The sequence below is a fragment of the Citrobacter sp. Cpo065 genome, assembly GCF_030332805.1.
Lineage (GTDB): Bacteria > Pseudomonadota > Gammaproteobacteria > Enterobacterales > Enterobacteriaceae > Citrobacter > Citrobacter portucalensis.
This window is the reverse complement of the sequence record NZ_JAOWHC010000029.1, coordinates 346,028-403,698: the sequence shown is the minus strand read 5'-3', so window position 1 is coordinate 403,698 and position 57,671 is coordinate 346,028. Positions and strand designations below refer to the sequence as shown.

Sequence of the window (57,671 nt, the reverse complement as noted above, 5' to 3'; positions counted from 1 at the left end):
CTGCACGATGACGTCAACGCCGTTCGCCGCCAGCACTTCCAGTACAGAGATAAAAGCCGGTTCAGACAGCGCGTGGGTATCCTTGCCCACATAGCACGGGCCAGTAATCCCGTTTTTCGCACGTTCTTCAGCAATCGCCTGAGCGATAGCCAGAATATGCGGCTCGTTAAAACTATGACGACCTGCACTGCCGCGATGTCCGGACGTACCGAACTTAACGGCGTGCTCAGCGTTCCCTGCTGTTGGTTTCAGTACATAGTACTGTGCCGTCAGTTGGGCGACGTTAATCAAATCACTCTGTTGCGCAGGTTGACCTGCACGGTTGTGGATTGCCATTGCCTGGTCCTTCTAATGCAAGGATTAAATTGTTCCGCAAACCTTTTCAATCAATTCCGCAGGGAATTGCATTGACTGCATGATGTGTTCAACCATGCTGCATTTACGGCCGGTATTGGTGTTGGTGATCACCCAGTACGGCGTGCCTGGCACGTGTTTCGGTTTGGTTTGATTACCATTTTTCAGCAGCGTCTGTTCATCCGCTGCAAAATAAACGCGCGTACGGCCATGCAACGATTCCGTTGCTTCGGCGAACGCGTTTTGATCCAGTGAATAGAGTGTAGACAGCACCAGCATAAAGCGATTTACTGCTTTCTTCTGTTCCGCGTATTCGTCGGACAGCAGCAGTTCACGCATCGCGCGCACTTTATCTTTTACGGGGTTAACCGGCTTAGCTTCCACGACAGGTTGCACAGCGCGGACTTCTTTGACTATCGGAGTGACAGGCTGTGATGCGGCGGAAAATTTCAACATACGCCGTAAAATGTCGGATGCGCTCTCGCCAATATGCTTGGTGTGGCTGGCAATATAGCTATAGAGTTCATCATCAACTTCAATCGTTTTCATCTTAATCCAGTGCAGTGTTTAGCTGAATACAAGTTGTCGGGGTAAACACACGTAGTGTAAAGGCAAATCCCAACAGCGGATAGCGTCAAGCCTGGTGGCCAGCAAAACTCAGAGTAACCGTAGTTGTTGCAGCCATGTGGCAGAATGGTCAACATGATACCCTAACCCGTGAGTGTGAAAAAAAGAACTTTGCCATGAAATTGAATATCCGAGCGCAATCTGCGCAAAACCTGCACAATAATTCCCCCATCGTCCTGGTTCACGGCCTGTTTGGCAGTCTGGATAACCTGGGGATCCTGGCGCGCGATCTGGTGGTCGATCACGATATCATCCAGGTCGATATGCGAAATCATGGCCTCTCCCCTCGTTCCCCTGAGATGAATTATCCGGCCATGGCGCAAGATTTGCTGGATACGCTGGACGCTCAGCAAATAGAAAAGGCGACCTTTATTGGTCACTCGATGGGGGGGAAAGCCGTCATGGCGTTAACCGCGCTGGCTCCTGATCGTATCGATCGACTGGTGGCCATTGATATTGCTCCGGTCGACTATCATGTTCGCCGTCACGATGCGATCTTTACCGCTATTAATGCCGTAACCGATGCCCAGGCCACTTCGCGTCAGCAGGCGGCCAGCGTCATGCGTCAGCATCTGCATGAGGAAGGCGTAATCCAGTTTCTGCTGAAATCTTTCGTCGACGGCGAGTGGCGTTTTAACGTTCCCGTGCTGTGGGATCAGTATCCTCATATCGTCGGTTGGGAAATCATTCCTGCATGGGAGCACCCGGCGCTGTTTATCCCTGGCGGCAACTCACCGTATGTTACCGAAGCGTATCGCGAACAACTGCTGGCGCAATTCCCTCTGGCTCGGGCGCATGTTATTGCTGGAGCCGGTCATTGGGTGCATGCGGAAAAACCGGAGGCGGTGCTGCGCGCCATCCGTCGTTATCTGAACGAACAGGCTAACTGATTAAAAACTCAGCGTCTGCGCGCGATTACGCGCGTGGGCGTTGGCGTGTCCCCCCTGCTGATGTATTATGGCGCGCTATCCATCCGGGCAGACGCCTGGCTGATTGTTTCCCCGAAGTCACCAAGATCATGGCCAAAGAACAAACGGACCGTACGACATTAGATCTGTTCGCGCAGGAGCGTCGCCCGGGACGACCCAAAACTAATCCGCTCTCGCGTGATGAACAGTTACGTATTAATAAACGTAATCAGCTTAAGCGTGACAAAGTTCGCGGGCTTAAGCGTGTCGAACTGAAACTGAACGCTGATGCCGTTGACGCTCTGAACGAGCTGGCTGAGGCGCGCAACATGAGTCGCAGTGAACTCATCGAAGAGATGCTGATGACCCAACTCAGCACATTGCGCGGTCAGGCATAGTCTGAATTTCTGCTCTAAATCATAAATCGTGTAGCACAGAGTGCAGTCCTGCGTGTTTGCTGTTTCCGCATGCCTGACTGTTCTGCTATGATTGCCCTTATCCGTGGGCAATGCGCCACCACCATTTCAATAAGTTTCAAGAGGTTATTTTACTCATGGCAATCACTGGCATCTTTTTCGGCAGCGACACCGGTAATACCGAAAACATCGCAAAAATGATTCAAAAACAGCTTGGTAAAGACGTTGCCGATGTTCATGACATTGCAAAAAGCAGCAAAGAAGACCTCGAAGGTTATGACATTCTGCTGCTCGGCATCCCAACCTGGTACTACGGTGAAGCTCAGTGTGACTGGGACGACTTCTTCCCTACCCTCGAAGACATTGATTTTAATGGAAAACTGGTTGCATTATTCGGCTGCGGCGACCAGGAAGATTACGCAGAATATTTCTGCGATGCGTTAGGGACCATTCGCGACATCATCGAACCGCGCGGCGCAACTATCGTTGGTCACTGGCCGACTGCGGGTTATCACTTTGAAGCGTCTAAAGGCCTGGCTGACGACGACCACTTTGTCGGTCTGGCTATCGATGAAGATCGCCAGCCAGAACTGACAGCAGAACGCGTAGAAAAATGGGTTAAGCAGATCTCTGAAGAGCTGCACCTCGACGAAATCATTAATGCCTGATTTCGTGCGGCGTAGATTTCCATCTGCGCCGCATCAATAGATAAAACCAATCAAAATAATTGCTACAAATTTGTAACTTTTTCGTCTGACCCTGTACAATGGCTGGATGCCAATCGGGTGTTGCACAGTGTGTTTGTCGGCGATACCACGTTTTGATTAACAATATATGCCAGAGACTTGCAGTTTTCATTTAGCCATGGCAGTTCTATAATGATACGCATTATCTCAAGTGCAATTTCTGTCACTTCTGTTAATGAAGTGAATCGTTTAGCTACAGGACAGATTCCGCATGACTGACAACAATACCGCATTAAAGAAGGCTGGCCTGAAAGTAACGCTTCCTCGTTTAAAAATTCTGGAAGTTCTTCAGGAACCGGATAACCATCACGTCAGTGCGGAAGATTTATACAAACGCCTGATCGATATGGGTGAAGAGATTGGTCTGGCGACCGTGTATCGTGTGCTGAACCAGTTTGATGATGCCGGTATCGTGACCCGCCATAATTTTGAAGGTGGTAAATCCGTCTTCGAACTGACTCAACAGCATCACCACGATCACCTCATTTGCCTCGACTGCGGCAAAGTGGTCGAGTTCAGCGATGATTCCATCGAAGCGCGCCAGCGTGAGATTGCGGCTAAACATGGTATTCGTTTAACCAACCATAGTCTCTATCTCTACGGCCACTGCGCTGAAGGCGATTGCCGCGAAGATGAGCATGCCCACGACGGCAAATAATGTAATGCTTTTTGAAAAGCCAACCTTCCGGTTGGCTTTTTTTATGGGCATTACCTGCCCTTTTCCCCTTCCCTCCGCTCCTGTGTTGCTTTAATGTAAAATCAATTGCCCCTTCCGGAGAGTCGAAATGGAACTTCGCCAGCTACGCTATTTTGTGCGCATTGTAGAAACCGGCAGCATGGGTAGCGCGGCACTCGATCTCAATATCGGGGTTTCGGCACTCAGCCAGCAAATGTCGCGTCTGGAAAACAAACTCGCTATTCGCCTGCTGCAGCGCACCTCGCGAGGCGTGACGCCCACCAGCGCCGGGCTGGCTTTTTACTCCCAGGCGCAGCTGGCGCTTCGTCACGCAGACGACGCGATCCTCGCCGCACGCGAGTCCCGGCTTTCCGGGCACGTCAGCGTCGGTATGGCTCCCAGTACCGCTTCCGTTCTCGGAATGCCGTTTATCAACGCCATGCGGGAAAGCTACTGTGATGTCCGTCTGCATGTGGTGGAAAGCCTCTCTGGCAATCTGGAGCGGATGATTAATACCCGCCAGATTGATCTGGCTGTCGTGTTTCAGAAAGAAAAGATCCTGCGCTGGAGCGCCATACCGATTCTCGAAGAGCGGCTGTTTTTGATTGGGACTCATGCCTTACTGGCTGATATTGCCGATGACAATATTGCTCCAGCCCAGCTGGCAAGTATCCCATTGATAATGCCAAGCCCGGGCCACGGTCTGCGCGGCCGGCTGGAAGCGATTTGTCAGGAACACGCGCTGAACATTGAGATCGCCACGGAAATTGATGGTCTGGCGCTACTCATGCGCGCCGTGCGCAGTGGCATTGGTGCCACTCTCCAGCCCGGCGCGGCAATTTCCCATCTAGATAAAGAGACGCTAAGAGTGATCGGCGTTCACAATCCAATACTTAGCCGCCCCAACTTTCTGGTGAGTCTCTCAGACGATGAACTCACCCCGGCAGGCCTCGCGGCCCGCGTGGTGCTGACGAAAGTGATGCATCAACTGGTGGAAGCAGGAAGCTGGCCTGGCGCCATCCTTTACAATAACTAAAGTACCGTTTAGCACCACGTCATAGCGCCCGCACAAGCTGTGCGTATACATTTCAATTACAAATTTAACAAATGGTTAAATGGTAATGGAGTATACGATGGTTGATGTTCTGGTGATTGGTGGTGGCAATGCCGCGTTATGCGCTGCCTTGTCCGCCCGGGAGCAAGGAGCTTCGGTACTTCTGCTCGAAGCGGCTCCCCGGGAATGGCGAGGGGGAAACTCCCAACACACGCGTAATCTGCGCTGTATGCATGATGCGCCGCAGGATGTGCTGGTGGAAAGCTATCCGGAAGAGGAGTTCTGGCAGGATCTGCGCCGCGTCACGGAAGGAAATACCAACGAAGCCCTGGCGCGTCTGGTGATCCGTACCTCTTCCCAATGCCGCGACTGGATGCGCCAGCACGGCGTTAACTTTCAGCCTCCTCTCTCTGGCGCTTTGCACGTGGCGCGGACCAACGCCTTTTTTATGGGGGGCGGAAAAGCCCTGGTGAATGCCTATTACCGCAGCGCAGAAAAGCTGGGCGTACAAATCCGCTACAACACACCGGTACAGACGCTTGAACTGCACAATGGCGAGTTCGTGGCGGCGCTGTCAGGCAACGAGCGTATCACAGCGAAATCCTGCGTACTTGCCGCTGGCGGATTCGAATCTAACCGGGAGTGGCTGCGAGAAGCCTGGGGAGAGAACGAGCACGGCGAGTGGCCTGCGGATAACTTTCTGATTCGCGGCACGCGTTTTAATCAGGGCGTACTGCTCAAATTTATGATGGATGCTGGCGCAGACATTATCGGCGATCCCTCCCAGTCACACTGTGTGGCAATTGATGCCAGAGCGCCATTATATGACGGCGGGATTTGCACCCGCGTGGACTGCGTTTCGCTCGGTATTGTGGTGAACCGGGACGCTGAGCGTTTTTATGATGAAGGCGAAGATTTCTGGCCGAAACGCTACGCCATCTGGGGACGTCTGGTCGCTCAACAGCCAGGACAGATTGGCTACTCCATCATCGACAGTAAAGCTATCGGACACTTCATGCCTCCGGTCTTTCCTGGCACGCAGGCCAATACGCTGGCTGAACTGGCCTTTCAGTTAGGACTGGATGCCGAACGCTTTACCCACACCGTGACAGAGTACAACAACGCCTGCCAGCCAGGTCAGTTCGACCATACCGTTCTGGATAACTGCGCCACTAAAGATTTGCTACCCGAGAAAACGCATTGGGCGCGACCGCTGGATCAACCGCCTTACTACGGCTACGCCCTGCGGCCAGGAATCACCTTCACTTATCTTGGGTTAAAAGTAAACGAACGCGCCGCTGTGCATTTTGCAGGGCTTCCAAGCCGTAACCTGTTCGTCGCCGGAGAGATGATGGCGGGTAACGTGCTGGGCAAGGGTTACACCGCAGGCGTGGGGATGTCGATCGGCACGACCTTTGGCCGCATTGCCGGAAAAGAAGCCGCGCTGGCTGCACGTAAGGAGACACGTCATGAAGCAGCTTGAGAAACTGATCATCGAAGCGCAAATTATCACCGAACCGGAAGCTGAAGTTGAACGCGTGATGCAGGTGTGTAACGCCTGCCGCTATTGTGAAGGCTTTTGCGCCGTGTTCCCGGCCATGACGCAGCGTCTGGAATTCGGTAAAGCGGATATCAATTATCTGGCAAACTTGTGCCATAACTGCGGCGCTTGCCTGCACGCGTGTCAGTATGCCCCGCCTCATGAATTTGCCATCAACGTGCCGAAAGCGATGGCGGAAGTCCGGCTCGAAACCTATCAGCATTACGCGCAACCCGCCGCCTTTGGCACGCTTTATCGTCGCGCAGGCGTAACCGTGACGCTGGCGCTGGTTTTCGGTCTGATCCTGTTTTTACTCCTCGCTATAGGTTTGAAAGGTTCATTATTCCATCCTCCACTGGCCGGGGATTTCTATCAAATTTTCCCGCATAACCTGCTGGCCTGGATGTTTGGTTCGGTGTTTATTCTGGCGATCGGTTTGCTGATGGCGGGCGTGATCCGCTTCTGGCACGAGATCTCTCCGGGTATGCCGCGTTCCGCCGAGATCGCTGAAGCCTCACACGATGCGCTGACGCTGAAATATCTCGATGGTGGCCACGGCAAAGGTTGTAACGAAGCGGATGATGCCTTCACCCTGATGCGCCGCCGTTTCCACCACTTTACCTTCTACGGTTTTATGCTCTGCTTTGCCGCCACCGTGGTGGCAACAGGCTATCACTACTTTGCAGGCATAGAAGCGCCCTACCCGTTCTTCAGCGTTCCGGTCATGCTGGGCACGTTGGGTGGCATTGGCCTGGTTGTCGGCCCGGCTGGCTTGCTATGGCTTAATCTTAAGCGCTCACCGCTACATGGCGACGCACGGCAAAAACCGATGGATCGCGGTTTTATTTTGCTGCTGCTGCTGACCAGTCTGACCGGTCTGGCGCTGCTGGCGGGAAGGGACACTTCATGGATGGCTATTTTACTGGCCATTCATCTCGGTGTGGTCATGGCGCTTTTTCTGACCATTCCTTACGGAAAATTTGCCCACGGATTTTACCGCTGCGCAGCCTTACTCAAGTGGGCGATTGAGAAACGGCGCGGCAAACAGGCGGGAGTCTCAGGCGACTAACCCGCACACTCTTACCTCTATAAATATTATGATAAGACAGTGGAGCAAACCCAATGACACAACAACCATCGCGCACCGGAACTTTCGGCGCAATACTGCGGGTAACCAGCGGTAATTTTCTCGAACAGTTCGACTTTTTTCTGTTCGGGTTTTACGCCACCTATATCGCAAAGACTTTCTTCCCCGCGGAGAGTGAGTTTGCCGCGCTCATGTTGACCTTTGCGGTTTTCGGTTCGGGTTTTTTAATGCGGCCCGTTGGCGCAATAGTGCTGGGTGCTTATATCGACAGAATTGGCCGCCGCAAAGGACTGATGGTGACGCTGGCGATCATGGGCTGCGGGACCCTGCTGATTGCCCTGGTTCCCGGTTATCAAAGTATTGGTCTGCTGGCTCCTGTGCTGGTATTAGTCGGCCGATTATTGCAGGGCTTCTCTGCGGGCGTAGAGTTGGGCGGCGTTTCGGTTTATCTTTCTGAAATCGCCACGCCTGGCAATAAAGGTTTCTACACCAGCTGGCAGTCTGCCAGCCAACAGGTTGCCATTGTGGTGGCAGCGCTGATTGGCTACGGCCTGAATGCCACGCTGGGGCACGATGAAATCTCTGAATGGGGCTGGCGCATTCCGTTCTTTATTGGTTGTATGATTATTCCGTTGATCTTCGTCCTGCGCCGCTCGCTTCAGGAAACGGACGCATTTTTACAACGTACACACCGTCCCGACACCAGGGAAATTTTCACCACTATCATCAAAAACTGGCGTCTGATCTCAGCGGGTACACTGCTGGTGGCGATGACCACTACGACGTTCTATTTCATTACCGTCTACACCCCGACCTACGGCAGGGCTGTACTCCACCTGAGCGCGCGCGACAGCCTGGTCGTCACCATGCTGGTCGGTATTTCTAACTTTATCTGGCTGCCGATTGGCGGAGCGATTTCTGACCGAATTGGTCGTCGTCCGGTGTTGATGGGGATTACCCTACTCGCACTGCTCACCACCTGGCCGGTCATGCACTGGCTCACCGCCGCGCCAGATTTTATGCGCATGACGTTGGTCCTGCTTTGGTTCTCGTTCTTTTTTGGTATGTACAATGGGGCAATGGTCGCGGCACTCACCGAGGTGATGCCTGTCTATGTTCGTACGGTGGGTTTTTCACTGGCCTTCAGTCTGGCTACGGCGATTTTTGGCGGTCTGACACCCGTCATATCCACGGCGCTGGTCCAGCTAACCGGAGATAAAAGCTCGCCGGGATGGTGGCTGATGTGCGCGGCACTTTGCGGACTCGCCGCCACGGCAATGTTGTTTGTCCGCCTGAGTCGTCATTATCAACCGGCCGAACAGAAACTCTGACATGCAAACGGGCGGAGAATTCTCCGCCCGTTGTATTTTCATTTTTCGATTTACTGCGCAGTATTCTTACTGCGTATTTCCTGCCAGACCTTGTCACAATCAGCATTGACGGACTGACCGTTACCCGTGCGCGTGGCCTGGATACACTGCTGATAATCCAGCACGCGTACGCTTTCTTCATTGGCAAACTGTTGGTGCTGTTTTTCTTTCTTCAGCACATTCAACACGCTTTGGCAGGCTTCAATTTTCTCCGGCGATCCCTGCGCGGTATTAATACACGCGCTGTAGGCTTCTTTCAGACGGCTGTCCTCTTTCGGCGCAGGAGATTGCGCACACGCCACCAGCCCTGATGCCATAACGGCGATGAGTATCAGTTTTTTCATAGCACTTTCCTCAACGATGCGGCAGGCACCCGGCCTGCCGCTGTTGGCATTAGAAGATGGTGAACGGAGCAATAACGATGAACTTCACGTCGCGCTCATCCTGGAACATGTTGCCGTAGCCACCGCCCCAGCTCGGAATGTCTGAATGGTTGTCGTACTGAGTGAAGTGCAGCTTAAACATGGTGCCCTTCGCACGACCTTCCTGCAGGGTGTAGACCGCATCCAGGCTGTAAGAAGATTCTTCGATAGTCCGGTTTTTGTCGTAGTACGCATCCGGGTTGAGCTGCCAGGTTGATGGCTTAGCATCCCATGCGTAAACGTAGGACGCGCCTACCGCCCAGCCCGGCAGATTCCAGTTCTTCAGGTCATACATTGCGCCGAAGAAGACTGCCTTTTCACCGTTGGCGTTGAAGTCAGAACGGTTATCCCACCAGACATCCAGACGACCGTTTGAAGAGGCGTAGGTTGGGGTCATACGCTGCAGGAAGTAACCCTGCTGGCCGTCCGCTTTAACCCAGGTCCCTTCCAGACGAAGGTCAACGACTTCTGCCACTTTGTAGCCAAAGGTCAACGCCTGCAACCAGGCAGTGCCATCATAAATATCGTTCACGGTACGATCATCAACCTTGTCGCGTGCACCGTAGAACTGGTAGCTGGTGGTAAATGGGTTACCGCCTAAATCGAATTTGTAGCTGGCTTTTGCGAAGTACTGATCGACATAACCTTCAGACTGACCAAATGCCGCTTCCAGCAAGAGGTTATTCTTGAAGTCATATTTCGCGCCAATTGAGTGCAGGTAATCAACGCTGGTCTTTTTATCAGCCTGATAGAATTTATCGACTTCGGTGTGCCACGGTGCTTTATATTCGTTAGCCCACATATAGGAGAAACTCAGTGCGCCAGCATCACCGTAATCGAAATTGGCACCGGCTTCAGCACCCTGATAGGTACCTGGCATAAAGCTCCAGTGCGGTGCCAGCAGAGTCTGCCCGGTTGGTTGAATGTAACCGGCGCGCGCCCAGGTTGGGCCGTATTTAAATTTAGCTGCTGCTTTATAAAGGCTAATCCCGCTCTTATCGCCGGAGTAATCCTCATCATAGCCTTTATTTTTGGAAGAAAATGCGATTTCGTTTGGATGGCCGCTTTCGCTACTTTCGTTCATTTCAATAGCGGTAAATGCCGCGATATCAATACCAAACATATCGGCCGCGTAACCGGACTGGAAGTCGAGGTTAGCGTTCCAGGTGGAGTGAGAAAGGTTGGTTTTATATTTGTCATGATCGGTCACATCTTTACGGTCACGCTCACGCTGCCAGTAATAGATGCCACCTGTTAAGGTTGAGTCATCAATAAATCCTTCGGCGTGTACCTGCGGAGCGACAACAAAACCCGACATTGCTGTGATACCGGCGATAGCCAGCGCCAGCGTACTACGTTTGCCACTAAACGTACGCATATGTTAATCCTCTTTGACGTATAAAATGCTGCCGACAAAAGCGGACAGCGAAAAAACAAAAAATAAAAAAGTAGCGCTAAGAAAACCTCAGTGACTACAATGAATAGACTATTTTTCGCGACGCGAATTATCAATCTCTTTCTGTAACGAGTATGTAATAGTATGAGCAACCGCACATATTTGATTGCTTTCTGTTACATTTTCATCGGAAGATAAAAAAGCGTTGAAAAAATGAAAAAATCGCTTGTTTTCCATGGAGATGAAATCGGTTTCAGCCCATTTCATATTGAGGTAAGTTATTTAAACGTAAAAACATTCGCCCAGCCCATTATTACGGACATGTAATTAATTCGCTCCGCAAACGGAGCCTGGAACACGTTTTTTTTGCGAAAAAAAACGCCGCATGAAGCGGCGTTTAGAGAGGATGTGTTGCGGCTTATTCGCCCGCTTTAGCCCACGTGTCACGTAGACCAACGGTACGGTTAAACACCAGCTTGTCAGCCGTTGCATAACGACTGTCCAGGCAGAAGTAACCTTCACGCTCAAACTGGAACGCTTTACCTGCAACCGCTGCCTTCAGCGACGGCTCACCGTAACCCTGCTTAATGACCAGCGATTCCGGGTTAATAACGGACAGGAAGTCTTCCGCCGCGCCTGGATTTGGCACGCTAAACAGACGATCATACAAGCGGATTTCAATCGGCAGCGCATGGGACGCGCTCACCCAGTGAATAACGCCTTTGACTTTACGGCCATCGGCCGGATCTTTGCTCAGGGTGTCAGCATCGTAGGTGCAGAAAATGGTGGTGATATTTCCTTCCGCATCTTTCTCAACACGTTCGGCTTTGATCACATAAGCATTACGCAGGCGTACTTCTTTGCCCATCACCAGACGCTTGTACTGCTTGTTCGCTTCTTCACGGAAGTCTGCGCGATCGATCCAAATTTCACCGCTAAATGGCACTTCGCGGCTGCCCATTTCCGGTTTGTTCGGATGGTTAGGCATGGTGACCAATTCGCTTTCGCCCTGCGGATAGTTTTCGATAACCAGTTTAACCGGATCGATAACCGCCATCGCGCGCGGGGCGTTTTCGTTCAGATCTTCGCGGATACAGGATTCCAGAGAAGCGATCTCAATGGTGTTGTCTTGCTTGGTCACGCCAATGCGTTTGCAGAACTCACGGATCGCGGCAGCGGTGTAACCGCGACGACGCAGGCCAGAAATCGTCGGCATACGCGGATCGTCCCAGCCTTCAACGTGCTTGTCGGTCACCAGCAGGTTCAGCTTGCGCTTGGACATCACGGTATATTCCAGATTCAGGCGCGAGAATTCGTACTGACGCGGATGAACCGGAATGGTGATGTTGTCCAGAACCCAGTCGTACAGACGACGGTTATCCTGGAACTCCAGCGTACACAGGGAATGCGTAATGCCTTCCAGCGCATCGCTGATGCAGTGGGTAAAGTCGTACATCGGGTAGATGCACCACTTGTTGCCGGTCTGGTGGTGTTCGGCGAACTTAATACGGTACAGCACCGGATCGCGCATCACGATAAACGGCGACGCCATGTCGATTTTCGCACGCAGGCAGGCTTTACCTTCTTCAAAACCACCGGCACGCATTTTTTCGAACAGCGCCAGGTTCTCTTCGACGCTACGATCGCGGTACGGGCTATTTTTGCCAGGCTGAGTCAGCGTGCCGCGGTATTCACGGATTTCATCCGCTGACAGTTCGTCAACGTACGCCAGGCCTTTATTAATAAGCTCTACCGCATAGGCGTGAAGCTGATCGAAGTAATCCGAAGAGTAGCGAATGTCGCCAGTCCAGTGGAAACCTAACCATTCAACGTCGTTTTTAATCGACTCAACGTACTCGATATCTTCTTTAACCGGGTTCGTATCATCAAAACGCAGGTTGCACTGGCCCTGGTAATCTTGCGCAATGCCAAAGTTCAGACAAATGGATTTCGCGTGGCCAATGTGCAGATAGCCATTTGGCTCCGGCGGAAAACGGGTATGGATAGTGGTGTGCTTACCACTGGCCAGATCTTCATCGATGATCTGACGAATAAAGTTACTCGGGCGGGCTTCAGCCTCACTCATCGTGGATTCCTCAAAGCGTAAACAACGTATAACGGAGTATGATCTTATAAGCGACGTCAGGAGACAACTATTAGTTGCACAAAAAAGGTGTTTCAACAGGATATATGAGGGCATTTGCTGCAAAAAAAAGCGGCGGAGGAATATCCTCCGCCGCTTAAGGCACTTAACTCACTTTACTCAGGAGCAGTTATTTACCTTTAATCTCATACAGTGGTGTTTGACCGGCAACCACATGACCTTCGGCTTTAATAACCAGAGCGCCGAAATCATCGCTGTTGCTGCACACAACCGGGCTTATCATGGAACGTGCGTTAGCGTTCAGGAACTCCAGATCCATTTCCAGAATCGGTTGGCCTGCCGTAACTTCCGCACCTTCTTCAACCAGACGCTTAAAGCCTTTGCCTTCCAGCGCGACGGTGTCGATGCCCATATGGACCACGATTTCCGCGCCTTTAACAGTTTCCAGGCAGAACGCATGGTTAGTGTTGAAGATTTTCACGATAGTGCCCGCAGCCGGAGCAACCACGATTTTATCCGTTGGTTTCACTGCCACGCCGTCGCCTACTGCTTTGCTGGCGAAGGCTTCATCAGGAACCTGTTCCAGCGCAACTACGTCACCAGTAATCGGAGAAACCAGCGCTTCAACGGTGACTGCATTCGCTACAGCCTGCGGTTTTGCTACTGGGGCCGCTGCTGCTGGCGCACTTTCACCAGATGCTGCTGCCACCGGGCCACGCGCGACAACTTTCTTCATTTCGTCGCCGATGGATTCGGCTTTCGCACCCACGATGACCTGGATAGTTTGCTTGTTCAGCTTAACTACCCCAGATGCGCCTAAACGCTTACACATCGCATCGTTTACGCGACCGGAGTCGGCAACGGTCAGACGCAGACGAGTGATACAGGCATCAATCGCTTTCAGGTTATCAGTACCACCAACCGCTGCAATGTAGTTGGTTGCAAGTTGAGCCAAACCTTCTTCAGTGTTGCTGTTGGCTTCTTCAGTAACGATATCGTCTTCTTTATCTTCGCGGCCCGGCGTTTTCAGGTTAAACATACGAATAACCGCGCTGAACAGCACAAAGTAGATAACGAAGAACACCAGCCCCATCACCACCAGCATCCAGACGTTCTTACTTGCTGCTGGCAGGTTGTACATCAACACGTAGTCGATAGCACCTGCGGAGAAGGAGAAGCCTGCGTGGATCCCCAGCAGTGTTGCAACGAACAGGCTGATACCCGTTAACAGTGCGTGCAGGAGGTACAGCAGTGGAGCCAGGAACATGAACAGGAATTCAAGCGGCTCGGTAACACCGGTCAGGAACGCGGTGATCGCAACGGACAGCAGCATACCGCCAACCATCGGACGACGTGCTTTCGGAGCCGCGAAGTACATCGCCAGCGCCGCACCCGGCAGACCAAACATCATGATTGGGAAGAAGCCAGACATGAACATACCCGCAGTGCCGTCACCCGCGTAGAAGCGGTTGATGTCACCGTGGAATACGGTACCTGCAGCGTTAGTAAATTCGCCAATCTGGAACCAGGCGATGGTGTTCAGCACCTGATGCAGACCGGTTGGGATCAGCAGACGGTTGATGAAACCAAAGATACCGGAACCCAGCGCGCCAGCGCCCACGATCCACTCACCACCCGCATGGATGGCGTTCTGTACCGGCGGCCATACGTAACCGAAGATAGCAGCCAGCACCAGACAGAAGAAGCCAGTGGCGATCGGCACAAAGCGTTTGCCGCCAAAGAAGCTCAGGAAGTCAGGCAGTTTGATACCAGACCAGCGGTTATACACGGCACCGCCGACCAGACCGGTGATGATACCAGCCAGCACGCCCATATTGATTGCAGGGTTAATGGTAACCATTGCTTTGGTCAATATGAAATAACCGACCGCACCTGCCAGCGCTGCTGCACCTGCGCTGTCTTTTGACCAGCTGGAAGCAACACCGATCGCAAAAATTAACGCGAGGTTATCAAAGATGGCCCCACCCGCTTGCGCGATGAAGGGTACGTTAAGTAAATCTGGTTGGCCGAATCGCAGCAGCAGTGCCGCGACTGGCAGCACAGCGATGGGGAGCTGTAACGCCCTACCCAGCCGCTGGAAAAAACCTAAAATATTCATTTTATTCCCCCTACGAGACCCCGATTAGGCTTCTTTGAAGCCATATTTTTATTGTGCGACCATTCCTGACAGCAAGATTCTGGAACAACGATATTAACCATTCATCTACATTCAGAGTGTGTGAAAAATTAATTCGTATCGCAAATTAAACGCGTGTTTTTTGTGATTCCAGTCACCAAATATCGTTATTAACCCTCCCTTTCACTGGCTAACTACGAAAACTTATTTTATCATTCAAAAAATCGAAACGGATTGATCCTTACCGATGCAAAACCAGGTTACGCTTATTACTGCACAGAGACTCAATCCGCCAACTGCTTACTTTTACTTTTGAGGTGAAGAATGAGACTGATCCCCCTGAATACCGCTGAACAAGTCGGCAAATGGGCTGCTCGCCATATCGTTAACCGTATTAACGCGTTCAAACCAACGGCAGATCGTCCGTTCGTTCTGGGCCTGCCGACTGGCGGTACTCCGCTGACAGCTTATAAAGCATTGGTTGAAATGCACAAAGCGGGCCAGGTGAGCTTCAAGCATGTTGTTACGTTCAACATGGACGAATATGTTGGCCTGCCGAAAGAGCATCCGGAAAGCTACCACAGCTTTATGCACCGCAATTTCTTTGATCACGTTGATATTCCAGCAGAAAACATCAACCTCCTCAATGGTAACGCGCCGGATATTGATGCAGAATGCCGTCAGTATGAAGAAAAAATCCGTTCTTACGGTAAAATCCACCTGTTTATGGGCGGTGTAGGCAACGATGGTCACATCGCGTTCAACGAGCCCGCTTCCTCTTTGGCTTCCCGTACCCGCATCAAAACGCTGACTCACGACACACGTGTTGCTAACTCACGCTTCTTTGACGGCGACGTAAGCCAGGTGCCTAAATATGCGCTGACCGTTGGCGTGGGCACCCTGCTGGATGCTGAAGAAGTGATGATCCTGGTTCTGGGCCACCAGAAAGCACAGGCGCTGCAAGCCGCCGTTGAAGGCAACGTTAACCACATGTGGACCATCAGCTGCCTGCAGTTGCATCCAAAAGCCGTTGTGGTCTGCGATGAGCCTTCCACCATGGAACTGAAAGTGAAGACGCTGAAATACTTCAACGAGTTAGAAGCGGAAAATATTAAAGGTCTGTAATTGATGTCTCCGCCCTGTCGATAAGTTGCAGGGCGGCATTTTTTTGAAATCGGGGGTCGGAATGTATGCTTTAACCCAGGGCCGGATCTTTACCGGTCACGAAATTCTTGATGACCATGCGATTGTTGTCGCCAATGGCCTGATCGACAGCGTTTGCCCACTGGCTGAATTACCGTCAGGGATTGAACAGCGCTCACTGAATGGGGCCATTGTTTCCCCCGGTTTTATTGATGTACAGCTGAACGGCTGCGGTGGCGTGCAGTTTAACGATACGGCAGAAGCCGTAACCGTTGAAACGCTGGAAATCATGCAAAAAGCCAATGAAAAATCTGGCTGCACCAACTATTTGCCAACGCTTATCACCACCAGCGATGACCTGATGAAACAAGGTGTTCGCGTGATGCGTGAATACCTGGCGAAACACCCGAATCAGGCATTAGGACTTCATCTTGAAGGCCCGTGGCTGAATCTTGTTAAAAAAGGCACCCATAATCCGGGATTTGTCCGTCAGCCGGACGCTGCACTGGTTGATTTCCTGTGCGATAATGCGGATGTGATCACCAAAGTCACACTGGCACCAGAAATGGTCCCGGTAGAGGTCATCACCAAATTGGTGAATGCGGGTATCGTGGTTTCTGCGGGTCATTCCAATGCAACGGTAAAAGAAGCAAAAATCGGATTCCGTGCAGGTATTACCTTTGCAACGCATCTGTTCAACGCGATGCCGTACATTACCGGCCGCGAACCCGGTCTGGCGGGCGCTATTTTGGATGAAGCCGATATCTACTGCGGTATCATCGCCGATGGCCTGCACGTTGACTACGTTAACATTCGTAATGCTAAGCGCCTGAAAGGCGACAAGCTGTGCCTGGTTACTGACGCGACCGCGCCAGCAGGTGCAAACATTGAACAGTTCATTTTCGCTGGTAAAACAATATACTACCGCAATGGACTGTGTGTTGATGAGAACGGCACGTTGAGCGGTTCATCATTAACCATGATTGAAGGCGTACGCAATCTGGTCGAGCATGCAAATATCGCCCTCGACGAAGTCTTACGCATGGCAACGCTCTACCCTGCTCGCGCCATCGGCGTCGACAAACAACTCGGCAGCATCGCGCCAGGCAAAGTAGCCAACCTGACTGCGTTCACGCACGACTTTAAAATTATCAAGACCATCGTTAATGGCAACGAGGTCGTTACTGAGTAAGAGAAAGAATGACACCAGGCGGACAAGCTCAAATAGGTAATGTTGATCTCGTAAAACAGCTTAACAGCGCGGCAGTTTATCGCCTGATTGACCAGCATGGGCCAATCTCGCGAATTCAAATTGCCGAGCAAAGCCAGCTTGCCCCCGCCAGCGTAACCAAAATTACGCGTCAGTTGATCGAACGCGGGCTGATCAAAGAAGTCGATCAGCAGGCCTCCACCGGGGGCCGCCGCGCTATCTCTATCGTCACAGAAACCCGCAATTTCCACGCCATTGGCGTGCGACTGGGTCGCCACGACACAACGCTCACGCTCTATGATATGAGCAGTAAAGTTGTCGCCGAAGAGCATTACCCCCTCCCGGAGCGCACCCAGGAAACGCTGGAATATGCGCTGCTCAACACCATTGCCATCTTTATTGAGAGCTGCCAGCGGAAAATCCGTGAGCTGATCGCAATTTCTGTCATCCTGCCAGGCCTTGTCGATCCTGAAAGCGGCGTCATCCGCTATATGCCACACATTCAGGTCGAAAACTGGGGACTGGTCGAAGCGCTCGAAAAACGCTTCAAAGTCACCTGCTTTGTTGGTCATGATATTCGCAGCCTTGCGCTGGCTGAGCACTATTTCGGGGCAAGCCAGGATTGCGAAGACTCCATTTTGGTGCGAGTGCACCGCGGAACCGGCGCGGGTATCATCTCCAACGGCCGAATTTTCATCGGTCGCAATGGCAACGTCGGCGAGATTGGTCATATTCAGGTAGAGCCGCTGGGTGAGCGCTGTCACTGCGGTAATTTCGGCTGCCTGGAAACCATTGCCGCCAATGCTTCTATTGAACATCGCGTGCAGAACTTACTGAAGCAGGGTTATCCAAGTCGACTCACGCTGGATGATTGCAGCATCAAAGCCATCTGTAAGGCAGCAAATAAAGGCGATAATCTGGCATCAGAAGTCATTGAGCACGTTGGTCGCCATCTGGGTAAAACTATCGCCATTGCCATTAACCTGTTTAACCCGCAAAAAATCGTCATTGCGGGCGAAATTACCGAGGCGGATAAGGTGCTGCTGCCTGCAATAGAAAGCTGTATCAACACGCAGGCGTTGAAGGCGTTTCGCCATAATTTACCGGTGGTTCGGTCCACGCTGGATCACCGCTCCGCCATTGGCGCCTTTGCGCTGGTGAAGCGCGCAATGCTCAACGGGACATTGCTGCAACGTTTGCTGGAAAGCTAATACACGTCATCCTTCGAGCTGCCTCTGCGTTAGCTGCATCTGCTCACCCCGGTCACTTACTTCAGTAAGCTCCAGGGGTTCGCAGACTTGCCGCCTTGATGCAACTCGAATGATGTAGTGTATTTTGTGTATAGTAATGCCTTCTTTTTTTAATGTCGGATTGTCCATGGCCATTAAGAATGTAATTTGTGATATCGACGGCGTGCTGATGCACGACAATGTTGCCGTACCAGGTGCGGCAGAATTTCTGACTGGGATCCTGGAAAAAGGCCTGCCGTTAGTCCTGCTGACTAACTACCCTTCGCAGACCGGGCAAGATCTGGCAAACCGCTTCGCCACCGCGGGTGTGAATGTCCCTGATAGCGTCTTTTATACTTCCGCGATGGCTACCGCTGATTTTCTTCGTCGCCAGGAAGGGAAAAAGGCCTACGTGGTGGGTGAAGGCGCGTTAATTCACGAACTGTATAAAGCTGGATTTACCATTACCGACGTGAACCCCGATTTTGTGATTGTTGGCGAGACACGTTCCTATAACTGGGACATGATGCATAAAGCAGCCTATTTTGTCGCCAACGGCGCGCGTTTTATCGCCACTAACCCGGATACCCACGGTCGCGGCTTTTATCCCGCCTGTGGAGCACTCTGTGCCGGTATTGAGAAGATCTCAGGTCGTAAACCGTTTTATGTCGGCAAACCCAGCCCGTGGATTATTCGCGCGGCTCTCAACAAAATGCAGGCGCACTCGGAAGAAACCGTTATCGTTGGTGACAACCTGCGTACCGATATTCTGGCAGGTTTTCAGGCGGGTCTGGAAACTATCCTGGTACTGTCTGGCGTATCCAAGCTTGATGATATTGACAACATGCCGTTCAGACCAAGCTGGATTTACCCGTCCGTTGCTGAAATAGACGTCATTTAATCTCTTTAGCCGGATAACAACATCTGCAAGTTATCCGGCCTGAAAAATACATCCATTCAATAAAATCACCACTTCACTGTTGATTCATCAATAATAGCGTTCATTACATAATCTTTTTTCATCAATCAGCAATGACCATTGCGTTTTTTATTTTCTGACCCGTAATTCGCTTGCGCCCTCTCCAGCTTTGCGGCATTTTCTTTATCAAGCAAACATAAAAAGCATCACGCAACAGGTTAACGGAGAAGGTTATGTGTTCTATTTTTGGCGTATTCGATATTAAAACTGACGCAGTTGAACTGCGTAAAAAAGCCCTGGAACTGTCTCGTCTGATGCGCCACCGCGGCCCGGACTGGTCAGGTATTTACGCCTGTGATAACGCCATTCTGGCGCACGAACGTCTGTCCATCGTCGACGTCAATGCCGGTGCTCAGCCGCTGTACAACGTGAAGAAGACACATATCCTGGCGGTTAACGGTGAAATTTATAACCACCAGACACTGCGTGCTGAATACCGCGATCGCTACCAGTTCCAGACCGGTTCCGACTGCGAAGTTATCCTCGCGCTGTATCAGGAAAAAGGACCCGCGTTCCTCGATGACCTGCAAGGCATGTTCGCTTTTGCCCTGTACGACAGCGAGCAGGACGCCTACCTGATCGGTCGTGATCATATCGGGATCATCCCGCTGTATATGGGTTACGACGAGCACGGTAACTTCTACGTTGCGTCTGAAATGAAAGCGCTGGTTCCCGTCTGCCGCACAATCAAAGAATTCCCAGCCGGTAGCTATTTGTGGAGTAAAGACGGTGAAATTCGTCAGTACTACCAGCGCGACTGGTTTGAATACGATGCCGTCAAAGACAACGTTACCGATAAAAACGAGCTGCGCCAGGCGCTGGAAGATGCGGTGAAAAGTCACCTGATGTCAGATGTTCCTTATGGAGTTCTGTTGTCCGGCGGTCTGGATTCATCCGTCATTTCCGCGATAACTAAAAAATACGCGGCACGCCGTGTTGAAGATCAGGAACGTAGCGAAGCCTGGTGGCCACAGCTGCACTCCTTCGCCGTCGGCCTGGAAGGCGCTCCGGATCTGAAAGCTGCGCAAGAGGTGGCGAACCATCTGGGGACCGTGCACCATGAGATCCACTTCACCGTGCAGGAAGGTCTGGATGCGATCCGCGACGTGATTTACCACATCGAAACTTACGATGTCACGACGATTCGCGCCTCGACGCCAATGTACTTAATGTCGCGTAAAATTAAAGCGATGGGCATTAAAATGGTGTTGTCGGGTGAAGGTTCGGACGAGGTGTTTGGCGGCTATCTCTATTTCCACAAAGCGCCAGATGCAAAAGAACTGCACGAAGAAACCGTGCGCAAGCTGCAAGCGCTGCATATGTTCGACTGCGCCCGTGCCAACAAAGCCATGTCGGCCTGGGGTGTAGAAGCTCGCGTGCCCTTCCTGGATAAGAAATTCCTTGATGTGGCGATGCGCATCAACCCGCAGGACAAAATGTGCGGCAACGGCAAAATGGAAAAACACGTTCTGCGCGAATGTTTTGAGTCCTACCTGCCGGCAAGCGTCGCATGGCGTCAGAAAGAGCAGTTCTCTGACGGTGTCGGTTACAGCTGGATTGACACGCTGAAAGAGGTGGCTGCAGAACAAGTTTCAGACCAACAACTGGAAACCGCCAGCTTCCGTTTCCCGTACAACACGCCATCGTCAAAAGAAGCGTATTTGTACCGTGAGATTTTCGAAGAGTTGTTCCCGGTAGCAAGCGCTGCCGAATGCGTGCCGGGCGGGCCGTCGGTTGCCTGTTCTTCTGCCAAGGCGATCGAATGGGATGAGGCGTTTAAAACCATGAACGATCCATCTGGCCGTGCCGTTGGCGTACACCAGTCCGCTTATAAATAAGTTAATCCTTAGATAAGAGCCCTGCGGGGCTCTTTTTTTATGTTTGTTTTCTGTGCAAAAAAACAATTAATAACTAATAATTGCCGAATATTGCGTCATGCTGTTCGCAACCTAACCAAACAGTCACATTCCAGCTATTTTCAATGAAAAAGGGGTTGACGCTTCAAGGCTCAATACGCATAATGCGCCCCGCAACGCCGATAAGGTTACGCGAAAAAAAGATGGCTACGTAGCTCAGCTGGTTAGAGCACATCACTCATAATGATGGGGTCACAGGTTCGAATCCCGTCGTAGCCACCATCTTTTTTGCGGGAGTGGCGAAATTGGTAGACGCACCAGATTTAGGTTCTGGCGCCGCAAGGTGTGCGAGTTCAAGTCTCGCCTCCCGCACCATTCACCCGTAAGCGTTGCACGGATGGGGTATCGCCAAGCGGTAAGGCACCGGTTTTTGATACCGGCATTCCCTGGTTCGAATCCAGGTACCCCAGCCATTTTTTCTTCGATATAGCGGTTCACCGCAACGGTCATTGGGGTATCGCCAAGCGGTAAGGCACCGGTTTTTGATACCGGCATTCCCTGGTTCGAATCCAGGTACCCCAGCCATCGAAGAAAATGTTAGTATTTGGCTACGTAGCTCAGCTGGTTAGAGCACATCACTCATAATGATGGGGTCACAGGTTCGAATCCCGTCGTAGCCACCATATTAAGGACGTATCGACTCGTTCGGTAAATCCAAAAAATTGTTGGGGTATCGCCAAGCGGTAAGGCTCTGGTTTCTGATACCAGCATTCCGAGGTTCGAATCCTCGTACCCCAGCCAATTTCAAAAAGTCGTCCACTCTGTGGGTGCACCCGTTGGGGTATCGCCAAGCGGTAAGGCTCTGGTTTCTGATACCAGCATTCCGAGGTTCGAATCCTCGTACCCCAGCCATATTAAAAAAGCTCGCTTCGGCGAGCTTTTTGCTTTTCTGCATTTATCGCCTGATGGCGCTCCGCTTATCAGGCCTACGTATTTTCCCCGTAGGCCTGCCTGAATTACAACCCTAACGCATACTTCAGTGCCTGACGTTTCAGTACGCCAGCGCGCTCTGCGGCCATGAGCCCGAGATTACGCATGATGCGCAGCGGCTGCAGGTTATTGCTGAATCCGGCATAGAACAGATCCATACCGCTTTGCATGATGAAATTGTCAGTCATACGGCGATTCTGATAGCGCTTGAGCACCGGCTGACTGGCCCAGGATTCACCGTAGCTGCGCGCGTTCACCAGCACATCAATCAACGCATCGACATCACGAAAGCCCAGATTAACGCCCTGCCCCGCCAGCGGATGAATGGTATGCGCGGCATCACCTACCAGCGCCAGCCCCGGTTGCACATATTGCAGCGCATGACGACGCGTAAGCGGGAACGCCCCCGCAGCCACTGGCATCACCTTACCGAGTCGCGATGGAAAATGTTTAGCAATCTCCGTCTGCAATTGCGGCATATTCAGCGCTTGCAATTGGCGGATGCGAGCCGGTGAGTCGTACCACACCAACGAGGCCCAGTTATCAAACAGCGGTAAAAACGCGCGCGGGCCGTCAGGCGTAAATTGCTGCCAGGTGCTGTCTCCCGGTGAATTTTCGCATTGCACGGTTATCAACATACAGGACTGCGCGTACTGCCAGGCATGGATACCAATCCCGGCCATTTTTCGCACCTGAGAGTTGGCACCATCGGCGCCGATGACCAGCTTCGCGCTGATGGTTTCGCCGCCTGCCAACTCAAGCTCATGTCGATCGTTATGTTGATGCAAAGAAATCAGGGACGCCGGTACGCGCAGCGTGACTTTAGGGTGAGCTTCCAGCGCCTGCCAGAGCGCCTGTTGCAGGACCGTGTTTTCCACCATATAGCCCAACAGAGGCAGCTTAAGCTCGGCGGCATCAAACATCACATGGGCATTTTCCCACTCCCACGTTTCCAGTCGACGATAAGGATGGCTGCGCATCCCCTGCACCGTATCCCAGACGCCCAGCCCTTTTAGCAACGACACCGATGCGGAACTTATGGCAGAAATTCTGACATCAGGCTGTCCGTCAGCCACAAACGGCGCGGGAACGGCATGCTCAATGACCGTTACCGTAAATCCATGCTGCGCCAGTCCAAGCGCCAGCGCGCCGCCGACCATCCCCCCGCCGACAATGGCAATTTCCGTTGGTTGATTTGTCATGGTCAATTATCCAGTTACATGTATTGTGTAAGTTTACAGGATTTTTTACCCCTTGAGGCTGACATCCGTCATACTGGTCACAACCGCGCCAAAGCAGTACACTATGCGCCCTGCATTTCAGCCACAATTTCGCAAGAGCAAGTCGATGACCAAAAAACTCCATATTAAAACCTGGGGCTGTCAGATGAACGAATACGATTCATCGAAGATGGCCGATCTGCTGGATGCCACTCATGGGTATCAACTGACTGACGTGGCGGAAGAAGCGGATGTGCTGCTGCTGAATACCTGCTCAATCCGTGAGAAGGCTCAGGAAAAAGTGTTCCATCAACTGGGCCGCTGGAAACTGTTAAAAGAGAAAAACCCCAAGCTCATCATTGGGGTCGGTGGCTGTGTTGCGTCTCAGGAAGGCGATCATATTCGCCAGCGCGCGCATTACGTCGATATTATTTTTGGGCCGCAAACGCTGCACCGCCTGCCGGAAATGATCAACAAAGTGCGTGGAAGCACGACCCGTAGCCCGGTGGTTGATATCAGTTTCCCGGAGATCGAAAAGTTCGACCGACTGCCGGAACCGCGTGCTGAAGGTCCAAGCGCGTTTGTGTCCATCATGGAAGGTTGTAATAAATATTGTACTTACTGCGTGGTGCCCTACACCCGCGGTGAGGAAGTCAGCCGTCCGGCGGATGATATTCTGTTTGAAATCGCCCAGCTTGCAGCCCAAGGCGTGCGTGAAGTAAACCTGCTGGGGCAAAACGTGAACGCATGGCGTGGTGAGAACTACGACGGCACGATCGGATCTTTTGCCGATCTGTTACGTCTGGTCGCAGCGATCGACGGCATTGATCGTATCCGCTTCACCACCAGCCATCCGATCGAATTCACCGATGATATCGTTGAAGTTTATCGCGATACGCCAGAGCTGGTGAGCTTCCTGCATCTGCCGGTACAGAGCGGTTCAGACCGCGTACTGAACCTGATGGGGCGCACCCATACCGCGCTGGAATACAAAGCGATCATCCGCAAACTGCGCGCTGCGCGTCCGGATATCCAGATTAGCTCCGACTTCATCGTTGGCTTCCCGGGTGAAACCACGCAGGATTTCGAGCAGACCATGAAGCTGATTGCTGACGTCAATTTTGACATGAGCTACAGCTTTATTTTCTCTGCGCGTCCTGGCACCCCTGCCGCCGATATGGTTGACGACGTACCGGAAGAAGAGAAGAAACAGCGTCTGTACATTCTACAGGAGCGTATCAACCAGCAAGCTATGGCCTGGAGCCGCCGTATGGTCGGCACGACCCAGCGCATTCTGGTTGAAGGCACATCGCGTAAGAGCATCATGGAACTGTCAGGCCGTACCGAAAATAACCGTGTGGTGAACTTTGAAGGCAACCCGGACATGGTCGGTAAGTTCGTAGACGTAGAAATTACCGATGTCTGGACTAACTCCCTGCGCGGTAAAGTGGTGCGTACCGAGGACGAAATGGGTCTGCGTATCGCAGAATCCCCTGAATCGGTCATTGCGCGTACCCGCAAAGAAAACGATCTGGGCGTCGGTATTTATCAGCCTTAATCCTGCTGAAAAACGTAAAAAAGGCCCGATACCGCTACACTTATCGGGCCTACAATCCTGGGCTCGCTGTCCCGGCGGGTCTTGTAATCTGCCCTATCATCCCCATATTTGCTGCAATGCTTGCGCCTTTCCCCCATGGCGTGAATAATTTCCTTAGATGCCGGTAAATGTTCAGCGTCCGGCGAGACATGCATAAGAGGAACAGTTTGAACATAGACACTCGCGAAATCACCCTTGAACCCGCAGACAACGCCCGCCTGTTGAGCCTTTGCGGCCCATTTGATGACAACATCAAACAGCTGGAACGTCGCCTCGGCATCGAAATTAACCGCCGTGATAACCACTTTAAACTGACCGGTCGTCCAATTTGCGTCACCGCTGCGGCAGATATTTTACGTAGCCTGTACGTCGATACCGCCCCAATGCGCGGTCAGACGCAGGACATCGAGCCTGAACAAATTCATCTGGCGATCAAAGAAGCGCGTGTGCTTGAGCAAAGCGCAGACAGCGTGCCTGAATTTGGCAAAGCGGTGAACATCAAAACCAAGCGTGGAGTAATTAAGCCGCGCACGCCGAACCAGGCACAGTACATTGCGAATATCCTCGACCACGACATTACATTTGGCGTTGGCCCTGCGGGTACGGGTAAAACGTATCTCGCGGTTGCCGCTGCGGTTGATGCGCTTGAGCGTCAGGAGATCCGTCGCATTCTGCTGACCCGTCCGGCAGTGGAAGCGGGCGAAAAACTGGGATTCCTGCCAGGAGATCTCAGCCAGAAAGTCGATCCGTATTTACGACCGCTGTATGACGCGCTTTTCGAAATGCTTGGCTTTGAAAAGGTTGAAAAGCTGATTGAGCGTAACGTCATTGAAGTTGCGCCCCTGGCCTACATGCGCGGTCGTACGTTGAACGATGCGTTCATCATTCTTGATGAAAGCCAGAACACCACCATCGAACAGATGAAAATGTTCCTGACCCGTATCGGCTTTAACTCCAAAGCGGTCATCACTGGCGATATTACCCAGATTGACCTGCCGCGTAGCACCAAATCCGGTTTGCGTCATGCCATTGAAGTGTTGGCTGAAGTCGACGAAATTAGTTTTAATTTCTTCCATAGCGAAGACGTGGTGCGCCACCCGGTGGTTGCCCGTATCGTCACGGCGTATGAAGCCTGGGAAGAAGCAGAACAGAAACGCAAAGCCGAGCAGGCTGCAGAACGCAAGCGCGAAGCTCAGGAGCAGGAACAAAAATGAGTCAGGTTATCCTCGATTTACAGCTGGCATGTGAAGACGAATCCGGTCTGCCAACAGAAAGTCAGTTTCAGGGCTGGCTGGATGCGGTGATCCCGCAGTTTCAGGAAGAGTCTGAAGTAACGATTCGTCTGGTCGATGACGCGGAAAGCCACGACCTGAACCTGACCTATCGCGGGAAAGATAAATCCACCAACGTGCTCTCTTTCCCGTTTGAGGCTCCTCCGGGCATTGAGATGCCGCTGCTGGGCGATTTGATCATCTGCCGTCAGGTGGTTGAGAAAGAAGCGCAGGAGCAAGGCAAACCGCTTGAGGCCCACTGGGCGCACATGGTGGTGCACGGTAGCCTGCATTTACTCGGCTACGACCATATTGAAGACGATGAAGCGGAAGAGATGGAATCCCTCGAAACAGAGATTATGCTTGCTCTGGGCTATGAGGATCCGTACATTGCCGAGAAGATTGCAGAATAGTAGCTTGCCGGATGGCGGCGCTTGCGCCTAATCCGGCCTACATTCATGCCTTTCGTAGGCCTGATAAGCGTAGCGCCATCAGGCAAAACATGCCGTCAACAGCTGAGTAAACGCATGACGCGCTTTGTATTAACTGACATGAGAACCCATACGACGCCATGAGCGACGACAATTCACACAGTAGTGACACCTTAAACAGCAAAAAGGGATTTTTTTCCCTGTTACTGAGCCAACTTTTCCACGGTGAACCGAAAAACCGCGACGAACTGTTGGAGCTGATCCGTGATTCCGGGCAAAACGACCTTATCGATGAAGATACGCGCGATATGCTCGAAGGGGTAATGGATATTGCGGACCAGCGTGTTCGCGACATCATGATCCCTCGCTCCCAGATGATTACCCTGAAACGCAACCAAACTCTGGACGAATGCCTCGATGTCATTATCGAGTCTGCCCACTCGCGTTTCCCGGTAATTAGCGAAGACAAGGATCACATTGAAGGGATTCTGATGGCCAAAGATCTGCTGCCGTTTATGCGTAGCGATGCCGAAGCCTTCAGCATGGAGAAAGTGTTACGCCAGGCGGTTGTCGTCCCTGAAAGCAAGCGGGTTGACCGCATGCTGAAAGAGTTCCGCTCCCAGCGTTATCATATGGCTATCGTCATCGACGAGTTTGGCGGTGTCTCAGGTCTGGTGACCATTGAGGACATCCTTGAACTGATTGTCGGTGAAATTGAAGATGAGTACGACGAAGAAGACGATATTGATTTCCGTCAGCTCAGTCGCCACACCTGGACTATTCGTGCGCTGGCGCCGATTGAAGACTTCAATGAAGCTTTCGGCACGCATTTCAGCGATGAAGAAGTGGATACCATTGGCGGGTTGGTCATGCAGGCCTTCGGTCATCTGCCCGCGCGTGGAGAGACCATCGACATTGATGGTTACCAGTTCAAAGTGGCAATGGCCGACAGCCGTCGTATTATTCAGGTTCATGTCAGAATTCCGGACGACTCACCCCAGCCAAAACTGGACGAATAAACCCGAAACTGGATCTAAGACTACATGGCATTTGCCCCTTTAATTGAACGCCAGCGCATTCGCCTGCTGCTGGCGTTATTATTCGGTGCCTGCGGGACACTGGCTTTCTCACCGTATGACATCTGGCTCGCTGCGATTGTTTCGCTGATGGGCCTGCAGGCTCTCACCTTCAACCGCCGTCCGCTCCAGTCTGCCGCTATCGGCTATTTCTGGGGACTGGGACTGTTTGGCTCAGGCATCAACTGGGTTTACGTCAGTATCGCGCAGTTTGGCGGTATGCCGGGCCCTGTTAACGTCTTCCTCGTGGTTCTGCTTGCTGCTTACCTTTCCCTCTACACTGGCCTGTTTGCCGGCGTTTTGGCGCGTCTGTGGCCGAAAACTACCTGGATACGCGTAGCGATTGCCGCGCCGGTAGTCTGGCAAATCACTGAATTTCTACGCGGCTGGGTACTGACCGGTTTCCCGTGGCTGCAGTTCGGCTACAGCCAGATCGACGGTCCGTTAAAAGGGCTGGCGCCGGTAATGGGCGTTGAGGCGATAAACTTCCTGCTGATGATGGTTAGCGGCCTGCTGGCACTTGCACTGGTAACGCGTAACTGGAAGCCGCTGGCTACCGCCGTGGTGCTTTTCGCTCTGCCCTTCCCGCTACGTTATATTCAGTGGTACACGCTGGAGCCGGAAAAAACCACCCAGGTCTCGATGGTGCAGGGTGACATCCCGCAGTCGCTCAAATGGGATGAAGGCCAGTTACTCAACACCCTGAAGATTTATCTCGACGCCACCCAGCCTGAGATGGGCAAATCACAGCTCATCATCTGGCCAGAATCCGCTATTCCGGACCTGGAAATTAACCAGCAGCGTTTTCTGAGTATGATGGATGACCTGCTGAAATCGAAAAATAGCACGCTGATTACCGGTATTGTAGACGCACGTCTGAACAAGCAGAATCGTTACGACACCTACAACACCATCATCACACTGGGTAAAGACAGCCCATACAGCTACGACTCCAGCAACCGCTATAACAAAAACCATCTGGTACCGTTTGGCGAGTTTGTCCCGCTGGAATCTATCCTACGCCCGCTAGCGCCATTCTTTGACCTGCCAATGTCTTCGTTCAGCCGCGGTCCTTATGTACAGCCACAGTTGCATGCACACGGCTTTAAGCTGACCGCTGCCATCTGCTACGAAATCATTCTTGGCGAACAGGTACGGGATAACTTCCGCCCGGATACGGACTACCTGCTGACTATCTCCAACGATGCATGGTTTGGTAAATCTATTGGCCCGTGGCAGCACTTCCAGATGGCGCGTATGCGTTCCCTGGAGCTGGCGCGACCTCTGCTGCGTAGCACCAACAACGGTATTACGGCGGTGATTGGTCCACAGGGCGAAGTTCAGGCGATGATCCCACAGTTTACCCGTCAGGTGCTGACCACCAGTGTGACGCCAACGACGGGCTTAACCCCTTATGCCCGTACCGGAAACTGGCCGCTCTGGCTGCTAACCGCGCTGTTTGGCTTTGGCGCAGTGGTAATGAGTCTGCGCCAACGTCGTAAGTAAAACAGCGCCCCATCAAATGCAGGCCGGATAAGGCGGTACGCCGCCATCCGGCAGTTGTGCAGCATAGTGCCTGATGGCGCTACGCTTATCAGGCCTACTTCCCCCCTCCAAAAGACCATTCTGGCACGTCTATTGCTTTGTTCTACAAGGCAAACGCTGTTTTGGCTGAATGTGCAACCTGGTCGCACCAAAGTTGAGCGCCGGTAGCACCTGAAAAGTGCAACAAGATATTTTTGCCCCCAAATGGTGCGGCGCACTTCGCAAAAATAAACAATAACACAGCAAATTCTTTACATTCATCCAAACTAAATGTTAACAAACACATACAAGACTGCACGTTTTAGTAGCAAACAATAACAACATCACAATGGGTATCAATGCGTCCCTGGCGCAGACGATAAAGGAGTTGGATATGCAATTACGTAAGCTCGCCACTGCCATGCTGGTTATGGGAATGTCCGCCGGTCTGGCGCACGCAGAAGACGCAGCACCAGCGGCAGGCAGCACGCTGGATAAGATCGCCAAAAATGGCGTGATCGTTGTCGGCCACCGTGAATCATCAGTACCGTTTTCTTACTACGATAATCAGCAAAAAGTGGTCGGTTATTCACAGGATTACTCCAACGCGATCGTTGAAGCCGTGAAGAAAAAGCTGAACAAGCCTGATCTGCAGGTGAAACTGATCCCGATTACTTCACAAAACCGTATCCCGCTGCTGCAAAACGGCACCTTCGATTTTGAATGTGGATCCACCACCAACAACGTCGAGCGCCAAAAACAAGCGGCTTTCTCTGACACCATTTTCGTTGTCGGCACCCGTCTGCTGGCGAAAAAAGGCGGCGACGTTAAAGATTTCGCCGATCTGAAAGGTAAAGCCGTAGTCGTGACTTCAGGTACCACCTCCGAAGTTCTGCTGCACAAGCTGAATGAAGAACAAAAAATGGATATGCGCATCATCAGCGCGAAAGACCACGGTGACTCTTTCCGTACTCTGGAAAGCGGTCGCGCCGTTGCCTTTATGATGGATGACGCCCTGCTGGCTGGTGAGCGCGCGAAAGCGAAGAAACCAGACAACTGGGAGATCGTCGGCAAGCCACAGTCTCAGGAAGCCTACGGCTGTATGTTGCGCAAAGATGATCCTGAGTTCAAAAAGCTGATGGACGACACTATCGCCAAGGCGCAAACCTCAGGCGAAGCTGAGAAATGGTTTGATAAGTGGTTTAAAAATCCAATTCCGCCGAAGAACCTGAACATGAATTTCGAACTGTCAGACGAGATGAAAGCCCTGTTCAAAGAACCGAATGATAAAGCGCTTAACTAACTAAAATAAATGGGAGGCTTCCCCTCCCTCTCGATTGTTACTCGGCACGGACAGACTATAAGCCTGATGGTCGTTCCCCATCAGGCCTGAAAACCGCAAAACGCCGAATAACAATCTTCGAGGGTAGCGCTGCTACCCTTTTTTTTCTGGAGTAGATTTATGTCTATAGACTGGAACTGGGGTATTTTTTTACAACAAGCCCCGTTCGGCAACACCACCTATCTCGGCTGGCTCTGGAGTGGTTTCCAGGTCACTGTCGCGTTATCCATCACCGCCTGGATTATCGCTTTCCTCATAGGCTCTTTATTCGGCATCTTACGTACCGTTCCAAATCGTTTCCTTTCTGGGATCGGCACGCTGTACGTTGAGCTATTTCGTAACGTTCCGCTCATCGTCCAGTTTTTTACCTGGTATCTGGTTATTCCGGAACTGCTGCCGGAAAACATTGGGATGTGGTTCAAGGCTGAGTTGGATCCCAACATCCAGTTCTTCCTCTCATCAATGCTTTGTCTGGGGCTGTTTACCGCCGCGCGCGTCTGCGAACAGGTTCGCGCCGCAATTCAGTCTCTGCCTCGTGGGCAGAAAAACGCCGCACTAGCGATGGGGCTAACGCTACCGCAGGCCTACCGCTATGTGCTGCTGCCAAACGCTTACCGCGTGATTGTTCCGCCAATGACCTCAGAGATGATGAACCTGGTGAAGAACTCCGCGATCGCCTCCACCATCGGCCTGGTCGATATGGCGGCACAGGCGGGCAAATTGCTGGATTACTCCGCCCACGCATGGGAATCGTTTACCGCTATCACTCTGGCCTACGTCCTGATTAACGCCGTCATCATGCTGGTGATGAATCTTGTTGAACGTAAAATCCGCCTGCCTGGCAATTTGGGAGGCAAATAATGTACGAATTTGACTGGAGTTCTATCATCCCTTCCCTGCCGTATCTGCTGGACGGGCTGATGATCACGCTGAAAATCACCGTTACGGCGGTAGTCATTGGTATCGTATGGGGAACTATCCTGGCCGTCATGCGTCTGTCCAGCTTCGCGCCGATAGCCTGGTTTGCGAAAGGCTACGTCAACGTATTTCGTTCTATTCCGCTGGTCATGGTGCTGCTGTGGTTCTACCTGATTGTGCCCGGCTTCCTGCAAAACGTACTGGGTCTGTCGCCAAAAACCGATATTCGCCTGATCTCAGCAATGGTCGCGTTTTCGATGTTTGAAGCCGCGTACTATTCCGAGATTATCCGTGCCGGTATCCAGAGTATTTCTCGTGGGCAATCCAGCGCCGCGCTGGCGCTAGGGATGACCCACTGGCAGTCGATGAAGCTCATTATTCTGCCGCAGGCATTCCGCGCGATGGTACCGCTGCTGCTAACCCAGGGCATCGTACTCTTCCAGGATACCTCGCTGGTCTACGTATTAAGTCTGGCAGACTTCTTCCGTACCGCCTCCACCATTGGCGAGCGTGACGGCACGCAGGTTGAAATGATCCTGTTTGCTGGCGCCGTTTATTTTGTATTCAGTCTGAGCGCATCGTTGTTGGTCAGCTATTTGAAGAAAAGGACAGTTTAATGATTACCCTGAAAAATGTTTCTAAATGGTATGGTCACTTTCAGGTGCTGACCGACTGCTCCACGGAAGTGAAAAAAGGGGAAGTGGTTGTGGTCTGCGGCCCGTCAGGTTCAGGTAAATCAACGCTTATCAAAACGGTGAACGGGCTGGAGCCGGTACAACAAGGCGTCATCACCGTTGATGGTACCGTGGTGAATGATAAAAAAACCGATCTGGCCAAACTGCGCTCTCGCGTTGGTATGGTGTTCCAGCACTTTGAACTGTTCCCTCACCTGTCGATCATTGAGAACCTGACTCTGGCGCAGGTAAAAGTGCTCAAGCGCGATAAAAAACCGGCCCGCGACAAAGCGCAAAAGTTACTGGAACGCGTTGGTCTGTCAGCACATGCGGAGAAGTTTCCAGCTCAGCTCTCAGGGGGCCAGCAACAGCGTGTCGCTATCGCCCGGGCGCTGTGTATGGATCCTATCGCCATGCTGTTTGACGAACCAACGTCGGCGCTTGATCCTGAAATGATCAACGAAGTACTGGATGTTATGGTTGAACTGGCCAATGAAGGGATGACCATGATGGTGGTAACCCACGAAATGGGCTTTGCGCGTAAAGTGGCGAACCGGGTGATCTTCATGGATGAAGGGAAAATTGTTGAAGACTCACCGAAAGAAGAGTTCTTCGCTAATCCGAAATCGGACCGCGCCAAAGACTTCCTCGCGAAAATACTGCACTAATCTTGCTGGCGCGCACCTCCATGTGCGCGCCACCTCACGCTTTATCCCTTCGCCTCTCGAAACACATACAGCCCAGCGTTAACCTTGTCACAAAGTCCCACTTACAAGGAGCAACAATGGCACTTCCTATCCTGTTTGATTGCGATCCGGGTCATGACGACGCTATCGCAATTGTGCTCGCCCTCGCCTCACCAGAACTGGATGTGAAAGCGATAACCTCATCAGCCGGTAACCAGACACCTGACAAAACGCTGCGTAACGTGTTGCGCATGTTAACGTTGCTCAACCGTACGGATATCCCAGTGGCTGGTGGCGCAGTGAAACCACTAATGCGCGATCTGATTATCGCCGATAACGTTCACGGCGAGAGTGGGCTGGATGGCCCGGCGCTGCCGGAACCCGCTTTTGCGCCACAAGACTGTACCGCCGTGGAACTGATGGCGAAAAACCTGCGTGAAAGCCCGGAACCGATGACGATTGTCTCCACCGGGCCGCAAACTAACGTCGCATTGCTCCTGAATAGCCATCCTGAGCTGCACGCCAAAATCGCCCGTATCGTGATCATGGGTGGTGCGATGGGACTCGGAAACTGGACGCCCGCCGCCGAGTTCAATATTTTCGTGGATCCTGAAGCCGCTGAAATCGTATTCCAGTCTGGCATTCCAGTGGTGATGGCTGGTCTGGACGTCACGCATAAAGCGCAAATACATCGCGAAGATACCGAACGATTCCGCGCTATCGGCAACCCTGTTTCGACGATCGTGGCTGAACTACTCGACTTCTTCTTTGAGTATCATAAAGATGAAAAATGGGGATTCATCGGCGCGCCACTGCATGATCCATGCACCATTGCCTGGCTGCTGAAACCTGAACTGTTTACCACCGTTGAACGCTGGGTCGGCGTGGAAACTCAGGGTAAATATACCCAGGGAATGACCGTGGTGGATTACTACTTCCTGAGCGGCAATAAGCCAAACGCCACCGTAATGGTAGACGTGGATCGCGAAGGGTTTGTCGATTTGCTGGCAGAACGTTTAAGATATTACGCGTAAAACTGTAGGCCGGATAAGGCGCTTGCGCCACCATCCGGCATATTGCCTGATGGCGATGCTGGCGCATCTTATCAGGCCTACAAATAACTTCTGGCACGCCTAATCATCACGGCTCAAACGGTCGGCGCTGGAACTGATCGTGTCCGCATTTCGGACACAGCGGCAGCACATCCGGGGTGTAAACCGCTAAATGGAAGTGGCACTTCTCGCAGACCAGATTACCTAATCCGACCACCTCGCCGCTGTGATAAACCCCGTGATGACTGAGGTCCTGGAACACCTCGCGCCATTCGAGCTGGGTTTTATCTGTAATATCGGCCAGTTCCTGCCAGATACTCTCCTTGATAACCCGCATAAAGACGCTGTCTGTCTCCTCATCGAGACTTTCTTCATAGCTCAGAGCAAACTCTTCCAGGTCGCGTCTGACGGCCCGGGTGAGCTCTTCCACCTCGGTTCGCGTTAACTCCCCGGTCTGCATAACTCGTTGACGCGCCTGCTCCACCAACGCATCAATATCGCGTTCGCCATTACGCAGACGTTCGCTCAGTGAAGCCACCAGTTCACGGTAATATTGAGCAACCTTGTTCATCGCTTCGCCTCCTGGGTCGTTAACTGTCTATAATAATAGACGTTATTTACGCTACGCTTTGCAAGACTGTCCACAGAGTGTGTAAATTCGTGCAAGAATTATCCTTGCGGGAATTCAACGCTGAATGCGCGAAAGGCTGTTTTGGCGCGGGCGTTTGGGCTATGCTATGCGGATCTGAAACACCACATCTAAAGCTACGTTTGTAGCTGTATTGAAAACAGGACCACTGGCTGCCATGCAAGAGCAATACCGCCCGGAAGAGATAGAATCCAAAGTACAGCTTCACTGGGATGAGAAGCGCACATTTGAAGTTACCGAAGACGAGAGCAAAGAGAAGTATTACTGCCTGTCTATGCTTCCCTATCCTTCTGGTCGACTACACATGGGCCACGTACGTAACTACACCATCGGTGACGTGATCGCCCGCTACCAGCGCATGCTGGGCAAAAACGTACTGCAGCCAATTGGCTGGGATGCGTTCGGTCTGCCTGCAGAAGGCGCTGCGGTTAAAAACAATACCGCACCAGCACCGTGGACGTACGACAACATCGCATACATGAAAAACCAGCTCAAAATGCTGGGTTTCGGTTACGACTGGAGCCGTGAGCTGGCGACCTGCACCCCGGAATACTACCGTTGGGAACAGAAATTCTTCACCGAGCTGTACAAAAAAGGCCTGGTGTACAAGAAAACGTCTGCGGTCAACTGGTGCCCGAACGACCAGACCGTACTGGCGAACGAACAGGTTATCGACGGCTGCTGCTGGCGTTGCGATACCAAAGTCGAGCGTAAAGAGATCCCACAGTGGTTCATCAAAATCACCGCTTACGCTGACGAACTGCTGCGTGACCTGGATAACCTGGATCACTGGCCTGACACCGTGAAAACGATGCAGCGCAACTGGATTGGCCGTTCTGAAGGCGTGGAAATCACCTTCGATGTGAACGGTTACGACAACACGCTGACCGTTTACACCACCCGCCCGGACACCTTTATGGGTGCGACCTATCTGGCCGTTGCCGCAGGTCACCCGCTGGCGCAGAAAGCTGCTGCAAATAACCCAGAACTGACCGCCTTCATTGACGAATGCCGCAACACCAAGGTTGCTGAAGCCGAAATGGCAACCATGGAGAAGAGAGGCGTCGACACGGGCTTTAAAGCTGTTCACCCGCTGACTGGCGAAGAAATCCCCGTTTGGGCAGCAAACTTCGTCCTGATGGAATACGGTACGGGCGCAGTCATGGCCGTTCCGGGCCACGATCAGCGCGATTACGAGTTTGCGACAAAATATGGCCTAACCATCAAGCCAGTAATTCTGACCGCTGAAGGCGCAGAGCCGGATCTGTCCGAACAAGCTCTGACCGAAAAAGGCGTGCTGTTTAACTCTGGCGAGTTTGACGGCCTCGACTTCGAAGCTGCCTTCAACGCCATTGCTGACAAGCTGGTAGCCAAAGGCGTGGGTGAGCGTAAAGTGAACTACCGTCTGCGTGACTGGGGTGTTTCCCGTCAGCGTTACTGGGGTGCGCCAATTCCGATGGTGACGTTGGAAGACGGTACTGTACTGCCGACGCCAGAAGATCAGTTGCCGGTTATTCTACCGGAAGACGTGGTTATGGACGGCATCACCAGCCCAATCAAAGCCGATCCGGAGTGGGCAAAAACCACCGTTAACGGCATGCCTGCGCTGCGCGAAACCGACACTTTCGATACCTTTATGGAATCCTCCTGGTACTACGCGCGCTACACCTGCCCGCAGTACAACGAAGGGATGCTGGATCCAGAAGCCGCAAACTACTGGCTGCCAGTTGATATCTACATTGGTGGTATTGAACACGCCATCATGCACCTGCTCTACTTCCGCTTCTTCCACAAGCTGATGCGCGATGCGGGCATGGTCAACTCTGACGAACCGGCCAAACAGCTGCTGTGCCAGGGTATGGTGTTGGCTGATGCGTTCTATTACGTTGGTGCAAACGGCGAGCGTAACTGGGTTTCTCCGGTTGATGCCATCGTTGAGCGCGACGAAAAAGGTCGTATCGTCAAAGCTCAGGACGCAGAAGGCCATGAACTGGTCTATACCGGCATGAGCAAAATGTCCAAGTCGAAAAATAACGGTATCGACCCGCAGGTCATGGTTGAACGTTACGGCGCTGACACGGTACGTCTGTTCATGATGTTCGCTTCTCCGGCTGATATGACGCTGGAATGGCAGGAATCCGGCGTTGAAGGGGCGAACCGCTTCCTGAAACGTGTATGGAAGCTGGTTTACGAACATACTTCCAAAGGCGATGTAGCTGCCCTGAACGTTGATGCGTTGAGCGAAGACCAAAAAGCGCTGCGTCGCGACGTACATAAAACCATTGCTAAAGTTACCGATGATATCGGTCGTCGTCAGACCTTTAACACCGCAATTGCGGCGATTATGGAGCTGATGAACAAGCTGGCGAAAGCACCGCAGGAAGACGAACAAGACAGAGCCCTGATGCAGGAAGCGTTACTGGCCGTCGTTCGCATGCTGAACCCGTTCACCCCACATGTTTGTTTCACGATGTGGGAAGCACTGAAAGGCGAAGGCGATATCGACAACGCACCGTGGCCGGTGGCGGACGAAGCCGCAATGGTTGAAGACTCGACGCTGGTTGTAGTTCAGGTGAACGGTAAGGTCCGTGGCAAAATTACCGTTCCGGTAAATGCGACAGAAGAACAGGTTCGTGAACGTGCTGGCCAGGAGCATCTGGTGGCAAAATATCTTGATGGCGTTACCGTACGTAAAGTGATTTATGTACCGGGTAAACTCCTCAATCTGGTCGTTGGCTAAGCGCGGGAGGAAGCGTGCGACTTCTGACAACATTGTTGTTATCTCTGGCGGTGCTTGTCACCGCCGGGTGTGGCTGGCATCTGCGTAATACTACGCAGGTCCCACCCTCAATGAAAACCATGATCCTGAACTCTGGTGATCCGAACGGCCCATTAAGCCGCGCGGTTCGTAATCAGCTGCGTCTGAACGGCGTTACGCTGCTTGAAGACGGCTCAATGCGTAAAGATGTGACGTCCTTACGTCTGGGCGCGGTCAGCATTTCGCAGGATACGGCGTCGGTATTCCAGAACGGTCAAACGGCTGAATACCAGATGGTGATGTCCGTGAGTGCATCCGTGCTGATCCCAGGTCATGATATTTATCCAATCAGCGCCAAAGTTTATCGTTCGTTCTTTGACAACCCACAGGCTGCACTGGCGAAGGATAACGAGCAGGACATGATCATCAAAGAGATGTATGACAAAGCGGCTGAACAGTTAATTCGTAAGCTGCCAAGCGTACATCTGGCCGATACTCTGTCATCCAATGCTGATGATGATGCTAAGCCAGCGGCGACAAAAGCCGCAGAGCCTGCATCATCTCCGGCGCGTGTTTCCACCACGCTGGGTAACTGATGCTCAAGTTGTACCCTGAACAACTCCGCGCACAGCTCAATGAAGGGCTGCGCGCGGCGTATTTGCTCTTAGGTAACGATCCTCTCTTATTGCAGGAAAGCCAGGACGCTATCCGTCAGGCAGCAGCAACGCAAGGATTCGAAGAACACCACGCTTTCACCCTGGACAACAGCACCGACTGGGGAGAGATTTTTTCACTCTGCCAGGCGATGAGCCTGTTTGCCAGCCGTCAAACCCTGCTCCTGCAGTTGCCAGAAAATGGCCCCAATGCCGCCATTAACGAACAGCTCGCTTCACTCGTCACACTGCTACATGACGACCTGCTGCTGATTGTTCGCGGCAACAAACTGACTAAAGCGCAGGAAAACGCCGCATGGTATACCGGACTTGCCAATAATGCGGTGCAGGTAAGCTGCCAGACGCCGGAGCAAGCACAGCTTCCTCGTTGGGTCGCCGCCAGAGCGAAGCTTAACAATCTACAACTGGATGACGCAGCCAATCAGCTGTTGTGCTATTGCTATGAAGGTAATCTGTTAGCACTGGCGCAAGCGCTGGAACGGCTAGCATTGCTTTGGCCTGATGGCAAACTAACGCTGCCTCGCGTGGAGAAAGCCGTTAACGATGCCGCGCACTTTACCCCGTTCCATTGGGTGGATGCGCTGCTGATGGGCAAAAGCAAACGCGCGCTGCACATTCTGCAACAGTTACGCCTGGAAGGCAGTGAGCCGGTTATTTTGCTGCGCACGATACAGCGTGAATTACTGCTGTTGGTCAACTTAAAACGGCAGTCAGCCCATACGCCTTTGCGCACGTTGTTTGATAAACACCGGGTGTGGCAAAATCGCCGGGGTATGATGGGAGACGCGCTAAACCGGCTGAATCCTGCGCAGTTGCGTCAGGCTGTAACGCTGTTAACGCGTACTGAAATTACGCTTAAACAAGACTATGGTCAGTCAGTGTGGGCGGAACTTGAGGGGCTTTCCCTGTTGCTCTGCCATAAATCGCTGGCCGATGTTTTTATTGATGGTTGATATGAAATCATTGCAGGCTCTGTTCGGTGGCACCTTTGATCCGGTACATTATGGTCATCTTAAACCGGTTGAAATTCTGGCGAATCTGATTGGCCTTTCCCGGGTTATTATCATGCCCAATAATGTGCCGCCGCATCGTGCGCAACCCGAAGCGTCCGGCGAACAACGTCAACGCATGGTTGAACTGGCCATTGCCGATAAGCCGCTGTTCTCCCTTGATGAACGCGAACTGAAACGCGATACCGCCTCCTACACCGCGCAAACGCTCAAAGAGTGGCGCGAGGAGCAAGGACCGGACGTGCCATTAGCGTTTATTATTGGCCAGGACTCACTGCTTACCTTTCCGTCCTGGCATGACTACGACACGATTCTGGGTAACACCCACCTCATTGTCTGCCGACGTCCGGGCTATCCGCTCGAAATGGCGCAGGAAAAGCACCAGCAGTGGCTGGAGGATCATCTGACCCATTCGCCAGATGACCTGCACAACTTGCCTTGCGGGAAAATTTATCTGGCTGAAACGCCGTGGTTTAACATCTCCGCCACGCTCATCCGTGAGCGTCTGGAAAAAGGCGAGCCGTGCGACGACCTGATGCCAGCAGCAGTGCTTGACTATATCAATCAGCAGGGGTTGTACCGCTAAGCACCTTGCGTAGAGCCGCCAACAGGCGGTTATTCTCTTCCTGGCTGCGAACGGCTACCCGATAATAGCGCGCATCCAGCCCCGGATAATTAGCACAACTGCGAATCAAGACATGTTGTTCCAGCATTGCGCGTTGCAGATCAAAATCCGCCCGATCGCAGCGCAATAAGCGATAATTTGCCCTGCCAGGATACACCGTCAGGCCGGGCAGTTCTTTCAACTGCCGATCAAACCTCGCGCCCTCTTGCTCCAGCCACTTCCATGTTGCCTGCTGATATGCGCTGTCGTGTAAAATAATCTCGCCTGCCAGTGCAGCAAATGCGTTAATTGACCACGGCATTTGTCGACGGCGCATCTGTGCAACAGCCTGTTCATTACTGTTGACCAGATACCCTAACCGCAGCCCCGGTATCGCATAGAACTTGGTTAGCGAGCGCAGCACCCAAATATGCGGGTTATCCCGAAGCAGCGGAATAAACCCCTGCTCCCCGGCAATAAAATCGATAAACGCTTCATCAAGGATCAGATTGATCCCAAGCAACTCACAACGCGCGGCTATTTCGCGCAGCAGGCGGTTATCGGGCAGCAAGCCAGTGGGATTGTTGGGCGTACAGAGAAACAGGCAGTCCAGCTCTGAGGTTAACGTATCGAGGATTGCATCGGTAAGCTGCCAGCCATCGTCTTCGCGCAGCGCAAACTCATGGATCGTACAGTCTCCCCATTGCAGCGCCCGACGATATTCAGCAAACCCGGGCGTCACGATCATCGCATGACGTGGTTTAAGTCCTTGCACCAAAGTGAAAATCGACTCAGTCTCGCCGTTTCCGGCAAGTATCCATGAGGCAGGAATCTGATGATGCTCCGCCAGCGCCGCATGCAATTTAGCGTAATCAACATCCGGGTAACGCTCCGCGCAGTCCAGGTTGTCGACGATCGCGCGTTTTAAACTTGCCGGCATACCCAGCGGATTAATATTCGCGCTAAAATCCAACAATTGTTCAGGCGAGATGCCCAACAGTTCGGCGGCTTCTCGGGTATTGCCACCATGCGCGCTCTTCAATAAAGACATCGTGCCGCTCCACGCAAAAAAAGGTATTTTAGTGAAAAATCTCTGCGCAATCAGGGCAAACATCATGTTTTGTGCGAATAACCTCAAGAGGAAAAAATGAGACTCTGGTTAGTACGTCATGGAGAAACTGAAGCCAATGTCGCTGGTTTATACAGCGGCCACGCCCCCACACCGCTAACGGAACGGGGTATCGCTCAGGCGCAAACACTGGGTACGCTGTTACGCAATGTGCCTGTCGACAACGTTCTGTGCAGCGAGTTGGAACGTGCCCGCCATACAACGCAGTTGATCTTAGGCGATCGCGAGGTTCCTGTGCGCAACATGCCTGAGCTCAATGAGATGTTTTTTGGTGACTGGGAAATGCGCCATCATCGTGATCTGGCGCGAGAAGACGCCGAAAACTACGCCGTGTGGTGTAACGACTGGCAGAATGCGACGCCAACCAATGGTGAAGGTTTTCAGGCGTTTTCCCTGCGCGTGGAACGCTTTATTGCTCAGCTCGCTGATTACAAAACGTGCCAAAACCTACTGGTGGTGAGCCATCAGGGTGTTCTGAGCGTGTTGATCGCCCGTCTGCTGTCCATGCCGGCTACAGCAATGTGGCATTTTCGCGTCGAACAAGGTTGCTGGAGCGCAATTGATTTTTGCGACGATTTTGCGGTTCTTAAAGTGCTCAACAGCCGGGCTGTATGGCACGACGGGGAGTGAAAGCCCTGTTTTTTCTGCCGAAGGGCTTCTCTCCCATTGACACCCCATGACAGGCTGTTATTCTCCGCAACCTGACTTTTCCCGCCCTTCAGAGCTTTGCAGAAATTGTTTTACAAAAATGGCGATGCATTCTGCGGCGTGGGGTGGGATGATAGCGCACTTCAAAAGCGCTTTCGGAGACATTTGTCCCGATATCGCCTCTGGTTCAGGTATACTAACAGACGTTTTTAACTCTTTTCACCCAGGGGGAACACTTGCAGGGTAAAGCACTTCAGGATTTTGTAATCGACAAAATTGATGACCTGAAAGGTCAAGACATCATCGCCTTAGACGTTCAGGGCAAATCCAGCATCACTGATTGCATGATTATCTGCACCGGCACGTCCAGCCGTCATGTAATGTCTATCGCAGACCACGTTGTTCAGGAGTCCCGCACAGCTGGCCTGCTGCCGCTCGGCGTAGAAGGCGAGAACGTTGCAGACTGGATCGTCGTTGACCTCGGTGATGTGATTGTCCACGTGATGCAGGAAGAAAGCCGTCGCCTGTATGAACTGGAAAAACTCTGGAGTTAATGCGTGAAGCTGCAACTTGTCGCTGTGGGTACGAAGATGCCTGACTGGGTGCAAACCGGGTTTACGGAGTATCTCCGTCGGTTTCCGAAAGATATGCCCTTTGAGCTGATCGAAATCCCGGCAGGGAAACGCGGCAAGAACGCGGATATTAAACGCATTCTCGACAAAGAGGGTGAGCAGATGCTGGCTGCCGCAGGCAAAAACCGCATCGTCACCCTTGATATCCCTGGTAAACCCTGGGACACGCCGCAGCTGGCGACTGAACTGGAACGCTGGAAACTGGACGGTCGTGACGTCAGTCTATTGATTGGCGGGCCGGAAGGTCTCTCCCCTGCCTGTAAAGCGGCAGCGGAACAAAGCTGGTCACTCTCTGCGTTAACCCTTCCTCACCCTCTTGTTCGGGTTCTGGTCGCGGAGAGTCTGTACAGGGCGTGGAGCATCACCACCAACCATCCTTATCACCGTGAGTGATCATTGATTCTTGAGTAGATTAAGCAGCGGATGAAACTACAGAATTCTTTTCGCGACTATTCGGCTGAGTCCGCGCTGTTTGTGCGCCGGGCGCTGGTCGCTTTTTTGGGGATTTTGCTGCTCACCGGCGTGCTGATCGCCAACCTTTATAATCTGCAAATCGTTCGCTTTACTGATTATCAGACCCGCTCGAACGAAAACCGCATCAAACTGGTGCCTATCGCCCCCAGTCGCGGCATCATTTATGACCGTAACGGAATTCCGCTCGCCCTTAACCGCACCATTTATCAGATAGAAATGATGCCGGAAAAGGTCGACAACGTTCAGGATACCCTCGACGCGCTGCGTAACGTCGTAGACCTGACGGACGACGACATTGCCGCCTTTAAAAAAGAGCGCGCCCGTTCACACCGCTTCACCTCCATTCCGGTAAAAACTAACCTCAGTGAAGTGCAGGTGGCACGGTTCGCCGTTAATCAATATCGCTTTCCCGGCGTCGAAGTTAAAGGCTATAAACGCCGCTATTACCCCTACGGCTCTGCGCTGACCCACGTCATTGGCTACGTATCGAAGATCAACGATAAAGACGTGGACCGCCTGGACAAAGACGGCAAGCTGGCCAACTACGCGGCGACGCACGACATCGGTAAATTGGGTATTGAACGCTACTATGAAGACGTACTTCACGGCCAGACGGGTTATGAAGAAGTTGAAGTGAACAACCGTGGCCGCGTCATTCGCCAACTGAAAGAAGTGGCGCCGCAGGCCGGGCACGATATCTATCTCACCCTTGACCTGAAACTCCAGCAGTACATCGAAACGCTGCTGGCGGGCAGTCGTGCCGCGGTGGTAGTCACCGACCCGCGTACCGGTGGCGTTCTCGCACTGGTGTCCATGCCGAGCTACGACCCGAACCTGTTTGTCGATGGTATCTCGAGTAAAGATTACTCCGGGTTGCTCAATGACCCGAATACCCCATTGGTTAACCGCGCAACTCAGGGTGTCTACCCTCCTGCTTCGACGGTTAAACCTTACGTCGCGGTTTCTGCATTAAGTGCAGGCGTCATCACCCGCAATACTGGTCTGTTCGATCCGGGTTGGTGGCAATTACCGGGCTCTGAAAAACGTTACCGCGACTGGAAAAAATGGGGGCACGGCCATCTGAACATCACCCGTTCTCTGGAAGAGTCGGCGGATACGTTTTTCTATCAAATCGCCTATGATATGGGGATAGACCGCCTTTCAGAGTGGATGAGCAAGTTTGGCTACGGTCAATATACGGGTATCGATCTTGCCGAAGAGCGCGCCGGAAACATGCCAACCCGCGAGTGGAAGCAAAAACGGTTCAAAAAGCCATGGTACCAGGGTGATACCATTCCGGTCGGCATCGGTCAGGGTTACTGGACAGCAACCCCTATCCAGATGAGTAAAGCGCTGATGATCCTTATCAACGACGGTTTGGTAAAAGTTCCGCATCTGCTGATGAGTACGGCAGAAAACGGCAAGCAAGTGCCGTGGATTCAGCCGCACGAACCACCCGTTGGTGACATTCATTCCGGTTATTGGGAAATCGCAAAAGACGGCATGTACGGTGTAGCCAACCGTCCTAACGGTACTGCACACAAATATTTCGCTGGCGCACCTTACAAAATTGCGGCGAAATCCGGTACTGCACAGGTCTTTGGCCTGAAAGCCAATGAAACCTATAACGCACATAAGATCGCCGAGCGCTTACGTGACCACAAGCTGATGACGGCCTTCGCACCCTATGATAAGCCCCAGGTTGCTGTCGCCATAATTCTTGAGAACGGTGGCGCGGGCCCGGCTGTGGGTACCATTATGCGCCAGATCCTTGACCACATTATGTTGGGCGACAATAACACCAATCTGCCTGCAGAAAACCCCGCGGTTGCAGCAGCGGAGGACCAATAATCGTGACGGATAATCCGAACAAAAAAACATTCTGGGACAAAATCCACATCGATCCCACGATGTTGCTTATTTTGCTGGCGCTGCTGGTTTACAGCTCGCTGGTCATCTGGAGCGCCAGCGGCCAGGATATTGGCATGATGGAGCGCAAGGTCGGTCAGATCGCAATGGGCCTGGTCATCATGGTGGTGATGGCACAAATCCCGCCCCGAGTTTATGAAGGCTGGGCTCCCTATCTCTACATCTTTTGCATCATTTTGTTGGTGGCGGTAGATGCCTTCGGCGCAATCTCCAAAGGTGCGCAGCGCTGGCTGGATTTGGGGATTGTGCGTTTTCAGCCCTCCGAAATCGCCAAGATTGCCGTGCCGCTGATGGTCGCGCGCTTCATCAACCGTGATGTTTGCCCGCCATCGCTAAAAAATACCGCCATTGCGTTGGTGCTGATATTTATGCCCACCCTGCTGGTGGCCGCCCAGCCAGACCTCGGAACTTCAATTCTGGTCGCCCTTTCCGGTCTGTTTGTTCTGTTCCTTTCTGGTTTGAGCTGGCGTTTAATCGGTGTTGCGGTGGTCCTGGTTGCGGCGTTTATCCCGATACTGTGGTTCTTCCTGATGCATGATTATCAACGTCAGCGCGTCATGATGTTACTCGATCCGGAAACCGATCCGCTGGGTGCGGGTTATCACATCATTCAGTCTAAAATTGCTATTGGCTCCGGCGGTCTACGTGGTAAGGGCTGGCTACACGGTACGCAGTCACAGCTTGAGTTTTTACCCGAACGTCATACAGATTTTATCTTCGCGGTATTAGCGGAAGAACTGGGTCTGGTAGGGATCTTAATTCTGCTAGCGCTGTACATTTTGCTGATTATGCGCGGATTATGGATCGCTGCCCACGCGCAAACCACCTTTGGTCGCGTCATGGCGGGTGGTTTAATGTTGATATTATTCGTTTATGTCTTCGTAAATATTGGTATGGTGAGCGGTATTCTGCCCGTGGTTGGCGTTCCTCTCCCACTGGTTAGTTACGGAGGCTCGGCACTTATCGTGCTGATGGCTGGGTTCGGGATTGTTATGTCGATCCATACCCATAGAAAAATGTTGTCGAAAAGCGTGTAAGGGGTACGCAATGCGTAAGCAGTGGCTTGGTATCTGCATCGCAGCAGGAATGCTCGCGGCGTGTTCGAGTGATGATGGTCAGCAACAGGGTGCTGTCGCGCCGCAGCCTGCGGTGTGTAATGGTCCGATTGTTGAAATCAGCGGGGCCGATCCGCGCTTTGAACCCCTGAACCCAACGGCGAATCAGGACTATCAGCGTGATGGTAAGAGCTACAAAATCGTCCAGGACCCTTCCCGCTTTAGCCAGGCAGGGCTTGCCGCTATCTATGATGCGGAACCCGGAAGCAACTTAACCGCGTCTGGTGAAGCGTTCGACCCGATGCAGTTAACCGCAGCGCATCCGACGCTGCCAGTCCCAAGCTATGCCAGAATAACTAACCTGGCAAACGGCAGGATGATTGTCGTGCGCATTAACGATCGCGGCCCTTATGGCAACGATCGCGTGATTTCACTTTCACGTGCAGCAGCCGACCGTCTGAATACCTCCAACAATACCAAAGTGCGTATCGACCCGATCATCGTCGCCCAGGATGGTTCATTGTCCGGGCCGGGAATGGCTTGTACCACGGTAGCGAAACAAACCTATGCCCTGCCCGCGCGTCCTGATTTAAGCGGCGGTGGCAGTATGGGCAGCATGCCTGCGCCATCGGATGTGGGCCAGCCGCAAGGCGATATTCGTCCGATCAGCAATTCCACGTTGAAAAGCGATGATACAACCGGTGCGCCAGTGAACAGCAGTGGATTCCTCGGTGCGCCGACCACACTCGCTGCAGGCGTGCTGGAAGGTAGCGAGCCGACTCCGGCTCCGCAACCGACCACCACCGCACCGGTAACGCCAACCGCACCAGCAGCAACACCAGCCGCCGTCGCTGCACCTGCGCCAGCGGCAGTAGCCAACGGACGCTACGTGGTTCAGGTTGGCGCAGTCAGCGAGCAGTCGCGTGCGCAGCAGTATCAAAAACGTTTAAGCCAGCAATTTGGCGTCCCAGGTCGGGTGGTACAAAACGGCGCAGTCTGGCGTATCCAGATGGGGCCGTTCGCCAGCAAAGCTGAAGCCTCCACATTGCAGCAGCGTCTTCAAGCCGAGGCGCAATTACAGTCCTTCATCACCGGCGTGTAATAACGTAAATCAGGTATCTGAACTGTCAGTTTCTGTAAATGACATTAACAAAGTCACGCGGAAAGTCAGATGCCTGCCCGTTTTGCATTTGCTATAGTAGGGCACTTTTTTTAATTTCATCACGGACGTCGTAGTTCAGACCATGAAGACCACTTTTTCCGCTCGTTTCGTGCAGCGTATGGCGCTCACCGCGGCTCTCTGCGCAGCTTCTCTCTCTGCTGCCCATGCCGATGACCTGAATATTAAAACCATGATCCCGGGTGTTCCACAGATCGATGCGGAGTCATATATCCTGATTGATTACAATTCAGGTAAAGTTCTGGCAGAACAGAACGCCGACACTCGCCGCGACCCCGCCAGTCTGACCAAAATGATGACCAGCTACGTCATCGGCCAGGCGATGAAAGCCGGGAAATTCAAAGAAACCGATCTGGTCACCGTCGGCAATGACGCCTGGGCTACAGGTAACCCGGTCTTTAAAGGTTCATCGTTGATGTTCCTGAAGCCAGGAATGCAGGTTCCTGTTTCTCAGCTTATCCGTGGTATCAACCTGCAATCCGGGAATGACGCGTGCGTGGCAATGGCGGACTTCGCCGCCGGTAGCCAGGATGCTTTCGTCGGTCTGATGAACAGCTATGTGAACGCGCTGGGCCTGAAAAACACCCACTTCCAGACCGTTCATGGTCTCGATGCTGACGGTCAATACAGCTCGGCTCGCGACATGGCGATGATTGGTCAGGCGCTGATTCGCGACGTGCCTAACGAATACTCTATCTATAAAGAAAAAGAGTTCACCTTTAACGGCATCCGTCAGTTAAACCGTAACGGCCTGCTGTGGGATAACAGCCTGAATGTCGACGGTATCAAAACCGGTCATACCGACAAGGCTGGCTATAACCTCGTTGCATCCGCAACCGAAGGTCAGATGCGTCTGATCTCCGCCGTCATGGGTGGCCGCACCTATAAAGGTCGCGAAACCGAAAGTAAAAAATTGCTGACCTGGGGCTTCCGTTTCTTTGAAACCGTGAACCCACTGAAAGTCGGTAAAGAGTTTGCTTCAGAGCCCGCCTGGTTTGGTAATACCGATCGTGCATCGTTAGGCGTAGATAAAGATGTCTACCTGACTATTCCGCGCGGCCGCATGAAAGATCTGAAAGCAAGCTATGTGCTGAACACCACAGAACTGCACGCACCGCTGCAGAAAAACCAGGTTGTCGGCACCATCAACTTCCAGTTGGATGGCAAAACCATTGAGCAGCGCCCGCTGGTAGTCCTGCAGGAAATCCCTGAAGGCAACTTCTTTGGGAAAATCATTGATTACATTAAATTAATGTTCCATCACTGGTTTGGCTAAAAATCGAACACTTGAAAGTGTGATTTACGTCCCCATATACTAGGTATCCAGATAACTCCCACGCGCTGTGGGAGTTATTATTTATTGATGTAACGCCGGAGCTGACATGAAAACCAAACTTAACGAACTGCTTGAATTCCCTACTCCATTTACTTACAAAGTAATGGGGCAGGCGTTGCCTGAGCTGGTTGATCAGGTGGTTGAAGTGGTACAGCGCCATGCGCCAGGTGATTACTCTCCGACGGTAAAACCGAGCAGCAAAGGCAACTACCACTCGGTCTCAATCACTATTACTGCTACACACATTGAGCAGGTTGAAACGCTGTACGAAGAATTAGGCAATATCGATATCGTACGCATGGTACTGTAAAAACCTGTTGGTTACCCGCTGCATCCCCGCTCGGGTAACCCCTCCCTCCTGTGATATACTTTTCCCCCTCTTTTATATTCTCTACTCTATGTGAGTATCTACGGAGATGCCGTTTTGTATCAGGATAAAATTCTTGTCCGCCAGCTCGGTCTTCAACCTTACGAGCCAGTTTCTCTGGCCATGCACGAATTCACCGATACCCGCGATGAAAACAGTTATGACGAAATCTGGCTGGTAGAGCATTATCCTGTTTTTACCCAGGGTCAGGCAGGTAAAGCAGAGCACGTACTGATGCCAGGAGATATTCCGGTGATCCAGAGCGATCGTGGCGGTCAGGTGACTTATCACGGGCCGGGCCAGCAGGTCATGTATGTGCTGTTGAACCTGAAGCGTCGTAAACTTGGTGTTCGCGAACTGGTTACGCTGCTGGAGCAAACCGTTGTGAATACCCTTGCGGAAATCGGTATTGACGCCCACCCGCGAGCCGATGCGCCAGGCGTATACGTTGGAGAGAAGAAAATCTGCTCTTTGGGGTTACGTATTCGTAAAGGTTGTTCATTTCACGGCTTAGCGCTCAATGTGGATATGGACTTGTCTCCTTTCCTGCGTATCAATCCTTGTGGTTATGCCGGAATGGAAATGGCGAAGGTATCGCAGTGGGATAGCACCGCCACGACCGAGAGCGTTCGCCCCCGGCTGCTGGCCAACATTCTGGCGCTGTTGGGTAACCCACCGCACGAGTACATTGCGGACTGAAAATACGCGCATACTTTGCCACGGCATATGTTGTGGCAAATGGCACAAAACAACAACTATTTTACATTTTGCCAGCCTGTCAGGCTGCTTTCTGGCCCGTTTCAATGATATACTGCGTATCACTAATTCAAAAATAGTTGATAAATGCAACATTCCCTTGAATTGAAACGCTTTCCTTCGTAATTCGCAACTGGAACACGCAAGCTATGAGTAAACCCATTGTGATGGAACGCGGTGTTAAATACCGCGATGCCGATAAGATGGCTCTTATCCCGGTAAAAAATGTGGCAACAGAGCGTGAAGCCCTGCTGCGTAAACCGGAATGGATGAAAATAAAACTGCCAGCGGACTCCACTCGCATCCAGGGCATCAAAGCGGCAATGCGCAAAAATGGCCTGCACTCTGTCTGCGAAGAAGCTTCCTGCCCTAACCTGGCTGAATGTTTCAATCACGGAACTGCAACCTTTATGATCCTCGGCGCAATCTGTACCCGCCGTTGCCCATTCTGTGACGTTGCCCATGGCCGTCCGGTTGCTCCTGATGCTAACGAGCCGTTAAAACTTGCTCAGACGATTGCTGACATGGCGCTGCGCTATGTCGTCATTACCTCCGTTGACCGCGACGATCTGCGTGACGGCGGTGCTCAGCACTTTGCTGACTGCATCACCGCTATTCGTGAGAAAAGCCCGTCGATTAAAATCGAAACGCTGGTGCCTGACTTCCGTGGTCGTATGGATCGTGCGCTGGATATCCTCACGGCCACCCCGCCGGATGTGTTTAACCACAACCTCGAAAACGTACCACGTATTTATCGCAATGTTCGTCCAGGTGCTGACTACAACTGGTCACTGAAGCTTCTGGAACGTTTCAAGGAAGCGCACCCGGAGATTCCGACCAAATCAGGTCTGATGGTCGGTCTGGGCGAAACCAATGCGGAAATCATTGAGGTCATGCGTGACCTGCGCAGTCATGGTGTAACCATGTTGACGCTGGGGCAGTATTTACAGCCAAGCCGCCATCACCTGCCGGTTCAACGCTATGTGAGCCCGGATGAGTTCGATGAGATGAAAGCCGAAGCTATGGCAATGGGCTTTACCCATGCAGCCTGCGGTCCATTCGTTCGCTCTTCATACCATGCTGACATGCAGGCCAAAGGGCTGGAAGTGAAGTAATCGTGTAATACTCACTTACATATCAGCAATAAAAAAACCGGCAAATTGCCGGTTTTTTTTCATGCAGAGTATGCAGTAAGAGCATCATGCTCCTGACATTACTCTTTATGAGAAAGCTTCTCAGCCTGAACGCTACCATCAGCATCTTTCTTAGCATCGGCATTATCGTCGTTCATTGCTTTCTTGAAGCCTTTGATTGCCGTTCCCAGGTCTCCACCCAGTGTACGTAACTTCTTGGTACCAAACAGCAGAACAACCAGTGCGGCAACCACCAGCAGTTTGGTAATACTAATCTCACCCATAGATACCTTCTTGACTTAAACCAGGCTGCATAAAGCGCCATATTAACCTGAGAATATTAACGGCCTTTCGACGCGCGCACACAATAGCAATCTGTAACAAGGTGAATCAAGCCTTGTTTAAAAAAACGTCATAATAATTGCGGTGGCGCAAAGCGTCGGTTACTTAACACCGGGAGTTGTGCCCTAACCTGCCTCACCCGCTCGGCGGCAACCTCGGTCATAATTAGCGCGGGCGTTTCTGCCGCAGCAGCAATGGTCACACCAAGGGGGTCGATGACCCTGCTTTGGCCGATATTCTTGTTACCGCACTCTCCCGCCGCAATCAAGTAACACGTCGCATCTAACGCTCTTGCCGCCAAAAGCGTAGCCCAGTGATGCTCTTTAAGCGATCCCCGAACCCAGGCTGCGGGTAAGACAAGAATTTCCGCTCCCTGCAATGCGTGCGCCAGCGCCAACTCAGGAAAGCGCAGATCATAACAGGTCATTAACCCTACTTTTAACCCGTCTACGTCCAGCAGCGGCGCTATGGCGTCCCCTGCATCCACATTTCGTGACTCCTGAATCGAAAAGGCATCATAGAGATGTAATTTAGCGTAATGGGCCACGACCTGACCTGCCCGTAGCGCCACCAGCATGTTAAACGCCCGGCCTGGCACAGAAGGAACATGAATCGTCAGGATTGTCGTCATCTCGTTTTGCGCGCTTTCTCGCAGCAAGCGCGTCAAAAATCCGCCCTCCAGCAGTTGAGCTGATTTCACTGACAGGTCTGGGTCCAGATCGTCACGGGCCAGAAGCGCCTCCGGTAATACCAACAGCGACGCCCCCTCTCCTGCAGCCTGTGACATCAAAAAGACGCAGGTTTCTGCATTTTTTTCCCATGAAGGTCCCACGGCAAATTGCCCTGCTGCAACGAACATATTCCCTCCAGAAAACGTTGTTAGGCTCGCCAACCACGATTATTCAGCGTTACACTCATCCTATATACAATCAAATAGCAGGATTATGCAGTGTTACAACTCCTTTTAGCGGTTTTTATCGGTGGTGGTACAGGTAGTGTAGCAAGATGGATGTTGAGCATGAGGTTTAACCCGCTACATCAGGCCATCCCATTCGGTACACTGGCTGCAAACTTACTTGGCGCATTTATCATTGGTATGGGTCTGGCGTGGTTTAATCGCATGACTAACATTGATCCAATGTGGAAGGTACTGATTACCACTGGCTTTTGCGGGGGACTAACAACGTTTTCCACTTTCTCAGCTGAGGTGGTGTTTTTGCTACAGGAAGGACGTTTTGGTTGGGCTATGGTGAATGTACTGGTTAATCTGTTGGGATCATTTGCGATGACCGCCCTGGCATTCTGGCTGGTTTCGGCCTCTCCCGCGCACTGAAGCGAAAAAAAACCCGCAATTAAGCGGGTTTTGAATGCTTGCTGTCGTATGCTTACAGAGCGATTACGTTTGCAGCAGAAGGGCCTTTGGCACCGTTAGTGATTTCGAACTCTACACGCTGACCTTCAGCCAGAGTTTTAAAACCATTGGTCTGGATTGCAGAGAAGTGTACGAACACGTCTTTGCTGCCATCTTCCGGAGTAATGAAACCGAATCCTTTGGACTCATTAAACCACTTAACGTTACCTTTAATCTTAGACATCAAAATTACCTTTACATGAAAAATAGACACAAATGCTGTGTCGGGTATCAGTACAACAATTGTGGTGGACTTTGTCCAGTCGAACTTTATCAAAAAGTGATAAATGTCGCGTTATTTTTCAGTTAAAGTTAATATCGCACTGTTTTTAAAAGACTTTTTAATAATCCACCTGACAATACAGGTAGTCCATCAAAACTGGAAACGCATCCATGCAAAGTAGACGTTACCGTTGTTGTACGTTCCCGGAATGTAGGTCATCTGGAACGTTGCCGGACCATACCCTATCGATGCCAGCGGTAACAGCACGGGTACCGGAATGTAGTTCCAGTTATCGCGCGCGGTAAAACCGGCGGTAAAACCGAGACCTGTGTGGAAATTTTCATCTGCCAGCGGTCGCCAGGTTTTTTCCCAGCCATAACCACCAATGGGTTCCCATTTATTGTAGGAATCCTTAAAGGCCATTATATAAAGCCCGTGCCAGTTACCTTTATCATCCCAACGGGATTGACCAAAGCCCGCCCCCCATGGGCGTTCATTGTAGCGATCCGTTTTTTCTTTATCATAAGCAAAACGAGCATGCCAGGTAATAGCCGGCACGTACAGATCATAATGTTCTGGCTGCTGCCAGGTTTCACTGACGTTGTCTTTAAAAGTAGCGAACCAGCCTTTATCTTCAGCAGCGCCCTGGGGAATGAAAGCTAACTGAATAAAAAGAAATGAAAAAATGAGAAAATATCGTTTAGCGACAATCACAACTTAATTACCATCCTGGGATTTATTATTAATTGTAGCAAACCCAACCTTAATGTTAGCTTAACAAAAATGCGCAGCTAAAAAATCAGAATAATCCTCAGCCTATAATTTTTAAGATAATTATCCATGAGTTTATTGAGCCATCTAATAGGAACTATTTTCTCTTTATTGCCAATAAATTGTTCTTTCCTGCGAAAAAAGTTAAATACCATCACAATAAATTAACAATTAATATTCATCATCGCCACAAAACACACACATCAGCGCTGCGCTTCACAGTTTCTTATTGTGAGATTCTTTTTTAAACCGCGATGCTGAAAAAACGGCTTAACCATCGCTTGAATCCGTATTTTTATTGATTTTAATCAGCAAGAGTTATCGGTTTATTAGGCACATTCTGTCACCACTTTTTACTTTTTTTAGTTTTTTTACTTTCTGGGCAGCAATGCGACAGGGGAAACGATGTTGACATTTATTGAACTCCTTATTGGGGTTGTGGTTATTGTGGGTGTAGCGCGCTACATCATTAAAGGTTATTCCGCGACAGGCGTACTGTTTGTTGGTGGTCTGGTTTTGCTGATTATCAGTGCGCTGATGGGGCATAAAGTTTTGCCGTCCAGCGCGGCATCAACGGGCTATACGGCAACAGACATTGTTGAATATATTAAAATTTTGCTGATGAGCCGTGGTGGCGATCTCGGCATGATGATCATGATGCTGTGTGGTTTTGCCGCTTATATGACCCACATTGGCGCGAACGATATGGTCGTTAAGCTGGCCTCCAAGCCTCTGCAATACATCAACTCACCTTATCTGCTAATGATTGCCGCCTATTTTGTCGCCTGCCTGATGTCACTGGCGGTTTCGTCAGCAACCGGTCTGGGCGTATTGCTGATGGCAACACTTTTCCCGGTCATGGTTAACGTTGGGATCAGCCGTGGCGCCGCAGCGGCCATTTGTGCCTCCCCTGCTGCAATTATTCTTTCACCAACATCCGGTGATGTGGTGCTGGCGGCAAAAGCTGCAGAAATGCCGCTGATCGATTTCGCCTTTAAAACCACGCTGCCAATTTCCATTGCCGCCATCATTGCTATGGCGATTGCCCACTTTTTCTGGCAGCGTTTTCTGGATAAAAAAGAGAACATTTCTCATGAAATGTTAGATGTGGCTGAAATCACCACGACTGCCCCGTCATTTTACGCCATTCTGCCGTTTACCCCGATTGTTGGCGTCCTGATTTTTGATGGTAAATGGGGTCCACAGCTGCATATCATTACGATTCTGGTTCTGTGCATGCTCATCGCGGCTATTCTGGAGTTCGTACGTGGGTTCAACACCCAAAAGGTTTTCTCTGGTCTGGAAGTCGCTTACCGTGGCATGGCGGATGCCTTTGCTAACGTGGTGATGTTGTTAGTCGCTGCGGGTGTATTTGCCCAGGGTCTGAGCACAATCGGCTTTATTCAGAGTCTGATTTCTATCGCCACCTCGTTTGGTTCAGCGAGCATTATTCTGATGATGGTGCTGGTGATCCTGACTATGCTGGCGGCAATGACTACGGGTTCTGGTAACGCTCCGTTCTATGCCTTCGTTGAGATGATCCCTAAGCTGGCGCATTCCTCCGGCATTAACCCAGCTTACCTTGTTATCCCGATGCTGCAGGCGTCAAACCTTGGACGCACAATCTCCCCGGTCTCCGGCGTGGTGGTTGCTGTTGCTGGTATGGCGAAGATTTCTCCGTTCGAAGTGGTGAAACGTACCTCGGTTCCGGTTCTGGTTGGGTTGTTGGTTGTGATTATCGCAACTGAAGTGATGGTACCAGGTTCTTCTTCAGCCGTCGTTGGCGGCTGATACTCAGAGAAATGTAGGCCGGATGAGGCATTCACGCCGCATCCGGCATTTCGACTGCAACGTTGCCGGATGTCGATGCTAAAGCATCTTATCCGGCCTACGTCAGAAATCAGCATTTAGCCGCCGTGATAGATACGCTGCGGCCTACCCACCTTACCGTGAATAATCTCCGCAATAATCAAATGTCGGCTGGCACAGTACTCCAGGTAGCGTCTGGAAGTCGTTCGGCTGATAGTGAGCGCCTGGGCGATCGTTTCTGCTGTATGGTGTACCGTCGGATCGGCAAATAATTTCAGCACTGCATTCAGCGTTAAGGCATCAATCCCGGTCGGTAAATCCCCTTTCGGCTCGCCCCGCGCGTAGGCATTAAACATCTCATCTATCTGCTTTTGACTGGCGCTATCATTACCGGCCAACATGCGTCGCCGCTGTTGATAACGCGTCAGGGTCTGCCCCAGCCGCTCGTAGGCAATGGGTTTGACCAGGTAATCAAACGCGCCGCTGCGCACAGCTTCGGAGACTGTTTCCATGTCGCTGGCCGCCGTGGTAAACACCACACCGCCCGGATAACGCGCCTGGGTTAGCTCATGCAATAAGGTAATTCCCTTGCCGTCCGGCAAGTAGTTATCGAGCAGAATCAAACCGGGCTTAAAACGCTCAATCATCATCCTCGCCTGCGCAAGATTACCCGCCAGCCAAATCTGGCTGAAGCCGGGTATATGGCGGATATATTCAGCATGCATTTCCGCCAGTAGCGTTTCATCCTCAACGATCAATAGCGTTAATGGTTCCGTCATTGTTTTTTTTCACTTTCGGAAGAAATAAAGAAAATAAGGTGCCGCAGGGGGAGTTATCTTCGAGCGTAATCACCCCGTCACAGCGCCTCACATAACTTGCAATAAGATACAAACCGATGCCATGTTCACCTGGTTCATCGGTACGGGTGCTCACACCCTGTTCAAATATTTTTTCACGCAATGCTTCCGGCACACCGCATCCCTGATCGGCAACTTCGATGATCACGTCATCCCCCTCATCGCTCAAATAGAGTTCGACGACCTTGTTGCCTTGCTGGGTGCGCAAGCTCGCTTCAAATGCATTATCAAGCAGATTGCCAACAATTGCTGCAAACTCTGTGCTATCCAGCCCCTCGGGGAGTTGATGCAGTTGGCTGCCCGGAACAATAGTCATGGTGAGACCCAGTTCCCGCGCGCGCTGCACCTTGCCAAACAACAGACCGGCTACCTGACGATCGGCAAACGCGCCGCGCAGACTGTCAATCAGTTGCTGTTGCGCCTGGGATTCCCCCTGCACCATGGCCAGAACCTTGTCATACTCTTTCATTTGCAGCAGACCATTGATAGTCGACATCCAGTTCAGATGCTCATGACGCAGCGTCCTCAGGCTCTCTACATACTGTTTGATTTGCGTTAACTGCGCATTAAGAGTAGCAATTTCATCTTTACTACGAAAACTGATGATTGCCCCAAGCAGTTCGTCACCGGAGCGAATCGCCTCACGGTTGGCGATAACGCTCAGTCCATTAAAGTTGACCATCGCGTCCTGTCGTTTTTCCGCAATCTGTTGGGTGAAAAAGTCCGCTGGCTGAACCACCTCACTCACCGGTTTTCCAAGCCACTTTCTCCCAGGTGAAGACAGCCCCAGCATTTTCCTCGCACTGCGATTTATTGCGGTGATATATCCATCAGGATCCACGGCAATCAATCCTTCATATACCGAGCTGAACAACGCTTCCTGCTGACGTACCACACGCGCAATTTGTTTCGGTTCCATACCCAACATCTGCCGACGAATATGGGCAGCGAAAAACCAGGAGAGCAGCATAAGTACCAGCAACAGGAGGATAAACACGCCGGCCATCGGAAGTAAGAAGTCCGATCGCCAGCTATCGATTTTGCTGATCAGATAACCAATTGAGACTACGCCAATGATTTTGCCATCGTCATCAAAGATGGGCGTTTTAGCGCGCATTGCCATCCCGATGGACCCTTTACCGGTAATAAAGTAGCTCTCGCCTTTTTCCAGCGCACCGGGTTTGGTGAACTGCATCGGATAGCCAATCTTTTCCGGGTTCGGATGATATAGACGAATGGAGTTGGTATCCCCGATAACCACATAGTCGAAGTCAGTTCCGCTCTGCAGTTTGTCGGCAATCGTCGCCAACCGCTTGTAATCACGATGCTTAACCGCCGTGATGATACTGTCGTTAGAGGCGATGATTTTGGCCTGATTCATTGCCATATCGCGGACATGCGTTGCCAGATAATCTTCAAAGCTGGCGGTGAAGTATTGTGCCAGGGCGGCAATGATAAAAACAGAAACGACCAGAATGAGCAGAAAGATACGTAAAGGAAACGCCAGACTGCGGAAAAAAGGAAACCGTGTTTTATTTTTCTGTTCTGCCATCACATTTTTCCTCACCGACGTTAACTAAAACTAATTTCTCATTGTAGTTGTAATTAAAATGTTCTATTTACACGTTATGGTATAAAACAAGATCGTTGCAGATTCCCCACCTTAAATCAATTAAACAAATTAAAACCACACCTTATTTTAGGGTTAAATTAATTAAAAAACTTAAAACCATAAAACACATTAAAACCTTCTAACTTATTGTGAAATAAATCAAAAATTACCTCCAAAATACCCCTTACGATGTATGCAGCAGGGAAAAAAAGAAATACTCCGTAATAAAAAACCATTCCCTTCAATTGCAAACAAAACGTTATCAGGTTGCTAAACA

At 51.8% G+C, this 57,671-nt stretch carries 55 protein-coding genes and 7 tRNA genes (1 of these 62 cut by a window edge); 47 read left to right on the top strand and 15 right to left on the bottom strand.

Going from position 1 to position 57,671, the window contains the following annotated elements:
• Nucleotides 1-336 carry the start of a phosphoglucomutase (alpha-D-glucose-1,6-bisphosphate-dependent) gene (pgm, locus tag OGY68_RS07905; protein ID WP_008784117.1) on the bottom strand. 1,305 nt of this gene lie to the left of the window's left edge, so 336 of the gene's 1,641 nt are visible here — the first part of the coding sequence; its start codon is at nt 334-336; the stop codon falls past the left edge of the window.
• A gap of 24 nt (nt 337-360) precedes the next feature.
• Nucleotides 361-903 (bottom strand): replication initiation negative regulator SeqA, encoded by a 543-nt coding sequence (gene seqA / locus OGY68_RS07900; RefSeq protein ID WP_003022848.1) that lies wholly within the window; start codon nt 901-903, stop codon nt 361-363.
• A 194-nt stretch (nt 904-1,097) separates the two neighbouring features.
• Between seqA and ybfF the strand changes: the two genes are divergently transcribed.
• The 9 genes from ybfF to OGY68_RS07855 all read left to right on the top strand — a co-directional run bounded on the left by ybfF (nt 1,098) and on the right by OGY68_RS07855 (nt 8,739).
• Nucleotides 1,098-1,871, top strand: a complete 774-nt coding sequence (gene ybfF / locus OGY68_RS07895; RefSeq protein WP_286616935.1) for an esterase — start codon at nt 1,098-1,100, stop codon at nt 1,869-1,871.
• 128 nt (nt 1,872-1,999) lie between these two features.
• Entirely contained in the window at nt 2,000-2,287 is a 288-nt protein-coding gene (gene ybfE, locus OGY68_RS07890; protein ID WP_003831362.1) for a LexA regulated protein, read from the top strand.
• Between the two features lie 155 nt (nt 2,288-2,442).
• Nucleotides 2,443-2,973: a flavodoxin FldA gene (gene fldA / locus OGY68_RS07885; protein ID WP_003022839.1), complete on the top strand. Its 531-nt coding sequence runs from the start codon at nt 2,443-2,445 to the stop codon at nt 2,971-2,973.
• A 210-nt stretch (nt 2,974-3,183) separates the two neighbouring features.
• Nucleotides 3,184-3,270 (top strand): ryhB-regulated fur leader peptide, encoded by an 87-nt coding sequence (locus OGY68_RS07880; protein WP_100247215.1) that lies wholly within the window; start codon nt 3,184-3,186, stop codon nt 3,268-3,270.
• Nucleotides 3,263-3,709, top strand: coding sequence for a ferric iron uptake transcriptional regulator (gene fur, locus OGY68_RS07875; protein ID WP_003022836.1), 447 nt, complete (start codon nt 3,263-3,265; stop codon nt 3,707-3,709). Before OGY68_RS07880 ends, fur begins: the two co-directional genes overlap by 8 nt.
• Nucleotides 3,710-3,836: 127 nt before the next feature.
• Complete coding sequence (gene tcuR, locus OGY68_RS07870; protein WP_286616933.1) at nt 3,837-4,763, top strand: tricarballylate utilization LysR family transcriptional regulator TcuR; 927 nt, start codon at nt 3,837-3,839, stop codon at nt 4,761-4,763.
• 97 nt (nt 4,764-4,860) lie between these two features.
• Nucleotides 4,861-6,264: an FAD-dependent tricarballylate dehydrogenase TcuA gene (gene tcuA / locus OGY68_RS07865; protein WP_057067715.1), complete on the top strand. Its 1,404-nt coding sequence runs from the start codon at nt 4,861-4,863 to the stop codon at nt 6,262-6,264.
• On the top strand, nt 6,251-7,390 hold the full coding sequence (gene tcuB / locus OGY68_RS07860; RefSeq protein WP_057067714.1) for a tricarballylate utilization 4Fe-4S protein TcuB: 1,140 nt from the start codon (nt 6,251-6,253) through the stop codon (nt 7,388-7,390). Before tcuA ends, tcuB begins: the two co-directional genes overlap by 14 nt.
• A gap of 53 nt (nt 7,391-7,443) precedes the next feature.
• Entirely contained in the window at nt 7,444-8,739 is a 1,296-nt protein-coding gene (locus OGY68_RS07855; RefSeq protein WP_057067713.1) for an MFS transporter, read from the top strand.
• Nucleotides 8,740-8,789: 50 nt separating this feature from the next.
• Here the strand turns inward: OGY68_RS07855 and OGY68_RS07850 are convergent, their stop codons facing one another.
• The 4 genes from OGY68_RS07850 to nagE all read right to left on the bottom strand — a co-directional run bounded on the left by OGY68_RS07850 (nt 8,790) and on the right by nagE (nt 14,819).
• A complete protein-coding gene (locus OGY68_RS07850; RefSeq protein ID WP_008784106.1) occupies nt 8,790-9,122 on the bottom strand; it encodes a ChiQ/YbfN family lipoprotein in 333 nt (110 codons plus the stop codon).
• A 49-nt stretch (nt 9,123-9,171) separates the two neighbouring features.
• A complete protein-coding gene (gene chiP / locus OGY68_RS07845) occupies nt 9,172-10,578 on the bottom strand; it encodes a chitoporin ChiP (RefSeq protein ID WP_008784105.1) in 1,407 nt (468 codons plus the stop codon).
• A 436-nt stretch (nt 10,579-11,014) separates the two neighbouring features.
• Entirely contained in the window at nt 11,015-12,682 is a 1,668-nt protein-coding gene (gene glnS / locus OGY68_RS07840; protein ID WP_048226099.1) for a glutamine--tRNA ligase, read from the bottom strand.
• Nucleotides 12,683-12,869: 187 nt separating this feature from the next.
• Nucleotides 12,870-14,819: a PTS N-acetyl glucosamine transporter subunit IIABC gene (gene nagE / locus OGY68_RS07835; RefSeq protein ID WP_048235881.1), complete on the bottom strand. Its 1,950-nt coding sequence runs from the start codon at nt 14,817-14,819 to the stop codon at nt 12,870-12,872.
• 342 nt (nt 14,820-15,161) lie between these two features.
• Between nagE and nagB the strand changes: the two genes are divergently transcribed.
• The 12 genes from nagB to OGY68_RS07775 all read left to right on the top strand — a co-directional run bounded on the left by nagB (nt 15,162) and on the right by OGY68_RS07775 (nt 22,166).
• Nucleotides 15,162-15,962 (top strand): glucosamine-6-phosphate deaminase, encoded by an 801-nt coding sequence (nagB, locus tag OGY68_RS07830; protein ID WP_003022803.1) that lies wholly within the window; start codon nt 15,162-15,164, stop codon nt 15,960-15,962.
• Nucleotides 15,963-16,023: 61 nt separating this feature from the next.
• Complete coding sequence (nagA, locus tag OGY68_RS07825; RefSeq protein ID WP_003831339.1) at nt 16,024-17,172, top strand: N-acetylglucosamine-6-phosphate deacetylase; 1,149 nt, start codon at nt 16,024-16,026, stop codon at nt 17,170-17,172.
• 8 nt (nt 17,173-17,180) lie between these two features.
• Nucleotides 17,181-18,401 carry a DNA-binding transcriptional regulator NagC gene (nagC, locus tag OGY68_RS07820; protein ID WP_057067711.1) on the top strand — a complete coding sequence of 407 codons (1,221 nt, stop codon included), beginning with the start codon at nt 17,181-17,183 and terminating at the stop codon, nt 18,399-18,401.
• 166 nt (nt 18,402-18,567) lie between these two features.
• Nucleotides 18,568-19,320: a ribonucleotide monophosphatase NagD gene (nagD, locus tag OGY68_RS07815; RefSeq protein ID WP_003022792.1), complete on the top strand. Its 753-nt coding sequence runs from the start codon at nt 18,568-18,570 to the stop codon at nt 19,318-19,320.
• A 251-nt stretch (nt 19,321-19,571) separates the two neighbouring features.
• Nucleotides 19,572-21,236, top strand: coding sequence for an asparagine synthase B (asnB, locus tag OGY68_RS07810; protein WP_057067710.1), 1,665 nt, complete (start codon nt 19,572-19,574; stop codon nt 21,234-21,236).
• A 223-nt stretch (nt 21,237-21,459) separates the two neighbouring features.
• A tRNA-Met gene (locus OGY68_RS07805) sits at nt 21,460-21,536 on the top strand.
• A gap of 8 nt (nt 21,537-21,544) precedes the next feature.
• Nucleotides 21,545-21,629: transfer RNA gene (locus tag OGY68_RS07800), tRNA-Leu, on the top strand.
• A gap of 23 nt (nt 21,630-21,652) precedes the next feature.
• Nucleotides 21,653-21,727: transfer RNA gene (locus OGY68_RS07795), tRNA-Gln, on the top strand.
• 37 nt (nt 21,728-21,764) lie between these two features.
• Nucleotides 21,765-21,839, top strand: a tRNA-Gln gene (locus OGY68_RS07790).
• A 21-nt stretch (nt 21,840-21,860) separates the two neighbouring features.
• Nucleotides 21,861-21,937 (top strand) — tRNA-Met (locus OGY68_RS07785).
• A 43-nt stretch (nt 21,938-21,980) separates the two neighbouring features.
• Nucleotides 21,981-22,055 (top strand) — tRNA-Gln (locus OGY68_RS07780).
• A gap of 36 nt (nt 22,056-22,091) precedes the next feature.
• Nucleotides 22,092-22,166 (top strand) — tRNA-Gln (locus OGY68_RS07775).
• A 104-nt stretch (nt 22,167-22,270) separates the two neighbouring features.
• On the opposite strand, the gene ubiF is transcribed toward OGY68_RS07775, so the two are convergent.
• Nucleotides 22,271-23,446, bottom strand: coding sequence for a 3-demethoxyubiquinol 3-hydroxylase (gene ubiF, locus OGY68_RS07770; RefSeq protein ID WP_003831329.1), 1,176 nt, complete (start codon nt 23,444-23,446; stop codon nt 22,271-22,273).
• Between the two features lie 145 nt (nt 23,447-23,591).
• Between ubiF and miaB the strand changes: the two genes are divergently transcribed.
• The 10 genes from miaB (at nt 23,592) to rihA (ending at nt 34,017) form a co-directional block, all read left to right on the top strand.
• The gene (miaB, locus tag OGY68_RS07765; RefSeq protein ID WP_003831327.1) at nt 23,592-25,022 is read left to right on the top strand and encodes a tRNA (N6-isopentenyl adenosine(37)-C2)-methylthiotransferase MiaB; all 1,431 of its coding nucleotides are present in this window, start codon (nt 23,592-23,594) and stop codon (nt 25,020-25,022) included.
• A 206-nt stretch (nt 25,023-25,228) separates the two neighbouring features.
• Nucleotides 25,229-26,275: a PhoH family protein gene (locus OGY68_RS07760; protein ID WP_003022776.1), complete on the top strand. Its 1,047-nt coding sequence runs from the start codon at nt 25,229-25,231 to the stop codon at nt 26,273-26,275.
• A complete protein-coding gene (ybeY, locus tag OGY68_RS07755; RefSeq protein WP_048214688.1) occupies nt 26,272-26,745 on the top strand; it encodes an rRNA maturation RNase YbeY in 474 nt (157 codons plus the stop codon). Before OGY68_RS07760 ends, ybeY begins: the two co-directional genes overlap by 4 nt.
• A gap of 158 nt (nt 26,746-26,903) precedes the next feature.
• Nucleotides 26,904-27,782 carry a CNNM family magnesium/cobalt transport protein CorC gene (gene corC, locus OGY68_RS07750; RefSeq protein WP_003022770.1) on the top strand — a complete coding sequence of 293 codons (879 nt, stop codon included), beginning with the start codon at nt 26,904-26,906 and terminating at the stop codon, nt 27,780-27,782.
• A gap of 24 nt (nt 27,783-27,806) precedes the next feature.
• Entirely contained in the window at nt 27,807-29,345 is a 1,539-nt protein-coding gene (lnt, locus tag OGY68_RS07745) for an apolipoprotein N-acyltransferase (protein WP_286616930.1), read from the top strand.
• Between the two features lie 412 nt (nt 29,346-29,757).
• Nucleotides 29,758-30,666, top strand: coding sequence for a glutamate/aspartate ABC transporter substrate-binding protein GltI (gene gltI / locus OGY68_RS07740; RefSeq protein WP_003022762.1), 909 nt, complete (start codon nt 29,758-29,760; stop codon nt 30,664-30,666).
• Nucleotides 30,667-30,825: 159 nt separating this feature from the next.
• Nucleotides 30,826-31,566 (top strand): glutamate/aspartate ABC transporter permease GltJ, encoded by a 741-nt coding sequence (gltJ, locus tag OGY68_RS07735; protein WP_003831316.1) that lies wholly within the window; start codon nt 30,826-30,828, stop codon nt 31,564-31,566.
• Nucleotides 31,566-32,240, top strand: coding sequence for a glutamate/aspartate ABC transporter permease GltK (gene gltK / locus OGY68_RS07730; protein WP_048214691.1), 675 nt, complete (start codon nt 31,566-31,568; stop codon nt 32,238-32,240). The genes gltJ and gltK overlap by 1 nt, the downstream gene beginning before the upstream one ends.
• Nucleotides 32,240-32,965 carry a glutamate/aspartate ABC transporter ATP-binding protein GltL gene (gene gltL / locus OGY68_RS07725; protein WP_003022754.1) on the top strand — a complete coding sequence of 242 codons (726 nt, stop codon included), beginning with the start codon at nt 32,240-32,242 and terminating at the stop codon, nt 32,963-32,965. The genes gltK and gltL overlap by 1 nt, the downstream gene beginning before the upstream one ends.
• A 116-nt stretch (nt 32,966-33,081) precedes the next feature.
• The gene (gene rihA, locus OGY68_RS07720; RefSeq protein WP_057067708.1) at nt 33,082-34,017 is read left to right on the top strand and encodes a pyrimidine-specific ribonucleoside hydrolase RihA; all 936 of its coding nucleotides are present in this window, start codon (nt 33,082-33,084) and stop codon (nt 34,015-34,017) included.
• Between the two features lie 106 nt (nt 34,018-34,123).
• Here the strand turns inward: rihA and OGY68_RS07715 are convergent, their stop codons facing one another.
• Nucleotides 34,124-34,606, bottom strand: coding sequence for a zinc ribbon-containing protein (locus tag OGY68_RS07715; protein ID WP_003022748.1), 483 nt, complete (start codon nt 34,604-34,606; stop codon nt 34,124-34,126).
• A 235-nt stretch (nt 34,607-34,841) separates the two neighbouring features.
• Here OGY68_RS07715 and leuS point away from each other — a divergent pair, with 235 nt between their 5' ends.
• Genes leuS through nadD form a run of 4 tightly spaced genes read left to right on the top strand, consistent with a single transcriptional unit; the run spans nt 34,842 to nt 39,712 of the window.
• Nucleotides 34,842-37,424, top strand: a complete 2,583-nt coding sequence (gene leuS, locus OGY68_RS07710; RefSeq protein WP_057067707.1) for a leucine--tRNA ligase — start codon at nt 34,842-34,844, stop codon at nt 37,422-37,424.
• A gap of 14 nt (nt 37,425-37,438) precedes the next feature.
• Nucleotides 37,439-38,038 (top strand): LPS assembly lipoprotein LptE, encoded by a 600-nt coding sequence (lptE, locus tag OGY68_RS07705; protein WP_057067706.1) that lies wholly within the window; start codon nt 37,439-37,441, stop codon nt 38,036-38,038.
• Complete coding sequence (holA, locus tag OGY68_RS07700; RefSeq protein WP_032942687.1) at nt 38,038-39,069, top strand: DNA polymerase III subunit delta; 1,032 nt, start codon at nt 38,038-38,040, stop codon at nt 39,067-39,069. Before lptE ends, holA begins: the two co-directional genes overlap by 1 nt.
• A gap of 1 nt (nt 39,070) precedes the next feature.
• Complete coding sequence (gene nadD, locus OGY68_RS07695; protein ID WP_100247219.1) at nt 39,071-39,712, top strand: nicotinate-nucleotide adenylyltransferase; 642 nt, start codon at nt 39,071-39,073, stop codon at nt 39,710-39,712.
• Here the strand turns inward: nadD and cobD are convergent.
• Entirely contained in the window at nt 39,687-40,781 is a 1,095-nt protein-coding gene (cobD, locus tag OGY68_RS07690; RefSeq protein WP_008784087.1) for a threonine-phosphate decarboxylase CobD, read from the bottom strand. The two genes, nadD and cobD, sit on opposite strands and share 26 nt — an antisense overlap.
• 96 nt (nt 40,782-40,877) lie before the next feature.
• Between cobD and OGY68_RS07685 the strand changes: the two genes are divergently transcribed.
• The 10 genes from OGY68_RS07685 to lipA all read left to right on the top strand — a co-directional run bounded on the left by OGY68_RS07685 (nt 40,878) and on the right by lipA (nt 50,351).
• Complete coding sequence (locus OGY68_RS07685) at nt 40,878-41,489, top strand: adenosylcobalamin/alpha-ribazole phosphatase (protein WP_048235891.1); 612 nt, start codon at nt 40,878-40,880, stop codon at nt 41,487-41,489.
• A gap of 254 nt (nt 41,490-41,743) precedes the next feature.
• Nucleotides 41,744-42,061: a ribosome silencing factor gene (gene rsfS / locus OGY68_RS07680; RefSeq protein ID WP_003022728.1), complete on the top strand. Its 318-nt coding sequence runs from the start codon at nt 41,744-41,746 to the stop codon at nt 42,059-42,061.
• A gap of 3 nt (nt 42,062-42,064) precedes the next feature.
• Nucleotides 42,065-42,532, top strand: a complete 468-nt coding sequence (gene rlmH, locus OGY68_RS07675) for a 23S rRNA (pseudouridine(1915)-N(3))-methyltransferase RlmH (protein WP_003022725.1) — start codon at nt 42,065-42,067, stop codon at nt 42,530-42,532.
• Nucleotides 42,533-42,562: 30 nt separating this feature from the next.
• Nucleotides 42,563-44,464, top strand: a complete 1,902-nt coding sequence (gene mrdA / locus OGY68_RS07670) for a peptidoglycan DD-transpeptidase MrdA (protein ID WP_003831292.1) — start codon at nt 42,563-42,565, stop codon at nt 44,462-44,464.
• 2 nt (nt 44,465-44,466) lie between these two features.
• Nucleotides 44,467-45,579, top strand: coding sequence for a peptidoglycan glycosyltransferase MrdB (gene mrdB / locus OGY68_RS07665; protein ID WP_003022718.1), 1,113 nt, complete (start codon nt 44,467-44,469; stop codon nt 45,577-45,579).
• Between the two features lie 10 nt (nt 45,580-45,589).
• Nucleotides 45,590-46,699, top strand: coding sequence for an endolytic peptidoglycan transglycosylase RlpA (gene rlpA, locus OGY68_RS07660; protein WP_057067704.1), 1,110 nt, complete (start codon nt 45,590-45,592; stop codon nt 46,697-46,699).
• Between the two features lie 142 nt (nt 46,700-46,841).
• Nucleotides 46,842-48,053, top strand: coding sequence for a D-alanyl-D-alanine carboxypeptidase DacA (gene dacA / locus OGY68_RS07655; RefSeq protein ID WP_003022711.1), 1,212 nt, complete (start codon nt 46,842-46,844; stop codon nt 48,051-48,053).
• 106 nt (nt 48,054-48,159) lie between these two features.
• Nucleotides 48,160-48,423 (top strand): DUF493 family protein YbeD, encoded by a 264-nt coding sequence (gene ybeD / locus OGY68_RS07650; RefSeq protein ID WP_003022706.1) that lies wholly within the window; start codon nt 48,160-48,162, stop codon nt 48,421-48,423.
• A 114-nt stretch (nt 48,424-48,537) separates the two neighbouring features.
• Entirely contained in the window at nt 48,538-49,179 is a 642-nt protein-coding gene (gene lipB / locus OGY68_RS07645) for a lipoyl(octanoyl) transferase LipB (protein ID WP_032942682.1), read from the top strand.
• Nucleotides 49,180-49,385: 206 nt separating this feature from the next.
• Nucleotides 49,386-50,351, top strand: a complete 966-nt coding sequence (lipA, locus tag OGY68_RS07640) for a lipoyl synthase (protein ID WP_003022702.1) — start codon at nt 49,386-49,388, stop codon at nt 50,349-50,351.
• Nucleotides 50,352-50,449: 98 nt separating this feature from the next.
• Here the strand turns inward: lipA and tatE are convergent, their stop codons facing one another.
• On the bottom strand, nt 50,450-50,653 hold the full coding sequence (gene tatE, locus OGY68_RS07635) for a twin-arginine translocase subunit TatE (protein WP_003022699.1): 204 nt from the start codon (nt 50,651-50,653) through the stop codon (nt 50,450-50,452).
• 128 nt (nt 50,654-50,781) lie between these two features.
• Nucleotides 50,782-51,570: a deaminated glutathione amidase gene (locus OGY68_RS07630; protein WP_057067703.1), complete on the bottom strand. Its 789-nt coding sequence runs from the start codon at nt 51,568-51,570 to the stop codon at nt 50,782-50,784.
• Nucleotides 51,571-51,660: 90 nt separating this feature from the next.
• Here OGY68_RS07630 and crcB point away from each other — a divergent pair, with 90 nt between their 5' ends.
• Nucleotides 51,661-52,044, top strand: a complete 384-nt coding sequence (crcB, locus tag OGY68_RS07625) for a fluoride efflux transporter CrcB (RefSeq protein WP_003831281.1) — start codon at nt 51,661-51,663, stop codon at nt 52,042-52,044.
• Nucleotides 52,045-52,096: 52 nt separating this feature from the next.
• On the opposite strand, the gene cspE is transcribed toward crcB, so the two are convergent.
• Entirely contained in the window at nt 52,097-52,306 is a 210-nt protein-coding gene (gene cspE / locus OGY68_RS07620) for a transcription antiterminator/RNA stability regulator CspE (protein WP_000034825.1), read from the bottom strand.
• Nucleotides 52,307-52,495: 189 nt separating this feature from the next.
• Nucleotides 52,496-53,059 carry a lipid IV(A) palmitoyltransferase PagP gene (gene pagP, locus OGY68_RS07615; RefSeq protein WP_003831280.1) on the bottom strand — a complete coding sequence of 188 codons (564 nt, stop codon included), beginning with the start codon at nt 53,057-53,059 and terminating at the stop codon, nt 52,496-52,498.
• A gap of 462 nt (nt 53,060-53,521) precedes the next feature.
• Between pagP and dcuC the strand changes: the two genes are divergently transcribed.
• Nucleotides 53,522-54,907, top strand: a complete 1,386-nt coding sequence (gene dcuC / locus OGY68_RS07610) for an anaerobic C4-dicarboxylate transporter DcuC (RefSeq protein ID WP_003022136.1) — start codon at nt 53,522-53,524, stop codon at nt 54,905-54,907.
• A 116-nt stretch (nt 54,908-55,023) separates the two neighbouring features.
• Here the strand turns inward: dcuC and dpiA are convergent, their stop codons facing one another.
• On the bottom strand, nt 55,024-55,704 hold the full coding sequence (gene dpiA / locus OGY68_RS07605; protein ID WP_003831279.1) for a two-component response regulator DpiA: 681 nt from the start codon (nt 55,702-55,704) through the stop codon (nt 55,024-55,026).
• Entirely contained in the window at nt 55,673-57,334 is a 1,662-nt protein-coding gene (gene dpiB, locus OGY68_RS07600; protein WP_008784080.1) for a sensor histidine kinase DpiB, read from the bottom strand. The genes dpiA and dpiB overlap by 32 nt, the downstream gene beginning before the upstream one ends.
• Between the last annotated feature and the right edge of the window lie 337 nt (nt 57,335-57,671).

What these genes read in the sequence shown, in the direction of transcription:
- seqA (WP_003022848.1), bottom strand. Translation starts at nt 903, where the DNA reads ATGAAAACGATTGAAGTTGATGATGAACTCTATAGCTATATTGCCAGC.
- ybfF (WP_286616935.1), top strand. Translation starts at nt 1,098, where the DNA reads ATGAAATTGAATATCCGAGCGCAATCTGCGCAAAACCTGCACAATAAT.
- ybfE (WP_003831362.1), top strand. Translation starts at nt 2,000, where the DNA reads ATGGCCAAAGAACAAACGGACCGTACGACATTAGATCTGTTCGCGCAG.
- fldA (WP_003022839.1), top strand. Translation starts at nt 2,443, where the DNA reads ATGGCAATCACTGGCATCTTTTTCGGCAGCGACACCGGTAATACCGAA.
- OGY68_RS07880 (WP_100247215.1), top strand. Translation starts at nt 3,184, where the DNA reads ATGATACGCATTATCTCAAGTGCAATTTCTGTCACTTCTGTTAATGAA.
- fur (WP_003022836.1), top strand. Translation starts at nt 3,263, where the DNA reads ATGACTGACAACAATACCGCATTAAAGAAGGCTGGCCTGAAAGTAACG.
- tcuR (WP_286616933.1), top strand. Translation starts at nt 3,837, where the DNA reads ATGGAACTTCGCCAGCTACGCTATTTTGTGCGCATTGTAGAAACCGGC.
- tcuA (WP_057067715.1), top strand. Translation starts at nt 4,861, where the DNA reads ATGGTTGATGTTCTGGTGATTGGTGGTGGCAATGCCGCGTTATGCGCT.
- tcuB (WP_057067714.1), top strand. Translation starts at nt 6,251, where the DNA reads ATGAAGCAGCTTGAGAAACTGATCATCGAAGCGCAAATTATCACCGAA.
- OGY68_RS07855 (WP_057067713.1), top strand. Translation starts at nt 7,444, where the DNA reads ATGACACAACAACCATCGCGCACCGGAACTTTCGGCGCAATACTGCGG.
- OGY68_RS07850 (WP_008784106.1), bottom strand. Translation starts at nt 9,122, where the DNA reads ATGAAAAAACTGATACTCATCGCCGTTATGGCATCAGGGCTGGTGGCG.
- chiP (WP_008784105.1), bottom strand. Translation starts at nt 10,578, where the DNA reads ATGCGTACGTTTAGTGGCAAACGTAGTACGCTGGCGCTGGCTATCGCC.
- glnS (WP_048226099.1), bottom strand. Translation starts at nt 12,682, where the DNA reads ATGAGTGAGGCTGAAGCCCGCCCGAGTAACTTTATTCGTCAGATCATC.
- nagE (WP_048235881.1), bottom strand. Translation starts at nt 14,819, where the DNA reads ATGAATATTTTAGGTTTTTTCCAGCGGCTGGGTAGGGCGTTACAGCTC.
- nagB (WP_003022803.1), top strand. Translation starts at nt 15,162, where the DNA reads ATGAGACTGATCCCCCTGAATACCGCTGAACAAGTCGGCAAATGGGCT.
- nagA (WP_003831339.1), top strand. Translation starts at nt 16,024, where the DNA reads ATGTATGCTTTAACCCAGGGCCGGATCTTTACCGGTCACGAAATTCTT.
- nagC (WP_057067711.1), top strand. Translation starts at nt 17,181, where the DNA reads ATGACACCAGGCGGACAAGCTCAAATAGGTAATGTTGATCTCGTAAAA.
- nagD (WP_003022792.1), top strand. Translation starts at nt 18,568, where the DNA reads ATGGCCATTAAGAATGTAATTTGTGATATCGACGGCGTGCTGATGCAC.
- asnB (WP_057067710.1), top strand. Translation starts at nt 19,572, where the DNA reads ATGTGTTCTATTTTTGGCGTATTCGATATTAAAACTGACGCAGTTGAA.
- ubiF (WP_003831329.1), bottom strand. Translation starts at nt 23,446, where the DNA reads ATGACAAATCAACCAACGGAAATTGCCATTGTCGGCGGGGGGATGGTC.
- miaB (WP_003831327.1), top strand. Translation starts at nt 23,592, where the DNA reads ATGACCAAAAAACTCCATATTAAAACCTGGGGCTGTCAGATGAACGAA.
- ybeY (WP_048214688.1), top strand. Translation starts at nt 26,272, where the DNA reads ATGAGTCAGGTTATCCTCGATTTACAGCTGGCATGTGAAGACGAATCC.
- corC (WP_003022770.1), top strand. Translation starts at nt 26,904, where the DNA reads ATGAGCGACGACAATTCACACAGTAGTGACACCTTAAACAGCAAAAAG.
- lnt (WP_286616930.1), top strand. Translation starts at nt 27,807, where the DNA reads ATGGCATTTGCCCCTTTAATTGAACGCCAGCGCATTCGCCTGCTGCTG.
- gltI (WP_003022762.1), top strand. Translation starts at nt 29,758, where the DNA reads ATGCAATTACGTAAGCTCGCCACTGCCATGCTGGTTATGGGAATGTCC.
- gltJ (WP_003831316.1), top strand. Translation starts at nt 30,826, where the DNA reads ATGTCTATAGACTGGAACTGGGGTATTTTTTTACAACAAGCCCCGTTC.
- gltK (WP_048214691.1), top strand. Translation starts at nt 31,566, where the DNA reads ATGTACGAATTTGACTGGAGTTCTATCATCCCTTCCCTGCCGTATCTG.
- gltL (WP_003022754.1), top strand. Translation starts at nt 32,240, where the DNA reads ATGATTACCCTGAAAAATGTTTCTAAATGGTATGGTCACTTTCAGGTG.
- rihA (WP_057067708.1), top strand. Translation starts at nt 33,082, where the DNA reads ATGGCACTTCCTATCCTGTTTGATTGCGATCCGGGTCATGACGACGCT.
- OGY68_RS07715 (WP_003022748.1), bottom strand. Translation starts at nt 34,606, where the DNA reads ATGAACAAGGTTGCTCAATATTACCGTGAACTGGTGGCTTCACTGAGC.
- leuS (WP_057067707.1), top strand. Translation starts at nt 34,842, where the DNA reads ATGCAAGAGCAATACCGCCCGGAAGAGATAGAATCCAAAGTACAGCTT.
- holA (WP_032942687.1), top strand. Translation starts at nt 38,038, where the DNA reads ATGCTCAAGTTGTACCCTGAACAACTCCGCGCACAGCTCAATGAAGGG.
- nadD (WP_100247219.1), top strand. Translation starts at nt 39,071, where the DNA reads ATGAAATCATTGCAGGCTCTGTTCGGTGGCACCTTTGATCCGGTACAT.
- cobD (WP_008784087.1), bottom strand. Translation starts at nt 40,781, where the DNA reads ATGTCTTTATTGAAGAGCGCGCATGGTGGCAATACCCGAGAAGCCGCC.
- OGY68_RS07685 (WP_048235891.1), top strand. Translation starts at nt 40,878, where the DNA reads ATGAGACTCTGGTTAGTACGTCATGGAGAAACTGAAGCCAATGTCGCT.
- mrdA (WP_003831292.1), top strand. Translation starts at nt 42,563, where the DNA reads ATGAAACTACAGAATTCTTTTCGCGACTATTCGGCTGAGTCCGCGCTG.
- rlpA (WP_057067704.1), top strand. Translation starts at nt 45,590, where the DNA reads ATGCGTAAGCAGTGGCTTGGTATCTGCATCGCAGCAGGAATGCTCGCG.
- dacA (WP_003022711.1), top strand. Translation starts at nt 46,842, where the DNA reads ATGAAGACCACTTTTTCCGCTCGTTTCGTGCAGCGTATGGCGCTCACC.
- ybeD (WP_003022706.1), top strand. Translation starts at nt 48,160, where the DNA reads ATGAAAACCAAACTTAACGAACTGCTTGAATTCCCTACTCCATTTACT.
- lipA (WP_003022702.1), top strand. Translation starts at nt 49,386, where the DNA reads ATGAGTAAACCCATTGTGATGGAACGCGGTGTTAAATACCGCGATGCC.
- tatE (WP_003022699.1), bottom strand. Translation starts at nt 50,653, where the DNA reads ATGGGTGAGATTAGTATTACCAAACTGCTGGTGGTTGCCGCACTGGTT.
- OGY68_RS07630 (WP_057067703.1), bottom strand. Translation starts at nt 51,570, where the DNA reads ATGTTCGTTGCAGCAGGGCAATTTGCCGTGGGACCTTCATGGGAAAAA.
- cspE (WP_000034825.1), bottom strand. Translation starts at nt 52,306, where the DNA reads ATGTCTAAGATTAAAGGTAACGTTAAGTGGTTTAATGAGTCCAAAGGA.
- dcuC (WP_003022136.1), top strand. Translation starts at nt 53,522, where the DNA reads ATGTTGACATTTATTGAACTCCTTATTGGGGTTGTGGTTATTGTGGGT.
- dpiA (WP_003831279.1), bottom strand. Translation starts at nt 55,704, where the DNA reads ATGACGGAACCATTAACGCTATTGATCGTTGAGGATGAAACGCTACTG.
- dpiB (WP_008784080.1), bottom strand. Translation starts at nt 57,334, where the DNA reads ATGGCAGAACAGAAAAATAAAACACGGTTTCCTTTTTTCCGCAGTCTG.